Source organism: Clostridium sp. DSM 17811, assembly GCF_018861905.1.
GTDB classification, from domain to species: domain Bacteria; phylum Bacillota; class Clostridia; order Clostridiales; family Clostridiaceae; genus Clostridium_AD; species Clostridium_AD frigoriphilum.
In genome coordinates, this window is sequence record NZ_JAHLDU010000028.1 from 1 (window position 1) to 40,464 (window position 40,464).

A 40,464-nucleotide genomic window follows, 5' to 3' on the forward strand; every position below is an offset into this window, starting at 1 on the left:
AGCCCCTCTCATTCCTAAGGCTCCATCCTCTAAATCAGCTGCTATCACTACGGATTTAACAAATTGCCCCCTAGTCATAGCATTAGAAACTACCGCTGCATTCACAATCCCAAGTTGCTTCATCCTAGCAACCCCCCCCGAATAATCAGCAACAGTAACAGCCGAAGCAAAATTCGAACTAATTGTACTTATAAAGAAAGTAAATATTAAAAAAATACTCATAGTAGCCTTTTTAAATTTCATTTTACACCATCCTTTTATTAATTAAGAATTATATAATTCTTTCCTTGAATGAATATATTCTAAAATAATTTTTTCTGTTTCATCAAGTCCTAGTATGCCTGTATCCAGCGACAGATGGTATTGACAAGCATCTTCAAGCTCATGTCCTGTCATTTCACGTATATATAAATCTCTCATCTTATCGGTAGACTTTACAAGTTTTAGTGACTCTTGTTCTGATATGTTATTAATTTCTCGAATGCGCGACGCCCGATAAGCACTATCTGCATACAGGAAAATACTTACATGACGAGGATGATTCGCAAGTATATATGAAGACCCACGTCCCAATATCACAGCAGATTTCCCCTTATAAGATTCTAATATCGCCTCTGCCTCGGCATTAAAAATTTGATGATTAGTCACAGGTTTCGAATCTAGAGCAGCGTATGTGCTTGTATCGATATATGCGAAGTACTGTAATAAAGAATGCCAAAAGGATGTCGGTTTTTCATCCCCTGCTGTTACCTCTTCAGATGATATGTTTAGTTTTCGTGCAGTCATATCAATAATTTGATGATCAATATACAGCATATTCAATTTTTCTGCAATTCTCTGACCTAAATATGCTCCTCCACTTCCAAATTTATGGTTGATCGTAATTACGAGTGGTATATCATTAACCATCTTAAAACCCCCTTAACAATATAATCTACATTTATTTAATTATTCAAGCATATCTGCCATATGCATTTCTTCTTGCATTGAATCAACACTTTTTACTTTTGGTAGCTGTTTTTTTTCTCTAAGAAATAGGACTAAAACTATTCCAAAAACTATTGCGAGTGAAGTAACAGCAATCGCATATGTTTGTGCATCAATATATGCTTGCCTAGCAAGCCCTCCTGCAATAGCAGTAACTGCTGCTACTTTTGCATTAGCAGCTGAGTAACCTGCATTCATGTAGACACCTGTAAGTGTTTTCATATAATTTACCGCTACTTGATTAAATGGAGTTATTTCATTTGCTAGTTTTGCATAATTAAAACTATTTCTACTTTGTATTAGTGAAGTCATTATCGTTACACTTAGAGATGACGTTACCTGCCTTATGGTATTCGAAAGAGCTGATGCTTTTGCAGTTAGATGTGGTGGTATGCAATTCATACCGGCAGTATTAACTGGCATCATACATAATCCCATGCCTACACCACGTATAAGATTAAGCATAGTTATAGTCTCCTTACTCATACCCATACTTAAAAAAGTAAAGTTGTAGGATGCGATGGCTACGATTATAAGACCAGTAATTGTTAACGCCTTTGCACCAAACTTATCAAAAAGTGCCCCACTTATTGGCATCATAATACCAGATGCTATAGCACTGGGAAACATAATCATACCTGTCTCCATTGCTGTAAATCCTCGTACATTTTGCAAAAACAGAGGTAATACATACATCCCACCCATCATAGCTAATGTAGTAATTATTGATAACCCTTGACTTATAGAAAAATTTAATTCTTTAAATATTCGTAATTCTAACAATGGATTATCATGTGTAAGTTCATTAATAACAAAGAAAACCATACCTAAGCATCCTATTGTTATAAGCATTTGAGTTTCTATATTTGACCAATCTATTGTACCCTCACCTAATACGTATAGTAAACTTACAAGGCTGATAGATATTGAAATAAAGCCTAGGTAGTCAAAAGATATCTTTGGTTTTTTAGGTCCTTTTTTCATTATGGTACCAGCGAGTATTACTCCTGCTATCCCTATAGGTACATTTATGTAAAAAAGTAATCTCCAGCTTGTAGTTTGTAGAAGATAGCCGCCGAGTGTTGGACCGATAGCAGGCGCCACCATAGCAGCTACCCCCCAAATCCCTAAGGCTTTTCCTCGTTCATTCGGTGGGAACAAACTGAAAACGACAGCCATACCTACAGGCATAATCATACCCCCACCTAGTGCTTGGATAATTCTAAAAATTATCATTGTATTATTGCTCCAAGCTAAACCACATAAAAATGAGCCAACAGAAAACGTTCCAAGTGCAACCATATATATTTGTTTAAAATCATATCTCTCCATTAAATAACCTGTAAATGGAATAACTACACCAAGTGCTAAAGTATATGCAGTTAATACCCATTTTATCTTGTCCAAATCTACACCAAACACAGACATTAGAGTAGGGACAGCGATATTTACGATACTGCTATCCAATACAGACATAAAAGTTCCGATTATTACTACAAACAGTACAAGCCACCTATTCGAGTTATCATTTCCTTTGTTTTCCATATTATATCACTTCCTCACTTTATGTGTATTTTTACAGTAGCGTTAGTACCTGTTAATAAACTAACGTCATTTTTATTTAACTCAATTTTTACAGGTATTATTCTTGCAACTTTCGTATAAGTTCCACTAGTAGAACTTTGAGTAATTGCAAAAACAGATTCAGATGCTTGCCCAATTGATTCTACCCTGCCAATAAATTTTTTATTAACATATTCATCTACTGTTACATCAACTGACTGGCCCGGATGTATTTTATTAATTTTTGTTTCCTCAATGTTAGCTTTTATATATATTTTTTTTGTATCAACAATCAATGCTAATGTGGTTAATTGGCTTCTTGATACATAATCACCTACATGTGAAACCACCTTAACTATTGTCCCACTAATTGGCGCTCTTATATTTGCAGCCGCACTGTTAGCATCTATATATCCTAAAATTTGATCTTTAGATATAAGATCTCCTTCTCTTACCTTGAATTTTAATAGTTTTCCAGTTTCAAGTGGAGTAACTTTAATAAAGTCACCAGTGATTTTAGCATCATCAGTTGATATATAATAGCTATTTTCGTACCAATAGTGTATGCCAATATATGCCAAAGCTAAAATAAGCACAACTACAACAGAGGATAATAAAAATTTACGTCTACTCTTCACTTTTACACCTACCTTCTTTGCGTATTTCCTTTAAATACTAGGTTATTTGCTTTAATCCTCTTCTAATTTGCTGTCGAAGCATAGGTTTGTGTTAAAATTACTTGATCCCCCGCAACTAGTCCACTTTTAACTTCTACATATTTATCATTTTTAACTCCGAGTTCCACTTCTGTATGTATTCCTTTATTATCTTTTAATAAAACGTAACTGCTCCCATTGCCATTTGTTATAGCTCCTATTGGAACATATAAAACATTAGGTTTATTAATCACTTGAACACTAGCATTTGAATTCATTCCACCCTTAAACAAATTGAAATTGCTTTTAACCCTAATAGTTACTAAATATGAGGTTACCCCATTTAAAGATGTCCCCTTAGACGCAACGGTCTCAACTTCTCCCTTAACTGGTGTATTTAAGGTACTTGGAATTGAGTCTGCTGTAATACTTGCCAGTTGCCCTGGAACTATTTTAGCTATATCAATTTCGTCCACAGGTATATCAAATTTCATATTATTTTGGTTTAAAACCTCCGACACTTCAACGCCAGCATTTATAGTATCTCCTACTTGAAAATTCACAGTTGATAACACTCCACTAATAGGTGAAGTTATTTTATAATAATCTAGCTGTGAGGTCGCTAAATTTATCTGGTCTTGCGTGGTTTCCATTCCAATATTTGTAGTTTCTTGAGCTCTCACAATAGAATCATTTTTCATCTGAACAAGAGATGCCCCAGAATCAACTTTTTGATCTTCTTTAACGGAAATAGCTTGAACAGTCCCCCCTGTTTTGCTAATAACCGCTTGCTTGTTTATATAATTCATACTAGCAGTGTTCGCGCTACTTACGCTTCCCTTAGATGTTTTAACATCTGCACTAGCAGTCATACCGCCAAGTAGAGCACCTGGATTATTCATTACAATTTCTACAGTATATATCTGTCCACCTGAAATCGTTGATGATGGTTGGTTGCTTATATACGATACATTTCCATCTACAGCTTGCGTCATCGATGTTATATTTACCTTAGCGGCTTGCCCAATTGATATTTGGCCCACATCTTTTGCATTAAAGGAAAGTAACACCTTAAGCTTTGAAGTATCTGTAATCGTAAGAACTACACCACCTGCCGCTACTGTATCACCCACATTTACAGCAATACTTTTCACCTGTCCACTAAATGGTGCACTGATTGATAAGTCTGAAACAGCTTCTTTACTCGCATCGCCGGTTACCTCACTTTGTTTAAGCCCTTGCTTCACAATATCTACAGAAGTCTTAGCATCTTTATCATCAAGTTCATATATAACGTCTCCCGATTTAACTTTGTCTCCCACTTTAAAGTTTACTTTTGTGATTTTGCCACCAACTCTTGAATTAATTTTATTGCTTTTAGTAAAATATATAGGTCCTGCCCCTTCAACCTGAGTTGTTATATTTCCTTTTTTTACAGTTTCAGTTTTCTGATCAGATGCCTTTGCTGAACTAGCTAATTTACTACTAAACGCTGTATTCTTTACTATCACGACCACAACAAAAACTACTATTACAACCCCTGCTATTTTTAGGAACTTATTTTTAAGTCCCTTATTTATCATATCTTTTAACTCAAATTTCAATAATATTCACCTTCCAATCATTTAATTAAACTTAAAATTTTACTTTATATGAATTTTTACAATTGCATTTGTACCTGGTAATAATTTAGTATCAGAATTATTAATTTCAATTTTTACTTGTACTCTTTCTACAACTTTTGTAAATGTACCACTTGTTTGAGCTGGAAGAATTGAAAAAGCATTATTTGATGCTTGTGAAATTGAACTCACTTTGCCAGTAAATTTCTTCCCCTTAAATTGATCTATAGATATATCAACTGCTTGGCCTATCTTTACTTTAGCAATATCCGTTTCATCGATATTAGCAATTAAATAAATTTTATGAGGATCCATTATTAGAGCAAGTGTAGGCGATGTTGCACTTGATTCGTATTCTCCAACGAGTGCACTTTTCGAAGCAACTATTCCACTAATTGGTGCTCTTATATTAGATGCCGCACCACTATCGACGCCAGCATCTAACCTTCCAATTAGCTGATCCTTAACTACATAATCCCCTTCCTTAACATTGAATTCTAAAAGCTTTCCAGAAGTGAGAGGTGTTACTTTTATAAAATCAGCGACTAATTCTACGTTATCCGTTGATAAATAGTGGGTATAATTATACCAAAAATGTGCACCTATAGACCCACCCACCACTAGAACTAGGCCCAAACCAACTGTTAATAATACTTTAAATTTACCCTTCATTTTGTACACCTACCCTCTAAATCTAAATACGTCTTGTTACGACGCGTCATCGTGCAACTTATTTTACTCCCACATTATTAAAATGTCAACACGAAATTACTTATTTGGTTTTTATTTCTTATTTGCTAATAGTAATCTTTTAGTAGTAATACATACCTTGACTAGATGATTGCAACCTTGTATTATTGATTGTGATGCAACTTATAATTTAAAACTGTACTAATATTAGTTATCAGGAGGAAACAATGATGGATATTAACGATAATGAATTTGTAGAAAAGTTTATTGTAGATAGTGTTCGTTTAATAAAAAAAACTTCAGACACTTTCACAAAATCAGTAACCTTAAACGGTGGTTTTACAATTCCACAACTAAACGTTATGAGAGAATTAGTTACAGAAGATGGTTTAAGCCTTAAAGAACTTAGTAAAAGATTAAACTTATCCCATAGTACAGTTTCAGGAATTATCGATAGATTAGAAACTCGTGGAACTGTAATTCGTAGGCAAGATACTTGTGATGGGCGATTTACACGGATTTTCATGTCAGAAAAAGCAAATAATTATATTAAAAATACAATGAACAAAATGTATACACCATTCATTAATGCTATACAAAATGCTTTACCTGAAGAAAAAACAAAGATACTTGAGGGACTTTCAATATTCTGCCGTCTACTTAAAAAATCGAAATAATAAAGAGTATAAATTTCTAAAAGAAATTTATACTCTTTATTATTTTAGTTCTTATACTTTTGACCTCTACTTGATTTAGCTCTATTACTTATTCAAATTTAAACATTTCAAGTTTCCCTTCAAGTTCTTCAATTAATACTATAAGATTATTAGCGTGGTTACTAACTTCTTCTGAGGAAGCAGATTGTTCTTCCATAGAAGCAACTATCTGCTCTGTAGAAGCAGAAGTTTCTTGTGCAACTTCTGATATACCATCTATCATTGTAACCACATTATCCTTATCTCCAGTAGTTTTCTTTATGCCTTGAAGTTCTTCTTTAACCTGGGACAATACCTCATCAATCGAAGAGGTGATCTCTTGCATTGATATATTTATATTTGTTACAGCTTCCTTTTGAATTTGATTAATTCCATTGGTTTTATTCATAAATTCAACTGCAGAGCTTGTATCAGTTATTATGCTATCAATAATTTCTTTAATACTTAATGACGAATCTTTAGATTTTTCAGCAAGTTCCTTTACTTCCTCTGCAACTACTGCAAACCCTTTTCCTGCCTCACCTGCTCTCGCAGCCTCAATAGAAGCATTTAATGATAAAAGATTAGTTTGCTCTGAAATATCCGCTATAACATTTGTAACTTCTGCTATATTATTTGATTTTTTATTTAATTTGCTAATAATTCCAGAAACCATTCCGAGGGACGTTTCAAGTTTTGCATATGAACCTTCTAGGGTTCTAACATCATTATTACCTTTGCCAATATCATTTGTAGTCTTATTTAATAAGTTTTCTATTAAATTTGATTTATCACTTATTGTTTCAATTTCATGTCCAAGACTTACGATAGCTGTCGCTCCATCCTCAATCTGTTGGGTTTGTCCTTGTGTTCCAGAAGATATCTCTCCTATAGACTTTGTTACCTCCCCAATTGCTAAACTATTTTGTTTTGATATAGTAATTAAACTACTCGCCGTTTCTTGTACCGCTTTAAATTTTTGGTTTAACTCCGAAATTAAAGAGTTTAGATTCCTTGTCATATCATTAAAGTCATTTGATAAATCTTCTAATTCATCGCCTGAGTTTATATCTAATAATATTGTCAAATCACCCTTTGCTGTTTTATTAACTACATCTTTAATATGTTTTATACCTTTTACCAATTTATCACTTGTTAGAAAAGCTAATAGAACTACTAGTATCAATGTCACAACTAAAACTATAATACTTAACCTAACTAGATAACTTATTTTATTTTTAACTATTGATTCAGGCTTTAATGAAATCATCTTCCAATTTAACCCTTCTATCGTTGAATAAGATGCATCGTAAGTGGTGCCTGCTATAGTTGCCTTAGTTGTTCCATTCTTATCGCTATAAACCTTATCAGCCCAAGAATATTGTTTGCTAAAATCTTTTTTATTTGCTAGAATATCTTCAATTCCTTTATCATCATATTTTTCTGAAAAACTTGGAGCTACATTTTTACCCATTTGAGTAAATAGTGAAGAACTTATTAGAGTTCCCTTGTTATCAAGGAAAATTAATTTATTACTATTTCCTTTTTCAAGGGTTGTCCTAACATCCCCCATTGATGTTAAACTAATATCATATCCTAAAGCTCCTATGAATTTCCCATTTTGTTTTACAGGATAAGTAATAGAAATCATCATTTCCTTTGTTCCACCTTTATCCTTGTAAACATCAAACCATACTATATCCCCTTTTGCTTTTGTATCTTTAAAAGCTTTTAAATCTCGTGCCACGCCTGGATAAGGATTCCAAGGAAATATGTCCATGAATCCTGTTTTCGCACTAATATAATATGTATCAACAAGAGCTTTATCATTATTCTGTGCATTCCTAAGTATATTTGTTATCATAACATTTTTATCTTTGCCGTTATCCACGGTTCCAATTCCACTTGCTACTTCCTTAATAGAAGATTCGTATTTTGATAAATATGTATTTATATTTTGACCTGAACTTTGTGCAATGCTAGAATTTTGTTCCTCCGTTGAAGTTTTTATTTGTTTATACGAATATGTTATAAAAGTTCCTGCAAGTACACAGGAAGCCACTAGCGTTGTTACACTCATTGATAATATAAATTTCTTTTTTATTGACGTTCTTTTTACTCCTTTTTCTTTTGCTCTTTTTTGTTTCATAAATTTTAGCCCCCTACAATTTTGGGCTATGTTTAAAATAATATTAATAATATGAAAATTTCCCCATTAATTTCTTCATCTATTATAATTACATGATTGTAAATTTATACCATGATACTTAGCTTAAACATAACCTGTTTATTTTGTTTTTCAAACATTTTTTCCAATTATTACATTCAATCCCTTATTGAATATATATCCATCTTAATCATCATATGTTATTATTCATTAATATTACTAAGATTTTTAACCATTGTCAAATTTTTATCAGAAAAAAGAAGTACAAATTTCCATAAGAAACTTGTACTTCTTTTTTTTACTTTTTATTATTCTTAACTCTGTTTGGTTTAGCCTTAGGCCTCATAACTATATCCTTTTTTTTATCTTTTCCATAACCAGTATTCGTATAATTTGATCTAGAAATGTTTTTTCTTTTCATAAATCCTGATAAATCCATAAACCATAAAGCAAAAATAACAAATACTCCTGGTATTACATATTTAGATACAAAGATCGGCATGGTTGGCCAGAAGATTACAGGAGCTATAAAAAATACTATAGCTATTGCAAGCACTACCCACTTACTAATTTTTATTTTACTAAGTAAATAAGTTTTTAAAACATAATATATTATAAAAACAACAATTGTTAATGCTATCATACTAAGTATTTGCATGGCCATATTCATATTTATCCCACCTTTTCTATAAATGAATGTATATTATACATTATCAAACATTTTCTACAATATATCAATAGTTTATGCATTAATTTATATAATTATATTTGTATAATTATGTTTGTATTAAAAATAAATTTATGCTAAAATATTTTTGGGTAGTATCGATTGCGAACTGCACTTTATTGTTTAACATAAAAAATTTAAATTATTAAATTATCTGCTCATATCTTTATGAATGAGACTGCGCTTCAAGAGTATCATCCTCTCAGTTATCTGAGATGTTTTTTAAATTTACTAATTCGAAATATTTCATACTTGTGGTTACAGCTCCTAAGCGAGTTACTTAACCTCTGGTTTTCTTTTAAATATAAACAATTCAGATGCAATCGCATACTTAATTTACCCTATTTAATTTTACGCAACCCTTGTTTTTCTATATAACAACCAAAAACTATAAATATTAATTCAAATAATATTTAAAAATGTAGGAGGATTAAAAATTGAAAAATTCTGTTTCTACCTTTATGGCTGCAAAAAAAGCAGGTACTAAATTAACAATGCTTACAGCTTACGATTATTCAATGGCTAAAATTATTGATGAATGTGGCGTTAATGGTATTTTAGTAGGAGATTCATTAGGTATGGTTTGCCTTGGGTATAAAGATACCTTAAGTGTCACTATGGATGATATGCTTCATCATACTAAGGCTGTTGTTCGCGGCACTAAAAATGCACTTGTAGTAGGAGACATGCCTTTTATGTCTTACCAATCATCCTTATATGATGCTATTAAAAACGCTGGACGATTTTTACAAGAAGCGGGAGCATCAGCTATAAAACTAGAAGGTGGAGCTGTAGTTTGTCCTCAAATTAAAGCAATAGTTGCTGCTCAAATACCTGTTATGGGTCATATTGGGCTAACTCCTCAATCTGTTAATATGTTTGGAGGCTTTAAAGTCCAAGGAAATAATAGCATAGACGCTAAAAAACTTATTGAAGATGCTAAAAAAATAGAGGATGCAGGTGCATTTGCTATTACACTTGAATGTATACCCGCAAAACTTGCAGAGCTTATATCAAATGAAGTAAGTATACCAACTATTGGTATTGGTGCTGGTGGTGGCTGTGATGGTCAAATTTTAGTATATCAAGACATGCTAAATATGTTTGAAGATTTTAAACCAAAGTTTGTAAAAAGTTTTGCGAATGTAGGTGACCTAATGAGATCTGGATTTAAATCATATATTAAAGAAGTAAACGAAGGAACTTTTCCGTCCAGTGAACACTGTTTTAAAATAAATGATGAAATTTTAAAAAATTTATATTAAATTTATTTAAGAAAGGAAGTGTAATAGGCATTAATAACAATATGGTACTAATGCCTCTAGCAAATGAATACTGTAAAAACTATTAACGAAGTTCGCCATCAAGTCAAAACTTGGAAAAAAGAAGGTTATAGCATTGCCTTAGTTCCTACTATGGGATCTTTGCACGCGGGCCATGCAAGTTTAATAAGCCGCGCTGCAAAAGAAAACGAGAAAGTTGTGGTAAGTATTTTTGTAAATCCAATACAATTTGGTCCTAGTGAAGATCTGGATTCTTACCCAAGAGATCTGCATAAGGATGAAATTGTATGTGAGGGTGCTGGAGCTGATTTAATATTTGCACCAAAAGCCACCGAAATGTATTATAAGGATATAGAAGCAAGTGTGAGTGTTAAAGAACTTGCAACAGGTCTTTGTGGTGCTAAAAGGCCAAATCATTTCGCTGGAGTATGTACTGTAGTTTCAAAACTCTTTAACATAATTCCTGCAGACAAAGCTTATTTTGGACAAAAAGATGCTCAGCAGTTAGCTATAATAAAAAGAATGGTTAGAGACTTAAATTTTGATATAGAAATTATTGGTTGCCCTATTATACGTGAAAAAGATGGACTTGCAAAAAGCTCACGTAATATTTATCTATCATCAAAAGAAAGAGGAGCCGCTTTAATTCTAAACAAAAGCTTAACTAAATGTAGAGAAGCCTTGTCAAATGGTGAACGGTCAACAGATATTCTAAAAGAAATTATAAAAGCACAAATTAAAACTGAGACTTTGGCAAGGATTGATTATATAGAAATTGTAGATGCTTTGTCCCTTACTGTTATAGGTTTTGTAAATAAACCTATTCTTATTGCCATAGCCATATATATTGGCAAAACAAGATTAATAGATAATTTTATATATGAAGCTTAATTTATTAAGGAGGGATTAAATATGATATTAACTATGTTAAAATCTAAAATACACAGAGCCGTAATCACGCAGGCTAAATTAAATTACGTAGGAAGTATAACAATAGATAAATCACTAATGGAAAAATCTAATATTCTAGAATATGAAAAAGTTCAAATCGTAGATATTGATAATGGTAATAGATTTGAGACTTATGTTATTGCAGGGGATGCCGGTAGTGGAGTTATGTGTATAAATGGAGCTGCTGCTAGATGTGTCCAACCTGGAGATAAAATAATAATTATGACTTTTTGCCAAATAAATGAAGAAGAAGCAAAAATAATTAAACCAACAGTAGTATTCGTTGATGAAACAAATGCTGTAATAGAAATAGCTCACTATGAGAAACATGGTCAAATAAAATAATTTTTTTTAATAATGTAATAATTTTTGAGTAATTGTAAACAATAATATCACAATACTTTATTAAAGAGGAGATGTTTACAATGAGAGCATTAGATGGTACTGCACTAGTATTAGTTATTATAGGAGCTATAAATTGGGGATTAATTGGATTTTTCCGATTTGACCTAGTATCCAGCTTATTTGGTACTGGCTCCGCATTAACAAGAATTATTTTCGCTCTAGTAGGTTTATGTGGCCTATATGCTTTATCTTTCCTCGGAAGAGACAGAGATAGTAACAGAGACAGAACTGAAGTTAAATAATCTCTAAATATATCAAAAATATAAAAGAAGCTGAATTTAAAATTCGGCTTCTTTTATATTCAAATTAAATCTTAACTGTACCAAAGCAAACCTATCTCTAACTCTTATTACAATTAAACTTTGTGATTGTTTTTTATTTACATCTTGTATAATCTTAGAATACTTATTATTTAACATCATTATAAAACCACCGGCTTTAGATTGAATTTCATATTCATTAGATTTTTTTACTATAACCAAATTCTCCCATTGATGAGGAGCGTAATTTGTAAACTTCATTTCAAAAATCATTCCTTGTTGCTCAAGTAGTGTCAGTAAACTATTATAATGATCACTTAGCATATTATTGGTAAACTTTAACCCTTCACTGACACTATTACTATGTTCTAAGAGCTTGCTTTGATCGATTAATTGTAGTTCATGTTGTTTTTTTATATCATCTAACTTCTTTATTTTACGATTCACATTCTCTAAGTAATGATTATTATTTTCTTTATCCATGATTATTACCTTGCCTTTCATAGTATTCTTTATGTAGAATGTAGTTGAGGTGATTATACATGAATAAATTTATAGACTTGATTATTTCCCTATTAGAATACATACGTAAAAATAGCAAATTATATTTTACATCCTTTTGTAATAAAACATACTTCTTAATCGATAAAAATTTTACTTTAAATAAAATTTACAAACCAATTCTAAAAGAAAAAACTGATACAAACAAAAGATTACAAGGAGCAATAAACACCGTAAATAGTAAAAATAAAGAAGTTGAAAAAAACATATTAAATTTTAAAAATGAAAATACCTTACTACAAGAAAAAATATCTATAATTGAAGATCTAATAACAAAAAGGTATGACTAATTATAATATAAATTAAAAGAAAGAGCTGCGCAGGAGATGATTCGCAGCTCTGAAAGAGATTATTAACAGCTCCAGAGGAGATGATTTAACAGCTCCTTTGGAGATGGTTAACCGATCTTTTTCTCGTTTTCCTTGTTCAAATTGTTTTGAATTATGTTTTGTACTACATCCGATACATTTGCTTTTTCTTCCTTAGTCATTCCATCAAGATATATAGGTTTACCAAAGATAAGCTTAGCATTTGCTCCTTTAATTTTGCCATTATTACCTTCCAAGGCCGTATAGGTATCATACAATGTTATAGGAACAATAGGGACTCCTGCTTTTATTGCAAGCCTCATACTACCCTTCTTAAATTCTCCCATAGTGTTACTTCTACTTCTAGTTCCTTCTGGAAAAATGAGCATAGAATATCCATTCTTTAAATATTCAACACCTTGTGCAATATCCTTAAGCGCCTGTCTTGGATTTTCTCTATCCATAAACACACAATGTATTTGTTTCATCCAATAACTCATTATTGGTATCTTAATCATACTTTTTTTAGCAACAGCTCCCGTAATATTATTCATATTAGACAATATTACTGGTATATCAAGATCACTTTGGTGATTTCCAACAAAAAGGCAAGCCCCCTCTGGAATATTTTCTCTCCCACTAACTGTCAAATTCATATTTGCTGCCTTTAGTACAAATTTAGCCCAATTCGTAGCTACCTTAAATAGGTATACCTCTGCTTCTTTTATAGATTTTTGCCTTTTGATTCTGTTTAATTTGGGTCTCTTTGCGCTTATCCAAATCAAATTGGTAATAAAAAGTATATAAAAATATATAGTTCTCATATATCTGTTCCTTTCATTCTTTAATTTAATTACACGTATAATTATACTAGTTAATAAGGTTTATTTCAAATTTCTCGTAAATATTGATATTTATTTATACATTTGGGCAACATCATTTATGTAAATAAATATTATGTAGGAGATTACCTTTATGCCCAAAAAAACTTGGTTAAAATATGCACTAATTTGTGTCTCACTCATTTTTGTAATTGTATGTACAGCTATAAGCTACAAGTCTTCTATAAAAACTAGCTTAGATTTAGAAAACAATATGGTAACTCATTTTATTGACGTAGGCCAAGGTGATTGCACACTTATTCAAGTGAATAATAAAAATTTACTAATTGATAGTGGCACAAGTGATTCAAAGCAAAAATTAATTAGGTATTTGAAAAAAAACAATATCACAAAACTAGATTATATAGTTGCAACCCACCCCCATGAAGATCATATAGGCGGAATGGCTAGTGTTATTAAAAACTTTGAAATTGGCGAATTTTACGCACCCAAAGCAATAACTTCAACTCAAACATTTAATGATATGATCGATGCTCTTCGGGCTAAAAATCTAAAAATAAAAATAGCTACTCCTAATACATCTTTAAATTTAGGTCCTAATGCCACCTGTTTTATGCTATCCCCAAATAAAACCACCTACGATAATCTAAATAATTACTCTTGCGCTCTAAAGATATCATACAAAAATTCAATTTATTTATTTACAGGTGATATAGAAACTCAGGCTGAGCAAGAGTTAATAGCTAATGATTACGATCTATCAGCTCAGGTGCTTAAAGTTGCACATCATGGTAGTAAAACATCTTCCTCAAAAGAATTTTTAGCTAAAGTGTCACCAAAGATTGCTGTAATAAGCTGTGGCATAAACAATGATTACGGTCATCCAAATAGAGAAACCTTAGATAGACTTAAAAGACTAAACACTATTGTCTATAGAACTGACATATCTAAAACTATTGTACTTATAAGTGATGGGACAAAGATAAAAAAGCTAGATAACTAGCTTTCTTATTATACAATAAACAGTTTGCGAAAAACAATGTGGATAACTTTTTTTATAGTTGATATTTAGCACTTTCTTTATCTTTTAGTTCGTCATACTGTTAATGAATATTATTATGAATTTCTTAATGGAATTTCACGTTTCAAACTCTTATTTGGTGCCACATAGGAAAAATTCATTTTAAATTAAAACAGTAAATTTAATTAAACATAACAATTTATTACGATTTAGCACTTTCTTTTTTGTATTGCGTCATACTGTGAATGAATAACAGTATGAAGTTCTCCGGAAATAGCACCAAATAAGAAGAGCAGAAACATTGAAATTCCATTTAAAATTCTTCTTTTGAAAATATTAAATTCTCGTGAGACTGACTGGAAGGAAGGCTAGCGAACCGGCGCAAGCCGAATGTGAGTGAAAGAGAATTTAATATTTTCAAAAGATTAGAATTTCTTAATGGAATTTCACGTTTCAAACTCTTATTTGGTGCTATGCAGGAGAACTTCATATGTTGCATCTTTTTTATTTTTTTGAACTGCCCTTCTAAATTAAAACAGTAAATTTAATTAAACATAATAATACTATACCAACAACTATTCTATAAACAGCAAAAACCCTCATAGGTTTTGTCTTTAAATAAGCAACAAATCTTTCAACTACAAGAAGTGCAACCAAAAATGCAACTATAAAACCAATAACCAAAGTAATAATTTCTCCACTACTAAAATTCATACCAGTTTTATATAAAGTAAGTGCTGTTGCTCCTACCATAGTTGGTATTGCAAGAAAAAATGAAAACTCAGTTGCAGCAATTGTAGAAACGCCACAAATCCAACCTCCCATTATAGTAGATGCTGATCTCGACATTCCTGGCCAAAGTGCCAAACATTGAAAACATCCTATTTTAAATGATTGTTTAATACTTATTTTCTCTACACTTTTTGTTGTATGCTTATTTCTAAATCTATTTTCAATAATTATTAATAGAATTCCGCCAACTATAAGCCCTATAGCCACGGTACCTGGATTAAAAAGATATTCATCTATTTTATCATTTAGAAGAAAACCAAAAACTGCAGCCGGTATAAATGCAACAATAATATTAGTCCAAAATTTAATTCCTGATGGCTTAAGTTTAAAAAATCCCACAATCGAGTTCCATATTTTACTCCAATATAAAACCATAATAGCAAGAATCGCTCCTAATTGAATTACTACCTCAAAACTATTTGCAAACGTGCCTTTAAAATTTATAATATTTCCCACAATGATCATATGCCCCGTGGAGGAAATAGGAATAAATTCTGTTATTCCTTCGACTACAGCTATTATTATAGCTTTTAAAACCAATATAATGTTTAAATCCATCTATTGTTTGCTCCCTTCTAAAAATAATTTGTAATTTTTAATTATAATATATTAACAAATTAAATACAATTAAATTTTTATTAATATTCTTTTTCATAACTTCTCCGTGCTTGTCCCCTTTGTTCTTATCATATATATTGCACATATTACTAAAACAGTACCAACTATCTGCATAAGTGTTATATGCTCATGTAGTATAAAAAACGATAAAATCATAGCAGTTGGTATTTCTAGATTTCCTATTATAGATACCTTAAGCGATCCTATATATTTTATAGCTGCATATAGTAATGTTAAAGGAATAATTTCACAAAATATGGCAAGTATAGTTGTATATATTAAAAGGTTTTTAGTTATATCACCCCTAAAAACAAATAGAGGGAATTTGTATATCATAAGGCTTATTAGTGAAAAAAGTGTTGAATAGGCATTAATAGTTAACGGGCCAATTCCCTGTAATTTTTCTTCGCTATAAATATTCATAAATGCATAAAACATTGCACATATTAAAGCAAATATTACTCCTTTAATCGAATATTTAGGCTGACTTGATAAAATATCAAGAGTTAAAAGGCAACCAAAAAATGCCAAAAACACAGCAAAAACTTTTATGTAACTTATTGACCCCTTCTTAAACACCGCTGAATATATGAATACCATTATAGGATATGTATATAGTAATATAGCCACCATTTGAATAGGTAAATAGTTATAGGCTGTATAATAAAATACTGTCATAAATGTGTTTCCAACAATTCCAAGTATCGCGAGTCTTAATAATTGCTTTTTTGTTACTTTAAATGACTTTTTATTAAAAATATACATGATTACAAACATTAATGGAACAGCTATAATGTACTGCAGTGTGAGTAAACTTATAGCCTCAATTCCAAGACCAGAAGCTAGCTTTACAAATAGCCCCGCACTCCCGAATAATACAGCTGAAAAAATCGAATAAATATATCCTTTGCTAAGTAAAATAGTATGATACCCCCAGTACTTAAATCTAATGTTTTTTGTGCTACCGTTATATTCTAACAAATCCATACCTAAAAAGCCACATGATTTAATAATAAGTTAGATTAATATGTTAGACATTTATGTTAGTATGTTATAAAATTGTATTATCATAAATATAAGGTATAATAAAAGTTATGTTAATAATAAAATCTAAATTCATAAGTACAATTAAAGGATGTGTTCAAAATTAAAATTCAGTCATTACTCAGTATATTAGTTTCAAAATTTGTTATGACATTATCAAAGTCTATATTTCAAGGCGGCACTAATTTCCCCGGGAAGATCGCCCTAAAACTTGATAAAAACATTTTGAAAACAATTGCTAATAATTATGAGGTTATACTTATAACCGGTACAAATGGTAAAACCACAACAACAAGCATGATTTATAGCATTGTAAAAGACAGCAAAAGACCTGTAATTACTAATAATACTGGTGCAAATATGTATACAGGAATTGTTGCATGCTTTATTTCAAATTATTCATTTAAAAAGTCCACCGAGAGAAAAATTGCTGTTATAGAAGTAGATGAGGCTAATCTTAAATTTGTAACGCAGTATATAACCCCAAAAGTAATTACTATAACAAACCTTTTTCGGGATCAAATGGACAGATATGGAGAAGTATATACAACTCTAAAGAAAATCCTTGTCGGAATCGAAAAAGTTCCTGAATCAACTCTTGTTCTTAATGGAGACGAATCTTTATTTGGAAGCTTAAATCTTACAAATGATGTTATCTACTATGGTTTCGGAACAAAAGTTACTGAAAATAAAATTGTAGATATCAACGCAGATGCTAAGTTTTGCACAATCTGCAAATCCCCCTACAGTTATAATTTTATAACCTACAATCATCTTGGGGATTTCTATTGCCCTGGATGTGGATATAAAAGGCCAGAGCTTACCTACTTCGTAGATAAAGTGATTGATCTAAATACCAGTGGTTCCTCAGTTAATATTAATAATAAAGAATATTACATAAATCAACCAGGTACATATAATATTTATAATGCTCTCTGCGCATATTCCGTAGCAAAGGTTCTTGAAATTGAAGATAACGTTATAGAGCATTCGCTTAAAACCGTAGCTAGTAGTTTTGGTAGACAAGAAACTCTAAATATTGATGGCACCGAAGTTAAAATAATATTGGTTAAAAATCCTGCAGGTTATGACGAAGCTGTAAACACTATTAATCTTGACAAGCGTAAAATAAACTTATCTCTCATGTTAAATGATAATTATGCAGATGGTAAAGATGTCTCTTGGATTTGGGATGTGAATTTTGAACGCCTTACCAGTCTTGATGTTAACAAAGTTATGATCTCAGGTATTCGTCTATACGATATGGCAATAAGACTTAAAGTAGCTGGTTTTTCATCAGATACTTTCCTACTTTGCACGGATGAAGAAACCTTACTTAAAGAAATTAAATCTTGCAATGGTGAAATAGTATATGTGCTCGCAACCTATACTGCAATGATAAATTTAAGAAAGTTTTTACATACTAAAGGTTACATAAATAAAATTTGGTAATAACAAAATTATAATATGATAAAAAATCTAATTCAGAAGGTGAATAATATGGAAATTAACATTTGTCATCTATATCCTGATTTATTAAATGTGTATGGGGATGTAGGTAATATTTTAATACTAAAACACAGAGCAGAGCTTCGAGGAATTGGAGTAAACATTGTTAATATATCTATGGGTGATATTTTTAAAGCAGAAGATTACGATATTGTTTTTTTTGGAGGCGGCCAAGATTACGAACAAACTATAGTTTCTCCAGATCTAATAACTCTAAAAAAAGCATCAATGGAAGAATATATAGAAAGCGGTAAAGTATTTTTAGCCATTTGCGGTGGATACCAATTGCTTGGGAAATATTATACAACACCAAGTGGTGAGCAAGTTGAAGGTCTTGGTATTTTGGATATTTACACACAAAGCGGTGACAAACGTTTTATAGGTAACACAGTAATTCATAATGAAACGTTTGATGAAACCTATGTAGGCTTTGAAAACCATTCTGGAAGGACCTATATTAACGATTTATTACCCCTTGGCAAAGTTGAAGTTGGATATGGTAATAATGGAGAAGACGGTTACGAGGGTTGCGTATATAAAAATACCTTCTGTACTTATTTCCACGGTTCGCTTCTTTCTAAAAATCCTGAACTTGCAGACAGATTGCTTTCAATTGCATTAAATAACAAATATGATGAAGTAGCTTTAACTTCTTTAGATGATAGCCTAGAAATTAAAGCTAAAGAATTTATAATAAAAAGAGAAACTGCTAAATAAATAATGGTATAAATGTGCATAATAACTGTTGTATTACTACTCAAACATCATAAATTATATGAAGGTATAAAAGAGCTGAAAGAATACCGGTATGAATTTCTCCGGTATTGGCACCAAATAAGAAGAGCAGAAACATTGAAATCCCATTTAAAATTCTTCTTTTGTAAATAAAAATTCTCGTGAGACTGCCCAAGCAGTCTAGCGAACCGGCTGTAAGCCGAATGTGAGCACATAACAATTAATAATTGTTATGCCCCCCAGAGAACGACCCAGAGGAGAGAATTTTTATTTACAAAAGATTAGAATTTCTTAATGGGATTTCACGTTTCAAACTCTTATTTGGTGCCACGCAGGAGAAATTCATAGATTGCATTTTTTTATTTCCAATGGCTGATAAGAAGATTAGAATTTCTTAATGAAATTTCACGTTTCAAACTCTTATTTGGTTGATACGCAGGAGAAATTCATAGGGTACATTATGCAAAGTAGTAACTAGAAAAAAAGATGTAAGTTTGGATAAATCCCAAATTTACATCTTTTTCTCTAATTGTAATGCCAAACTAAAATATTTTATAGAATCAGCCACATTAGATAGTTTATGGTACATACTCCCCATTTCTAAATAACGAGCATATATATCTTTCTTATTTCCAAACTTTAATAGTGAATCTAAAGATAAATTCATGTACATCTCTGCACTAGATGCACTCCCTTGTCTATCGAGAATAATAGCTTTATAATAATAGCTTTTTTCTATGAACTTAATATCATCTAAATTAATTGCATAGTTTAATACTTCATCAGAAATACTCTGTGCAAGCTCAACTACATCATTTTTAATAAGTTTTTCAACACAATTAAGCATAAATTCGACTAGTCCTACCTTATCATCTCTAGGATATACGCTTAACCCATGACTTATATACTCAATTGCTTTTTCTTTCATATTACAGTCAAACATGGTTGACCCATAATTGAAAATAGCCATTGCCTTATAAGATGACTTATCTTTATATAACTCATAAGACTTTTGCTCATATTTTTGAAAGTCACCATTTTTCATTCTTATAGATAAAATAGCTAACATATGATATATCTGGGCCGCACGAAGATCTGTATCCACATGTTTAACCAAATCTAGTAACCTTTTTCCTACTTTAAAAGCACGTTCATAATTTTCTAGCTTAATATTACAAGCAGCCTCATTATACGTTACTGTTATTATTTTTTTATAATTCAAAATCTTACTACTATAAAGTCCCTTTCTAACATTACGATAATAACTCGATGCTTGAAGAAAATCTTCTTTTATATACAGATGTCTTGCCATATCTATATAATAAGTTAATTTATTATCCTCTATAGATGTTTTTAAATACAAATCATAATACTTTGAAGTAACTGCTTGAGTGTTCTCAAAATCCTTTTCATCTAAGTAAAAATTAAATAACATATGCATTAATTCAATAGCTAAATCATAATAATTATATTTTTCAGCTACCTCCAAATTATAGGATACATTAGTTTTGTAATCCTCATCCTTAATAGCTATATTATCCTCATTTTTTACATTCACCTTTAATATTTCAATATTTTCCTTAACTTGCTCAAATACATTCTCATTTAGATATCCGAGATCTATGTCTAATTCCTTACTGATTAATTCTAATACCCAGGGCTCTGCTATAACTTTATTATTTTCTATACAGCTCATTTTAGATACTGATATTTTGTCATCACATATCTCTTTTAATGTATATCCTTTATATATTCTACTTCTTTTTATTTTTTCTCCAGTTGATAATATTTTCATTGTCATCACCTATCCATAAATCGTATAATTAATTTGTAAAATTGTCCATAAATAGTTTACTTTATTACTCCTAATTTTTTAAACAACTCTACACCTTCATTTAAATATTTAGCCGCATCTATACTTCTGCCACCATCAACATAAAACTTCCCAATCATTATAGATATTTCAGCCGCTTCCTTTAGTTTATCTTGCTCTTTTACAAATCTTAGTGCTTGAAGTAATGTGTTTTCAGCTTCATTCTTATTATCTTCTAATAAATCGACTCTATATTTTAATAAGTAATACTTAAATAGTGCTTTATTATTACCATCTTCTATATAATCTAGTATATGGTTTAAAGCTTCTTTAGCTTTACTTACTGACTTAAGCTTAATATAATTTTCACAAATATTAGCTAACGTGTCTATTAATTTTAAGTCCCTAGTATTTTGTCTAATCTCCTTAGCCTTATTTAGGTGTATAAATGATTCTTCCATATTTTCAAATTCATAAAACAATCTTCCTAAATTATTTTCTATCTCCGATACATAAGTCAAATTATTAATTTCTTTAAATATTTTCAAAGTAACCTTCGAGTATTTTATAGCGTTTTTAATATCACCTTTTTTATTATATCCATCCGCGAGTAACAGGAGTGAATTAGCATACTCATTTTTACTATTTATTTGATTGAATTTTTCCTTAGCTAAATATGAATATTTTATAGCATTTTCAATGTTTTCTAATTTAAAATAAGTATAACCTATATAATAATATATTTCGCCTAGTAAAAAATCATTTCCCATTTGATTGTCTATAAAAACTTTTTCAGCTTGCTTAAAATAACTAGAGGCTGACTGATATCCCATCATCTTAAGGGTTATTTTCCCAAGTTTTAATAAAGTTTCAATTATTTCTTCATAAGAATTGTTTTTAATAAAGATTATATTTGCAGAAAGAAAAAACTGTTGAGCTGACGCAATGTCTTGCTGCTCTATATATATATCGCCTCTTAAAGATAAATTCCTAGCTCCTTGATATTCTAATTTATATTTTTCACAGTAATATATAGATTTATCGATGTTTTGCTCTGCCTGCAATAAATCACTATTCAGAATCTGAGCCTCAGCAATATTTTGGTAGAACAAGCATATTTTTTCAGCTTGTGTTTCCTCCGACTCCATTAGATATTCAACAGTTGTATTTAAATCATTTGCCAAATATTCTAATAAATCCATACTTGGATTGGATTTACCGGATTCTACTAAACTAATTTGACCTGGAGTTATTCTACTACCCGCAAGGTCTTTTAATGTCATGTTAAGCTCTTTTCTTTTCCTCTTTATCTTTTCTCCCATAGATAATATTTCCATAATCACTCTTCCTTTACAACATGGTAATATAATAGTATTAATTTATACAAATCGACAATTTAATTCAATTATAACATAGTTCACCTATAATATTGTAAATATATGAATAGATTTTGAATTTATGCTAAAAAAATTAAAAACTCCAAACCATGTGTTTATTAACATAGTTTGGAGCCTTTTAAACCATAATTATAAAATATGATCCTTGATGTTATCATACATGTCTCCTGCCATATTCATTACCATTTTGCCTGTTTTTTTAGCTCTTCTTCTTGTGTTTCTGTCCATATTAGGAATTAACATCATACCTGCAGCTACGCCAATTATCGCACCTGCTGTAATTGTTGATATAAATTTATTTTGCATAAATTACACATCCCTTCTTTATTTATTTATTTATTCCTTATAGGATGTGCATTTTTTAATTGATTAATGTGCTTTTTTGAAAATTAATAAATAAATCTAATAGTAAAAATAAAAATTTAGTTCATAATACTTTCGCCAAACTATAAAGTTTTTATGAATAAACATCTGACAGTTCTATTTTTATATTTTCATCATGACCTCTCACATTACTACTATAGATCATATTTTCATGAAGTACCTTCTCCTTGGGAAGTCTTACTGTAAATTTGCTTCCCTTCCCAAATTCACTTTCAACATATATACTACCACCATGCAATTCAACAATTGACTTAACTAAACTAAGGCCAATACCCGTACCCTCTGCATTTCTTGATAACGACTTATCTACCTGTCTAAACCTGTCAAATATGATATCCAAATGCTCCTCTTCAATGCCAATTCCGTTATCTTTAACTGATATTTCAACAAATTTATTTTCATTCTTAACATAAACTAATATTTCATCACCTTTATCTGAAAATTTTATAGCATTTGATATAAGATTTAAAACTATTCTCTCTATTTTTTCTATATCACACGCAATAATATTTTCCTCAAGGTCCGTGTCAAAAACAATGTTTAATCCCTTACTCTCAGTAAGATTAGTTAAAGACACCACAATTTCTTCTACAATTTCAACTATATTATTATTTGATAAATTCAGTTTATAAAACCCTGCTTCTATTTTTGATAAATCAACTATATTATTAATAATTTTGGATAATCTATAAGAATTTTGCTTAATTGATTCTATATATTTAATAATAGAATCTTTTTTATCATCAAGAGAGCCATTCATACAATACATGTTAAATAACTGAGCTGTTGCAAATATAACATTTAATGGTGTTTTAAGCTCATGTGATATATTAACAAGGAATTCCCCCTGTAGTTTTAATGCTTTTTCCATAACTATATTAGATTTAATTTCAGGAGTAACATCTATTATTAGAATTAATATTTCACGTATTTTCCCATTTACTTCAAATACTGGTTCAAATATAATGTTCCAATATACTTGGTTTCCATTTAAGGTTAAGGCTTTTTTATTTAAATACTTAATCTTCTTATCCTTCAAAACTTCATCTAAACACTTATAGTATTCACTATTTTTAAAGTTTTCAAACAAATCTTCTATTTTATAACCCTTTATTTGAAGGATTGATTTAATCCTTGGCATAATCGATTCAATAATACCAAAAGCTTTTCTATTAATATCCACAATTTTAAAATCTTGATATGATAATCGAACTACAGGTAAATCAAAAGTATTTACCATTCTATTTAAGAATTCATAACGGCCTCTTGTAATTTCCTCATGCTTAAAATAGTCTGTCATATCTCTACTACAAAGAACTCCTAAGATAAATTTCCCATTGCTATCATAAATAGGGGTACCATTAACATCTATTTGTAATGTCTTACTTGGGGACTTAACTATCATTCTCATATTTTTAAATTCTTCGCCCCTCATAACTCTATGTGCTGGAATATCTTCGTAATCAATTTTCTTCCCACTAGTATCATAAAACTCAGAAGCATTATACCCATCACTTATATTGTCCAAACTATTGTAAGAAGAGAGAAACAATTCCCTTGATGTTTTATTTACTAATATGTATTTTCCTTTATCATCGAAAATAGCAATAGAATCAGCTATATTTTCTATGATAGCCTCTAATTCCTTTTTCTGCTGCTCTATTTCTCTTGATTGGTTTATTGTTTCTGTAATATCGTGAAAACAAGATACTATTATAGTTAAATCACCATTTGCATTGTAAATAGGAGTTGAACTAATTTCTGCAAAGTATTCTTTATTAGGGTGGCATACAAAAATCTTAACATTCTTTGATTTTTCACCTCTTAATGCTCTAACTGATGGAAAATCTTTATAAGGCACCTGGTTACCTAGAATATCGAAAACTTCAATATTCTTAAAAGCATCAGCTATATTAATTCCTATATCTGATTTATAAATAAGCCTCCTTGCTTCCGAATTTACCATTATAAAATCGCCCTTATTATTAGCAAACATTACTCCCTCAGATAAATTTTCAATAATACTAAGTAACTGAGTATTTTGCTCCTCTATCTTCTGATTTCGCTTCCTAAGCTTCTGGTTTTGATCGAAGATAATCTTATAACGTTGCTCAATACTTAAATTTTCGAAATTTTCCAATATATCACCTCAATAATTTATATTACTTTATATTATTCGTTTTTAATAGATAAATAATAAAGTTTGTTTTTTCATCACTACTTAGGTTTGAAAGCAAACTTTCTATTTCTCTTTTGTTAATTGCATACTCATGAATAATCTCACTAAATGAATATGTTTTATTTTGCTTTTCATTGCATTTTTCTTTAATACTTGAACCCTTAATAGTATTAGGCTCTTTAACAATTATATTAGCCTCTCCCTTTGGTGCTATTAAGCGAATTTCGTCCTTTACTACCTCGCTTGCTACATTTATAGTGTTACATGCTAGCCACTTTTCCACAACCTTATCTGATTTTATTCCGAGGCGTTCCTTACATTTCTCATCAACAAGTTCATTAAACAAATCTCCAGTATGACTATCTACTTTAACAAATATAACCTCGAGTCCACTCTTCATAATTTCTTGCATTTCCCTATAATACTGCTTTGATGATTCCTCTTTTCTATCCCAGAACCCCGTAGCATGATAACAAATCCCTATATAATCATGAAATATTACTACTTTCTTTTCTCCCATGCTTTGTGCATACTGACATCCTTTTACTGCACCTTCTAGTTCCCCTGCAATTTGTCTTATATTTTTAGTAGAATCACTATTCCCTTTGCCACTCTCTATATGAAGAACTACATCATCCCGAACTGCTACCATTCCATAAGAATACTCCATAGTTTGTGAATTATAACTTCCATCCACATAAATATGAAGGATATCTTTTGGATAATTATTATCTATTTTATCTAAAATAATAGGATCACCATTTAAAAACTTTTCAGCTTCATTTTTATCCTCAAAGCTCTTATATTTAGCACCTTTTACTCCTTTTACATATTTTAAGCACTCTGCCCAAGTACCAACTATTATATTTTCCATTTTTTCATTAGTATTAGAATTAAATCCTTCCTTTATAGCATAAACTTTTTTACCCATTCTTTATGTTCTCCTTTTTTAAAGCTATTCTATAATTTAAACCTCTAAGTATTATGTAATACCCCTCTAATTCTATCATAAATAAAGTATACAATAAATAATAAGATTAATAATTCATTTTTTACAATATTTACATTTCCATAATCTATTAGGTTCGATGGACAAGGCCTCAGAATAATATTATAATAACCCTTACAAGTCTAGATTGTAAAAGTTTAGTTTCACATATTATGTTTATTTTGCAAATTAAAATATAAGATATATTAGTATAAAAATAATTCTGCTTTATTAGAAAGGATGGTGAATGAAGCGGATTCTACGGCTACTCTAAAGTAAAGTAGAACTCTTGCTTCGATTTTATGAATAAAATTAAAAATAAGTATATTTTGCTTCCTATTATTACTGCAGTTTTATCATTAGTACTCCTCGTTTTTGTAAGTAGTACCTTTAAAGTATCTTCAACTAAACTATATACTAATTTTCTTAAAGATGTTTCGCTAAATACTATTTCCACAGTATACGTAACAACCTCTCCTAAAATTCAAGTTAAACTTAAAGATGGAACTATTTACGAAACTGACAATCCAAGAACTAACAATTTCAAAGAAGGTTTATTAAAGGATGGTATAAATGTTTCTGAGCAAGCTTTAACTAGTCCATTAGAAGTTGCATCCATATCTGGTTTTGTAATTTCTCTTATAGTACTTGGATTTATGTGCTTTAAACCTGCAAGGAGAAAAACAAAAGGCATGTTCTCAGCTAGCAACCTTGACGTTACAGCCGTTTCGGATATAGGCTTTAACTTTGAAAATGTAGCCGGTAATGAAGAAGCTAAAGATAGTGTACAAGACGTAGTTGATTTCCTTAAAAACCCCGAAAAATATTCTGCTTATGGAGCTAGAATGCCAAGAGGTGTAATTTTATATGGAGATCCAGGAACAGGTAAAACCCTTCTTGCAAAAGCGGTAGCTGGAGAGGCAAATGTACCTTTCTACGCAGTTTCTGGTTCTGATTTTGTTCAGATATATGTAGGGGTTGGTGCTGGAAGAATCAGAAGCTTATTTAAGAAAGCAAGAAGTCATGGAAGAGCAGTTATCTTTATTGATGAGATTGATGCTATTGGCAAAAAAAGAGATAATGGAACTGGTGGTGGTTCTGATGAGAAAGATCAGACACTTAATGCTCTACTAACTGAGATGTCTGGCTTTAATGAGTCAGAGGGCATAATTATAATTGCAGCAACTAACAGGCTTGATATGCTTGACGAAGCACTACTTCGTCCTGGTCGTTTTGATAGACATATTGAAGTAACTCTTCCTGATGTATCTGCAAGAGAAAAGATTTTAAAACTTCATCTAAAAAACAAACCTATTAAGGATATAGACTACAGCGAATGGGCACATAAAACTTCATACTTTTCAGGTGCAAAGCTAGAAAATTTAGCTAATGAAGCAGCCATCATTGCTTGTAAAGACAATTCTACATTCATTGAAAATGAACATTTAGATAAAGCTTATTCGATAATGCTAGCAGGTTATGAAAAAGTTGATAGAGATTATATTAAAGAGGATGATAGAAAAATAACTGCATTCCATGAAGCTGGACATGCTTTAATTTCACTTAAGATGTTACCAAAAGACAAGGTATCTAAAGTAACTATAATTCCAACTACCAAAGGTGCTGGCGGTTATACTTTAAGTATCCCCGAAGATAAACTATATCAAAACAAAGATTATATAAAGAAAAAAATAATGGTACTACTCGGTGGCAGGGCTGCTGAAGAGATTATTTTTGGTAGGGACCATGTAACCACTGGTGCATATAGCGATTTGCAAAGAAGTACTCAGCTTATAACAAACATGATAACAGAATACGGAATGGGTGAATCCTTAGGTCTACTTACTATGGCTAAATTAAAAGAATCAGGTTTCACAAATCAAGAACAAGTATTCTCGGAATGTAAAAATTTAATTTCGCAGTTATATGATGAAGTTATAAACATACTAACAACTGAAAAAGAATCTCTAAAAAGTATCACTAGTTTATTAATTAAAAAAGAAACTATAGATCATGAAGATTTAATAAGTATTATAAATAAAGATGCGATCTATGATTGTCTCCTGCATAGCACCAAATAAGAGGTTGAAACGTGAAATTCCATTAAGAAATTCTAATCTTTTGCAAATAGAAAATCCTCTAGCGCTCACATTCGGCGTGCAACGCCGGTTCGCTAGCCTTCCTTCCAGTCAGGCTCACGAGAATTTTATATTTACAAAAGAAGAATTTTAAATGGAATTTCAATGTTTCTGCCCTTCTTATTTGGTATCACTTCCGGAGAAATTCATATTATATCACATTTACACTAAGATATAATTGCACAAAATGTTATTTAAGGCACATTCAAGTGTATAAGGAGCAAAACATGCTTCTTATTAATTTGAATGTGCCTTTTAACTGTTGTGTTACTCTTTAGTTTTATAATTTACAAGAAATGCTACAAGCATTCCTCCAATAAGTCCACCTACATGAGCAAAATTATCAATACCCGGCATCGTAGCTCCTATAAATATATTTATAAATATAACGGATAAAATATTTTTTATAAAAGCACTTCCAGTCTTTTCTTTAGATGTAATTGCAAATATAAGCACTGCTCCGAGTAATCCAAAGATTGCACCGGAGGCACCAATTGAAACACTTGTTGAAAATATATAACTGAATATAGATGCGCATATTCCAGAAATAAAATAAATAGCAAGATATTTTATTTTTCCGTAAACACTCTCAACCATAGGACCTATAGCATAAAGTGAATACATATTAACCGCTACATGTACAATCCCACCATGCAAAAACATACAAGTAACAAGCCTATAATACTGACCTTGATTTATTAAATCATTAACCTTTGCACCAAGTAAAACTAGAACATTAGTATCACTATTTAATATGCTACCATTTGCCATATAACTCAGGTATGCAGTAATACCATACATTATAACGTTTATAGCTATAATTATTATGGTTATCCACGGTTTGTCTTGTAAATTTATTTTCTCTGCCCTACTGCGTAAATTGTTATTATTCATAATTGAAACTAAGTCATTCACTACCTCTAACTTTACATTTTGAGAATAATTCACTTTTTTTTCTGATACATTAACCTTTATTAATGGTTTTTGTAATAAATTATTTATTTCGAGGATTTTACCAGATTCATCGCTACTTAATTCACCCTCAGATAACAGTATATATATATTGTTCTTATCTGCTGGAATATCATATTGTGTTAATTGATTTAAACTTCTAGGAGTCGTAAATATTATTCGGTAATCAAAACCGCTTATATTCTTGCTCACCGTCCATAGCTTTGAATTATTATTTTTACTTGTTATATCTTCTAATAAATATCCATGCTGCGTTGTCATACCATTTATAATGATCTTTATATTTTTTTCTAACATATTATTCTCCTAATCAAATAGATATTTTTACATTATTGATTCCACAATAACATTATGATGCTTAAGCAAATCTATTTCATAAAATTTAATAGGTAGCCGTGTTTCACTCTCATATAGTACCCTTAATATAGGCCTATCAGGGAAATTTTTATTTTGCTTAATTACATATCCTTCAACACCATTTGATAACTTTAAACAAACTCCTAATGGAAACACTGAAAAAGTTTTTTTGAAATCTTTTACTACTTCCTCATCAAATGCATTTCCAGCGCCTGCGAGTATTAGCTCATAAGCATCACTAGGGTTAAATTTTTTTCTATAACATCTATCATTACTTACAGAATCATAAACGTCACAAATACCAATTATCTTTGCAAATTTAGAAATTTGATTTTTAGTAAGTCCATAAGGATATCCCTTGCCATCAACTCTCTCGTGGTGGTGTTCCACTGCTTTTAAAACCCTATTTGTCATACTAAAATTTTGCATCAAAATTTCTTTCCCATATATAGGATGGTTTTTTATTTCTTCAAACTCTTCCTTTGTTAGTTTACCAGGTTTCGTTATAATATTTTTGTTTATTTTAGTCTTACCAATATCATGAAGAATTGCACCAATGCTTAATTCTTTCAATTCACCTTGTGAAAGCTTCATTGTAATACCAAGAAAAATTGCCATAATTCCAGTATCTATAGAGTGAAGATAGGTATAGTTATCAAATGTTTGAATATCGTACAAACCTTTATTAACATCACCCATCTCAATAATATAATTAACTAAGTCTTCCACAACCGATAAGGAATTTTTAGTTCCTACTGCATCCCCTTCAGTTACATTTTTCATTATGGTAGACATATTTTTCATAGTTAATTCCTTTAACCTGCATAACCTCTCATCTTCTACAGGTACATCATCTAGCCTTGAATCTTCTACATAAATATAAAAAACGCCTAATTTTTTAAGTTTAACAATATATCTTTTTGTCAATTTAACTCCAGATCTTAAAAGTATACTTCCATCATTAGTTACTATGTTTTTACCTAATATTTCGTTTACCTTTACCCTACTAATAAACTCAAGTCTCATGGTCACCTCTAATTGTTTTTTAGTCATCGCTTGTGGAAATACATATCCACAAGCGATGATTAAACTTCCAGCTTAAGTATCTAAGTTATTTTGGAGAGTCATCGAAAAGTTAGCGATGACTCTATTTGTATTCTTCTTCTTTTCCTTTGATCCTTATAAAAACTTCTCTAAGTTCTTGCTTTATTAGCTCACATATTTCAATTAATGATTCGCGAACCACCATATGCTCATCAGAATATTTGAACTTAACTAGCCATGTTGGGTTATACTCATCATCTATAGGCTCAATAATATATCCTTTAGATCTAAATACATCTTCGTTAAAGCAATCATAAATTGCTGAAAATTGCCATTCCTCCACATCATCATGCGTATCAAAAGTTAAATTAATTAAATCTCCGCAGTAATTTAATTTTGTTACAAACTCTGCGCCCTGCGATGTTTCATAACTTCCAATCTCACGAACAAATTGATTAGTTTCTTTATCTACTTCCATTAATACCAATGAAGAAAATTGCATAAAACCCACCCTCTCTTATTTTTTGCAGTCCTTACAAATACCTTTTAAATAAACATGACTTTCTGTAAGTGTTATTCCTGTCTTAGCCTTTATTTGCTCTTCTATTTGAGGTATAGGGCAATCTATAACCATTTTTTTATGACATAAATCACATTCAATTATATGTTTGTGTGAATTATTATTTATAATATAGTTATACATATTGTTTCCCAAATCAAATTTATTAACAATTTTTTTACTCTCTAGCAAATCTAAGGTTCTATAAACCGTTGATAAATCTATTTTAATGTCTTCTTTTTTAAGTAAATCATATATAAGATTTGCGTTTATTGCATCTGAGCTTTCGAGTATAATTTCAAGTATACTTTTTCTTGCTTTAGTAACCCTAATATTATTATCTTTTAAATATGAAATTCCATTCATCTACATCACCTTACTACATTATTTTATTTCTTTTAATACTGCTAATAAGTAATTCCACATTCTATCTGTTGATGAGATACTTAGATGTTCTTTTGATGTGTGCACATCATACATATTAGGTCCAAAAGATATTTGATCAATATTACCCTCAAACTTTTTACTAAATAACCCACACTCAAGTCCTGCATGTATAGCTGCTATTTCAGGTTTCTTGCCAAATAAATCCTTATAAACATTTTCAAATACTGTTTTTATTTTGGAGTTAGCATCATATTGCCACTCTGGATAATCAGATTCAAATTCAATAGTTGCTCCCACCATTTCTGCAAGCACTATAGTTTCATCACATATTAATTTCTTTAAAGATGCAACCGAGCTCCTTATTGCAGAGTCAAATACTAAATAATCATCCTCCGTTGTAAGAACGCCTATATTTGTTGAACTTTGTACTAACCCTTTTATATCGAGGCTCATGCTTTTAACTCCATTTGGAATTAAGAAAAGTACTTGAAGTGCTTTTGTAGCAGTCTCCTCTGAAAATATTTTACGTGAATTATCTTCTAATATTTCAATAGATAAATTAACATCTGGATCAACAGTATTTAATTCATTTTTAAATATAGAATTCCACAAAGCTAATTTCTGATTAACTATTACTTTATCATCTTCTCTAAATAATATAACAGCATCAGCACTTCTTGGAATTGCGTTATTTTTAGCTCCTCCACTTATAGAATTTATTTTGAAATCTATAGCTGATTTTAAATCCATTAAAAAACGTCCCATGATTTTGTTAGCGTTACCTCTTTCTTTATCTATTTCCATTCCAGAGTGACCGCCTTTTAAATCCCTTAATTTTATAAGACAATTTACAAAGCTTTTATCTGACTCTTCCCAAATTATAGGAAGTTTTATTTTTTCCCTTACTCCACCGGCGCAACTTACTAAAAGTTTTCCTTCTTCTTCTGAATCTATATTAATTAATACTCTTCCCTCTAAGTCCTTAGGGTCTAGCGCCTCGGCTCCAACCATGCCTACCTCTTCACCAGTAGTTACTAATAACTCAATTGGTGGATGAGGAATATCTGTAGAATCTAGAACTGCAAGACTCATTGCTACTGCAATACCATCGTCAGCTCCAAGTGTAGTACCATTAGCATGTAAAAAGTCACCCTCCACAATAAATTCAATAGGATCCTTTAAGAAATCATGTTTTGAATGAAGTTCTTTTTCACAGACCATATCCATATGCCCTTGAATTATTATCTTTGGCGCATTTTCATATCCTGGCGTTCCTGGTTTCTTAATAATTATATTTAATGAAGCATCCTGAGTAACTTTCAAATTATGTTCTTTTGCAAAGTTTACCAAAAAGTCACTTACTCCCTTTTCGTTACCAGAACCTCTTGGAACCTGGTTCATCTCTTTAAAATATTTAAATGCTTTAAATGAATTTAACTCTTTTAATTTTTCTAACATATTTATCATCCTTTCTTGTGAAATGTCATTAAAAAAACATCATTTTTAGTCCAAAAAATACTAAGATTATTCCTCCAATATAGTCTGCATATTTTCCTATAATATCTATCTTTTTTAGATATTTGGAAATTATAAAGGCTATTATTACCATTATAAAAGTTACTGCTCCTATGATTAATGTATCTTCTAATAATATAACCTTTGTTATATTATTTAATACTGTAAATCCTACCACCATAGCATCTATACTAACAGAGATTCCTAAAATAAAATACATCTTAGGTTTAAGTAGTGGACACTTACCTTGATTATCAATTCCTTCTTTAATCATAATAACTCCAACTAACGCTATAATTATACCGCCAATAATACTTGGCATTGAAGCTATATATGTATTAAAAAGGAATCCCGCATAAGCTCCAATATACGATAATAAAAATTGAAATAAAGCAAACGAAATTGTAAAACCTACCTTATTTGAGAATTTAGTTTGATTGTTTAATCCTATGCATAAAGCTACTCCAAAAGCATCTAAAGATAGAGCTAAAGCAATCATAAATAATGGGTACATAGCCAGCTTCCCCACCCCCTTTAATAATAATTCATTCTAATTTTGCTAATTTCTGTGTATAACTTTCCATATACCATTATCAATTATTCAGGCTTTCTTGTCAACTAAGATTTAACACTATAAAAAGTATTGTTTAACCGCTGCTTGTATATACTGACTTTTATAGACTATAATATAAAGGTATTTACACTAGGAGGAGTTATAATGCTTTCAATATACAGCAATGCAGAAAATAAGCAACTTACAAAGCTAGAAAATATAGAACCTGGTTGTTGGATTAATATGATAGATCCATCAGATGAAGAATTAATATTTGTTTCAAAAAACACTAATGCACCTATGGATTTTTTAAGAGCCGCTTTAGATGAAGAAGAAACCTCCCGTATTGACATAGAGGATTGTACATTAATTATCTTGGACATTCCATTTACTGATGTTGACGATAATTCCTTAACCTACGATACTTACCCTATCGCTGTGATCCAAACAGACAAAGTAATAATTACGGTTTGTTTAAAAAACAGTAAAGTATTATCGGATTTTGGCGATGGAAAAATTAGCTCTTTTTTTACATATAAGCGTCAAAGATTTATGCTTCAAGTCCTATATCGGATTGCAAGATACTATTTAATATACCTAAGGCAGATTGATAAAAAAAGCTACATAGTTGAAAAACAACTACATAAATCTTTAAGAAATAAAGAACTTCTTCAATTATTGGCTCTAGAAAAATCACTTGTATATTTTTCTACTTCATTAAAAGGAAATGAAATCACCTTAGAAAAAATGCTTAAATTAGATATTCTTCAACAATATGAGGAAGATAAAGATGTCCTCGAGGATGTTATCATTGAAAACAAACAAGCTATAGAAATGTGTTCTACTTATACTGATATTTTAAAAGGTACCATGGATGCCTACTCTTCTGTTATATCAAATAAACTAAATATCGTAATGAAATTTCTTGCTGCCATTACAATAGTTATGGCTATTCCAAATTTAGTTTCCGGACTATTTGGTATGAATGTAGGCGGAATACCCTATGGTAACAACGCCAGCGGTTTCTTGTACGTGTTTACATTTATTGTTGTTTTAGTTATCTCTTCCATTTATATCTTAAATAAGAAAGATATGTTTTAAAAATTGAAACTAAAACAGTTCACCACTCGTATTATATATGAGTAGTGAATTTACATATAGATTCACATTATTTAGACTTCGTATTTTGTGTATAAAAACTTTTTAATGATAGGAGGAATCTACTTATGAGAAGAAGAAAAATTCTATATGCTGCGCTATTTATAGCTGCACTATCCACCATATCTGCTTCAAACACTTATGGAGCTACTACAGCAATGCCAAGTGGTACTGTAGTAATTGGATCAAATGCTTTTTCACTTGACTACGCTAATGATGCTAAAAACGAAAATGAAATTTCCAGCGCAATAGTAGCCGGTGGTGATGTATATGTTAAAACTTATAATAATACATGGGTTAATAATTCTACCTCTGTAACTATAAATGCTAACATACTTCCTAGCGTAACTTATAAAAGCTCTACTGGTATAGAAAGTAGTTTTGCAGCTGGAGATGCCTCTTCAGATACACCTGCTGTCACAGATCCACTACAGATAATTAGCATAGAATAAATTTTATTTTTAAAAATTTGAAAAAGCACGATTTGTAAAATAGCAATTTGTAAAATTGCTATTTAAAAAGCGAGTAACGTTTCACAAAATAGTTGACCCCTATATATTGATATAAATAAAGATAAGAGATAGTTTCTAAAACTATCTCTTATCTTTATTTATAAATTCTTTTATTTTATGATTTTATTTAACTGCTTCTCCCTTTTTTAGTTGTAAATCTACTGAGTAAGCTACCTTATCTGATTTTAGAAGTTTAACTACCACTTTATCATTCTCTTTTCTAATTGGAAAAGCTGTAGTAGCTTTACCTATTACTGCTATTGGATTTATAACTTTTCCATTATAATAGATCTGGTATTTTGTAACATCCTTATATTGTTTCTTTCCTGCATCTGATAGAGTTACATTTACTACACATCCAAAAGAAGCTTTTCTTACTGTTGCCGTAATTGGTGCTGATGGATCTATTTTACTCGACTTACTTTTCGCATAAAATATACCTGAAATAGCTAGTATAATTACTATAACCGCAACTATACCTATTGTCTTTTTATTAATTTTATTTTCCATTATTATCATTCACTCCTATTATTATATTATTTTTTTATCTGATACTTAATTTTATATTTAATTCCTTAATAACCTTCTTATTTTGGTCTAAAAACTTTACTACCACCTCGGTTCCAGCCTCCTGAGCTGGGAAAAGGGTAGTTTTACCTTTTGAAATACTCTCTAATGCTGATATATTCTTATTTCCAATAGAGAATTGATAATATTTATAACTACTAAATTTTTTATTATCCTTAACTATCTCTGCCGTAGATCCAAAATTTGCAGCTTTAATAAATACTACAAGTCCATCTTTACTACTTTTTACCTTTATATTTTCATCTTTCACTTGTGCCGCTGTTAGAGGTTTTTCTTGTGCTGCTATTTTAGCATTTTGTTGTATTAATAATATGGTTTGTTTTTGCTGAGCTGTTTGAGCTTTACCTTTATTTGTAATATCTTTATTAGCTACACTTGCTTTATTTTCCCCTGATTTTACTACACCAGTTTTAGAATTGTCTATTGTGGAATTAGCCTTTGATTTTTTTACAGCATCCTTATTTAGCTCTATATCCGCAGACTTTTTATTTTTAATACTAGCAGCATCTTTATCAACTTTTGATTTATGAAGTAATAACACTAAAGATACTATTAATACTATACTTACAAGCAATGAAATTATTATATTACGTTTTTTTCTATCGATTTTCATTTCTTATCCTCCTCTACTACATTCTGAAATACACTTTACAGTTGTTTATATCGGCATCCTTATTAACAATATAATCTTCTGTTATAGTAAAATCATAAATTTTTGCCTTATGAGGATTTACATTTACATTTTCGATGTCAAATACTCCTCCAGCCACTATTTCTCCGTCCTCATCCTTAATCACTATTGGTAATGTTTCTAATTTCACAATTGTATCACACCCATTACGAATCATAAAAACTATAGAAATAGAATCATCCACACACCTTAAAGTTTTAAACACCTCAATATTAACATCCCCAGCCTTTATTAAAGGTAACTTATTTAAGAATTTTGTAAAAGTACCTTCTAACTCATGGTGGTCATCACCTGGGAATCCTTCAAATTTAGTCTTTACCGTATTTACTGTGCTAACAGATTTTCCAAACTGTATTTTCCAATCATCATTTGTAATAACATCAACAAGCAGGTTTATTTTATCAAAATAAACCTTATATGGTCTTGCACAAAATGGTGGCAATATACCAAAATCCTTCATATCCATGGTCTGGCTTGCAAGTATATCATCGTTTTTATTCACAATAAGTAATGGTACTTTATGAAAATTAATCTGCTTAGATGATCCATTTCTTATATAAACACTAACTTCAATTTTATCTTCCATATCAAAAGTGTATATACCATTAATACATACTTGTCCATCTTCAAGTGGTGGTAATTCATTTAACTCTTCCATTATAAGTTCTTTCTGAAAGTCTGACATAACCCCTTTGTCATATTCATTAAGATGAAGTACTATGTTTACCGCCTCTTTCTCTAGTATAGTATTGCTTTCTATTAAATTATCATTACTTATCATCCCAAATTCCTCCTAGTAGGTTCTTTTCCTATTCTTTGTAGTTTAAATCGCTCCTAATTATACCATATAATTTAAAATCACTTGATAAATATTCTTTATACTTGTCCACTTTAAACTACGTTAAACCTTAGAAATAGTTGCACCTCATTTTTTAAATAACCCCAAAACGCTTAGAAAAAGTTTTGCAACTTCAATACTTTTAAAATATATATTGTAAATAAAAGAGAAACCGCCCAATTAGATTGGACACTCTCTCTTTCTATTTGAATTATATTATAGTGCCTCCTGCTTTATAGTAACGGCCTATTTTTTATATTTTAAATTTTTCTACACTTTCAGATAAACTTTGTGCCATACCTGCAAGAGTTTCTGCTGTTGCGGTCATCTCTTCTGAAAATGCCGTCTGCTGCTGCGTTGTAGCTGAAATTTCCTCAGCGGAGGCTGCTACTTCTTCTGAAACACTTGCTACTGATTCTACTTTTTCCACCACATAGTTTTTAGACTTAACTGCGGATTCTAATGCATAATTTACATTTTGAATTTGAGGAGTTATAAGCTTAACTTCATCCAATATATCCTTAAATGAAGCAACTGTACTCTCCACTGTAACAACCTGCTCTTCAATTTTATTAGTTACGAGGTCAGCTTTACTTGAGACTTCCTTTGTATCCTTAGTAACGGTGCTTACAAGCTCCATAATTCCATTTGAGGAAGATGAAACTTGTTCTGCAAGTTTTCTTATCTCATCTGCAACTACCGCAAATCCTTTTCCTGATTCGCCAGCCCTAGCAGCTTCTATGGAAGCATTAAGTGCGAGCAGATTAGTTTGTCCAGCAACATTATTTATAACCTCTGTAATATCTGTAATTTTCTCTACGCTAACATTCAACAATAGAAGTTTTTCTGTAACATATTTAAATCCCTGTCTTATATCTTCCACAGAGCTTACAAGGTCTTCTATTCTTAATGATCCTATATCCGCAGCCCCTTTAATTTTACTACTTCCTACTGAAACCATTTGAGCATTTTCATTTATAGTATCAAATGTTTTTGTAAATTCTTCAAGCAATGTAACTGATTCAATAAGATTTTGACTTTGTTTTGTAGCACCATCTGCAACTCCTCCTACAGCTCTCGTGATTTCCATGCTGGATGATGCAACTTCTTCACTAGAAGCAGAAAGAGTCTGAGAAACACCATTTAAGTCACTCGTGGTACTCTTTATACTTCCAATCATCTCTCTAAGTGTTTCTAAAGTTTTATTCATAGCTTTAGCTAAAACACCAACTTCATCCTTAGCTTCAACTTTCAAAATAGCGGTAAAATCACCCTGTGAAATTGTTTCTAATGCTGAAACTACATTTTTAATAGGTTTTGTAATTTTAGAAGAAAAAAAGTATGCAAATATTAATATTAGAATTAAACTTATAACAAATAATAATCCTATTTTCTTTATAATATTAAGGACAATATATTGTAAATCTTGAGTATTAATTGTAATTGATGAAACCCCAATAATTTTACCATCCTTCAATTGTGGAACAACAGTAGTAGAGCCTTTATATTCTTTATTTATATAATCCTTAGTATTCCCATCCTTAAGTGCTTCTAATTCTTTTGCATTCCCTGATTTCCCTATTTGACTACTGTCGCTATTTATAACCATTTTTCCATTTAAATCTATGTATTGAAAATTTGTAATGCTAGGTTGTGCCTTACATATTTCCTCCATATAAGACTGAGTATCCGTTATATTATAATTAGATTTTTCTAAACTCATATTTGCTTGTCCTATAATTATTTTACTATCTGATTTGATCTGATCATTGAGCATGCTACCCATATTTACAGCTATTAAAGCAAACATAGTTACCATACTTATAATCGCTACTGACATAAAACCTGCTGTTACCTTCTTTCTAAGGGAATTAAACACTTATACCATCTCCTTTATTATGACTCTCGATTTTATTATCTTATGTGACGAAAAAAATGTCGATATTTTTTATTTTTTGAACTTATAAGTAATAATATGAATAAATAAGGTAAAATTGCTATTTAAAACAATCCTACCTTATTCTATATTACACTTTTATTAAATTTTTAATGAATATCAACTATAGTACCATCAATACCCAAAACTAATGTTTTAAATTCATCTACTTTAACCTCGGTTAAAAAGCTGTCTATACTACCATCATAATTGTTAAGTCTCGCTTTATTGAAATACTTACTAAATGTATAGTTTACGTTATCAATAGTTACTCCTGTTGGATTAAGTATATCTGGTGTAACTGCTTTAATTGTTCCAACTTTAACTTTATCATATACATAAACAAATGTATTTTTATTCCATATATCTGATACAAAATAAACTACATCATAAGCATTTAAATCAGTTTCTTGTATATTTGCATTTCTATAAATATAATTATACTTTATATTCTTAAACTGATTTATAAGTTTAACGTTATCAGCTTTATATACCTGAGGTTCGCCAAAATTTGCATCAACTATAACAGCATAATCATATCCTACATTATCGCTTTTTTTTGTTAAAATAATTGAAGAATACGCTCTCACAGCTTTGGCTGCAACTTCGTAATCCACAGATACTCCATGATAGTAATATAAAGAAGCTTTTGGAAGTGTCATAGTTTTATCTGTACCAGCATCATCCGTATAAGCTATTAAAGAGCTTGCTACACTAGTTACAGAGTATTTTTCTGTAGAATTTTCTTTTCTATCAATTTTAGTAATCATATTGTCACTAACATATAACTGGTATTTAACACCGATTTCTAGAGGAGCTAATCCATCCTTTACGGTTAAAGTCCCTTTATCCGTAATAACTTGATTATCAGCTAACTTGTCTGAAGTCTTAAGATTTCCAAGTATCAGATATTCTCCCATACTACCAATTTTCTGTTCTATGCTTTTTATACCAACTACCTTGCCATCATGTCCTAACATTACAGATACCAAATCTCCTGTTTTAAAAGAAGAAAGGTT

40 protein-coding genes are annotated in these 40,464 nt (G+C 30.5%); 12 read left to right on the forward strand and 28 right to left on the reverse strand.

Features of this window, described 5'->3' with window-relative positions; genetic code table 11:
* The 6 genes from KPL44_RS20990 to KPL44_RS21015 all read right to left on the reverse strand — a co-directional run.
* A partial coding sequence (locus tag KPL44_RS20990) for a hypothetical protein (protein ID WP_216254339.1) occupies positions 1–243 on the reverse strand: 243 nt, incomplete at its 3' end.
* A 21-nt stretch (positions 244–264) separates the two neighbouring features.
* Positions 265–909 (reverse strand): AAA family ATPase, encoded by a 645-nt coding sequence (locus KPL44_RS20995; RefSeq protein WP_216254343.1) that lies wholly within the window; start codon positions 907–909, stop codon positions 265–267.
* A gap of 39 nt (positions 910–948) precedes the next feature.
* Positions 949–2,532: a DHA2 family efflux MFS transporter permease subunit gene (locus KPL44_RS21000; protein ID WP_216254346.1), complete on the reverse strand. Its 1,584-nt coding sequence runs from the start codon at positions 2,530–2,532 to the stop codon at positions 949–951.
* 14 nt (positions 2,533–2,546) lie between these two features.
* Positions 2,547–3,188 (reverse strand): HlyD family secretion protein, encoded by a 642-nt coding sequence (locus KPL44_RS21005; protein ID WP_216254351.1) that lies wholly within the window; start codon positions 3,186–3,188, stop codon positions 2,547–2,549.
* 62 nt (positions 3,189–3,250) lie between these two features.
* The gene (locus tag KPL44_RS21010; protein ID WP_216254356.1) at positions 3,251–4,810 is read right to left on the reverse strand and encodes an efflux RND transporter periplasmic adaptor subunit; all 1,560 of its coding nucleotides are present in this window, start codon (positions 4,808–4,810) and stop codon (positions 3,251–3,253) included.
* A 39-nt stretch (positions 4,811–4,849) separates the two neighbouring features.
* Positions 4,850–5,500 (reverse strand): efflux RND transporter periplasmic adaptor subunit, encoded by a 651-nt coding sequence (locus KPL44_RS21015; RefSeq protein ID WP_216254358.1) that lies wholly within the window; start codon positions 5,498–5,500, stop codon positions 4,850–4,852.
* A gap of 245 nt (positions 5,501–5,745) precedes the next feature.
* Here KPL44_RS21015 and KPL44_RS21020 point away from each other — a divergent pair, with 245 nt between their 5' ends.
* Positions 5,746–6,195 carry a MarR family winged helix-turn-helix transcriptional regulator gene (locus KPL44_RS21020; RefSeq protein WP_253201888.1) on the forward strand — a complete coding sequence of 150 codons (450 nt, stop codon included), beginning with the start codon at positions 5,746–5,748 and terminating at the stop codon, positions 6,193–6,195.
* Positions 6,196–6,283: 88 nt separating this feature from the next.
* On the opposite strand, the gene KPL44_RS21025 is transcribed toward KPL44_RS21020, so the two are convergent.
* Complete coding sequence (locus tag KPL44_RS21025) at positions 6,284–8,362, reverse strand: methyl-accepting chemotaxis protein (protein ID WP_216254361.1); 2,079 nt, start codon at positions 8,360–8,362, stop codon at positions 6,284–6,286.
* Between the two features lie 316 nt (positions 8,363–8,678).
* On the reverse strand, positions 8,679–9,050 hold the full coding sequence (locus tag KPL44_RS21030; RefSeq protein ID WP_216254363.1) for a hypothetical protein: 372 nt from the start codon (positions 9,048–9,050) through the stop codon (positions 8,679–8,681).
* 494 nt (positions 9,051–9,544) lie between these two features.
* Here KPL44_RS21030 and panB point away from each other — a divergent pair, with 494 nt between their 5' ends.
* The 4 genes from panB (at position 9,545) to KPL44_RS21050 (ending at position 11,988) form a co-directional block, all read left to right on the forward strand.
* Positions 9,545–10,372 carry a 3-methyl-2-oxobutanoate hydroxymethyltransferase gene (panB, locus tag KPL44_RS21035; RefSeq protein WP_216254367.1) on the forward strand — a complete coding sequence of 276 codons (828 nt, stop codon included), beginning with the start codon at positions 9,545–9,547 and terminating at the stop codon, positions 10,370–10,372.
* A 63-nt stretch (positions 10,373–10,435) separates the two neighbouring features.
* Positions 10,436–11,281, forward strand: coding sequence for a pantoate--beta-alanine ligase (panC, locus tag KPL44_RS21040; protein WP_216254371.1), 846 nt, complete (start codon positions 10,436–10,438; stop codon positions 11,279–11,281).
* Positions 11,282–11,302: 21 nt separating this feature from the next.
* The gene (panD, locus tag KPL44_RS21045) at positions 11,303–11,686 is read left to right on the forward strand and encodes an aspartate 1-decarboxylase (protein ID WP_171296237.1); all 384 of its coding nucleotides are present in this window, start codon (positions 11,303–11,305) and stop codon (positions 11,684–11,686) included.
* 80 nt (positions 11,687–11,766) lie between these two features.
* Entirely contained in the window at positions 11,767–11,988 is a 222-nt protein-coding gene (locus tag KPL44_RS21050) for a DUF378 domain-containing protein (RefSeq protein ID WP_216254374.1), read from the forward strand.
* A gap of 36 nt (positions 11,989–12,024) precedes the next feature.
* Here the strand turns inward: KPL44_RS21050 and KPL44_RS21055 are convergent, their stop codons facing one another.
* The gene (locus KPL44_RS21055) at positions 12,025–12,510 is read right to left on the reverse strand and encodes a hypothetical protein (protein ID WP_216254376.1); all 486 of its coding nucleotides are present in this window, start codon (positions 12,508–12,510) and stop codon (positions 12,025–12,027) included.
* A gap of 38 nt (positions 12,511–12,548) precedes the next feature.
* On the opposite strand from KPL44_RS21055, the gene KPL44_RS21060 reads away from it, so the two are divergent.
* A complete protein-coding gene (locus KPL44_RS21060) occupies positions 12,549–12,857 on the forward strand; it encodes a hypothetical protein (RefSeq protein ID WP_216254378.1) in 309 nt (102 codons plus the stop codon).
* 107 nt (positions 12,858–12,964) lie between these two features.
* Here KPL44_RS21060 and KPL44_RS21065 read toward each other — a convergent pair whose 3' ends face one another.
* Entirely contained in the window at positions 12,965–13,699 is a 735-nt protein-coding gene (locus tag KPL44_RS21065; RefSeq protein ID WP_216254380.1) for a lysophospholipid acyltransferase family protein, read from the reverse strand.
* Positions 13,700–13,850: 151 nt separating this feature from the next.
* Here KPL44_RS21065 and KPL44_RS21070 point away from each other — a divergent pair, with 151 nt between their 5' ends.
* On the forward strand, positions 13,851–14,720 hold the full coding sequence (locus KPL44_RS21070) for a ComEC/Rec2 family competence protein (RefSeq protein WP_216254383.1): 870 nt from the start codon (positions 13,851–13,853) through the stop codon (positions 14,718–14,720).
* Between the two features lie 543 nt (positions 14,721–15,263).
* On the opposite strand, the gene KPL44_RS21075 is transcribed toward KPL44_RS21070, so the two are convergent.
* Positions 15,264–16,088 carry an undecaprenyl-diphosphate phosphatase gene (locus tag KPL44_RS21075; RefSeq protein WP_253201889.1) on the reverse strand — a complete coding sequence of 275 codons (825 nt, stop codon included), beginning with the start codon at positions 16,086–16,088 and terminating at the stop codon, positions 15,264–15,266.
* Positions 16,089–16,181: 93 nt separating this feature from the next.
* Complete coding sequence (locus KPL44_RS21080; protein WP_216254384.1) at positions 16,182–17,135, reverse strand: DMT family transporter; 954 nt, start codon at positions 17,133–17,135, stop codon at positions 16,182–16,184.
* 150 nt (positions 17,136–17,285) lie between these two features.
* On the opposite strand from KPL44_RS21080, the gene KPL44_RS21085 reads away from it, so the two are divergent.
* Positions 17,286–18,644 carry a MurT ligase domain-containing protein gene (locus tag KPL44_RS21085; RefSeq protein ID WP_216254387.1) on the forward strand — a complete coding sequence of 453 codons (1,359 nt, stop codon included), beginning with the start codon at positions 17,286–17,288 and terminating at the stop codon, positions 18,642–18,644.
* Positions 18,645–18,692: 48 nt separating this feature from the next.
* Positions 18,693–19,418: a type 1 glutamine amidotransferase gene (locus KPL44_RS21090; RefSeq protein WP_216254390.1), complete on the forward strand. Its 726-nt coding sequence runs from the start codon at positions 18,693–18,695 to the stop codon at positions 19,416–19,418.
* Positions 19,419–19,947: 529 nt separating this feature from the next.
* Here KPL44_RS21090 and KPL44_RS21095 read toward each other — a convergent pair.
* The 5 genes from KPL44_RS21095 to KPL44_RS21115 form a co-directional block, all read right to left on the reverse strand.
* Entirely contained in the window at positions 19,948–21,231 is a 1,284-nt protein-coding gene (locus KPL44_RS21095) for a helix-turn-helix domain-containing protein (protein ID WP_216254393.1), read from the reverse strand.
* Between the two features lie 56 nt (positions 21,232–21,287).
* Complete coding sequence (locus KPL44_RS21100) at positions 21,288–22,586, reverse strand: helix-turn-helix domain-containing protein (protein WP_216254396.1); 1,299 nt, start codon at positions 22,584–22,586, stop codon at positions 21,288–21,290.
* Positions 22,587–22,775: 189 nt separating this feature from the next.
* A complete protein-coding gene (locus tag KPL44_RS21105; RefSeq protein WP_071614171.1) occupies positions 22,776–22,952 on the reverse strand; it encodes a YtxH domain-containing protein in 177 nt (58 codons plus the stop codon).
* Positions 22,953–23,103: 151 nt separating this feature from the next.
* The gene (locus KPL44_RS21110; RefSeq protein ID WP_216254399.1) at positions 23,104–25,170 is read right to left on the reverse strand and encodes a PAS domain-containing sensor histidine kinase; all 2,067 of its coding nucleotides are present in this window, start codon (positions 25,168–25,170) and stop codon (positions 23,104–23,106) included.
* A 22-nt stretch (positions 25,171–25,192) separates the two neighbouring features.
* Positions 25,193–26,140, reverse strand: a complete 948-nt coding sequence (locus KPL44_RS21115; protein ID WP_216254402.1) for a ribonuclease H1 domain-containing protein — start codon at positions 26,138–26,140, stop codon at positions 25,193–25,195.
* A gap of 359 nt (positions 26,141–26,499) precedes the next feature.
* On the opposite strand from KPL44_RS21115, the gene KPL44_RS21120 reads away from it, so the two are divergent.
* Positions 26,500–28,278, forward strand: a complete 1,779-nt coding sequence (locus tag KPL44_RS21120; protein ID WP_216254404.1) for an ATP-dependent metallopeptidase FtsH/Yme1/Tma family protein — start codon at positions 26,500–26,502, stop codon at positions 28,276–28,278.
* A 324-nt stretch (positions 28,279–28,602) separates the two neighbouring features.
* On the opposite strand, the gene KPL44_RS21125 is transcribed toward KPL44_RS21120, so the two are convergent.
* From KPL44_RS21125 to KPL44_RS21150, 6 genes are all read right to left on the reverse strand, one after another.
* Positions 28,603–29,604 (reverse strand): rhomboid family intramembrane serine protease, encoded by a 1,002-nt coding sequence (locus tag KPL44_RS21125; RefSeq protein WP_216254407.1) that lies wholly within the window; start codon positions 29,602–29,604, stop codon positions 28,603–28,605.
* A gap of 27 nt (positions 29,605–29,631) precedes the next feature.
* Positions 29,632–30,690, reverse strand: coding sequence for an HD-GYP domain-containing protein (locus KPL44_RS21130; protein ID WP_216254440.1), 1,059 nt, complete (start codon positions 30,688–30,690; stop codon positions 29,632–29,634).
* A 121-nt stretch (positions 30,691–30,811) separates the two neighbouring features.
* A complete protein-coding gene (locus KPL44_RS21135; RefSeq protein WP_216107775.1) occupies positions 30,812–31,210 on the reverse strand; it encodes a DUF6762 family protein in 399 nt (132 codons plus the stop codon).
* A 15-nt stretch (positions 31,211–31,225) separates the two neighbouring features.
* The gene (locus KPL44_RS21140) at positions 31,226–31,633 is read right to left on the reverse strand and encodes a Fur family transcriptional regulator (RefSeq protein ID WP_216254409.1); all 408 of its coding nucleotides are present in this window, start codon (positions 31,631–31,633) and stop codon (positions 31,226–31,228) included.
* A gap of 18 nt (positions 31,634–31,651) precedes the next feature.
* Positions 31,652–33,112, reverse strand: a complete 1,461-nt coding sequence (locus tag KPL44_RS21145; protein WP_216254412.1) for an aminoacyl-histidine dipeptidase — start codon at positions 33,110–33,112, stop codon at positions 31,652–31,654.
* Between the two features lie 28 nt (positions 33,113–33,140).
* Entirely contained in the window at positions 33,141–33,689 is a 549-nt protein-coding gene (locus KPL44_RS21150) for a manganese efflux pump MntP (protein WP_216254442.1), read from the reverse strand.
* A 198-nt stretch (positions 33,690–33,887) separates the two neighbouring features.
* Here KPL44_RS21150 and KPL44_RS21155 point away from each other — a divergent pair, with 198 nt between their 5' ends.
* Entirely contained in the window at positions 33,888–34,823 is a 936-nt protein-coding gene (locus KPL44_RS21155; RefSeq protein ID WP_216254415.1) for a magnesium transporter CorA family protein, read from the forward strand.
* Positions 34,824–34,948: 125 nt separating this feature from the next.
* Positions 34,949–35,332 (forward strand): hypothetical protein, encoded by a 384-nt coding sequence (locus KPL44_RS21160; protein WP_216254418.1) that lies wholly within the window; start codon positions 34,949–34,951, stop codon positions 35,330–35,332.
* 183 nt (positions 35,333–35,515) lie between these two features.
* Here the strand turns inward: KPL44_RS21160 and KPL44_RS21165 are convergent, their stop codons facing one another.
* From KPL44_RS21165 to KPL44_RS21185, 5 genes are all read right to left on the reverse strand, one after another.
* Entirely contained in the window at positions 35,516–35,902 is a 387-nt protein-coding gene (locus tag KPL44_RS21165) for a hypothetical protein (RefSeq protein WP_216254421.1), read from the reverse strand.
* Positions 35,903–35,936: 34 nt separating this feature from the next.
* Complete coding sequence (locus KPL44_RS21170; protein WP_216254424.1) at positions 35,937–36,593, reverse strand: hypothetical protein; 657 nt, start codon at positions 36,591–36,593, stop codon at positions 35,937–35,939.
* Between the two features lie 16 nt (positions 36,594–36,609).
* Positions 36,610–37,452 (reverse strand): SLAP domain-containing protein, encoded by an 843-nt coding sequence (locus KPL44_RS21175; RefSeq protein WP_216254427.1) that lies wholly within the window; start codon positions 37,450–37,452, stop codon positions 36,610–36,612.
* A 310-nt stretch (positions 37,453–37,762) separates the two neighbouring features.
* On the reverse strand, positions 37,763–39,388 hold the full coding sequence (locus KPL44_RS21180) for a methyl-accepting chemotaxis protein (protein ID WP_216254430.1): 1,626 nt from the start codon (positions 39,386–39,388) through the stop codon (positions 37,763–37,765).
* 167 nt (positions 39,389–39,555) lie between these two features.
* Positions 39,556–40,464, reverse strand: a 909-nt coding sequence (locus KPL44_RS21185) for a hypothetical protein (protein WP_216254432.1), incomplete at its 5' end; no start/stop codon positions are given.

What these genes read in the sequence shown, in the direction of transcription:
- KPL44_RS20995 (WP_216254343.1), bottom strand. Translation starts at nt 909, where the DNA reads ATGGTTAATGATATACCACTCGTAATTACGATCAACCATAAATTTGGA.
- KPL44_RS21000 (WP_216254346.1), bottom strand. Translation starts at nt 2,532, where the DNA reads ATGGAAAACAAAGGAAATGATAACTCGAATAGGTGGCTTGTACTGTTT.
- KPL44_RS21015 (WP_216254358.1), bottom strand. Translation starts at nt 5,500, where the DNA reads ATGAAGGGTAAATTTAAAGTATTATTAACAGTTGGTTTGGGCCTAGTT.
- KPL44_RS21020 (WP_253201888.1), top strand. Translation starts at nt 5,746, where the DNA reads ATGATGGATATTAACGATAATGAATTTGTAGAAAAGTTTATTGTAGAT.
- KPL44_RS21025 (WP_216254361.1), bottom strand. Translation starts at nt 8,362, where the DNA reads ATGAAACAAAAAAGAGCAAAAGAAAAAGGAGTAAAAAGAACGTCAATA.
- KPL44_RS21030 (WP_216254363.1), bottom strand. Translation starts at nt 9,050, where the DNA reads ATGAATATGGCCATGCAAATACTTAGTATGATAGCATTAACAATTGTT.
- panC (WP_216254371.1), top strand. Translation starts at nt 10,436, where the DNA reads ATGAATACTGTAAAAACTATTAACGAAGTTCGCCATCAAGTCAAAACT.
- panD (WP_171296237.1), top strand. Translation starts at nt 11,303, where the DNA reads ATGATATTAACTATGTTAAAATCTAAAATACACAGAGCCGTAATCACG.
- KPL44_RS21050 (WP_216254374.1), top strand. Translation starts at nt 11,767, where the DNA reads ATGAGAGCATTAGATGGTACTGCACTAGTATTAGTTATTATAGGAGCT.
- KPL44_RS21055 (WP_216254376.1), bottom strand. Translation starts at nt 12,510, where the DNA reads ATGAAAGGCAAGGTAATAATCATGGATAAAGAAAATAATAATCATTAC.
- KPL44_RS21060 (WP_216254378.1), top strand. Translation starts at nt 12,549, where the DNA reads ATGAATAAATTTATAGACTTGATTATTTCCCTATTAGAATACATACGT.
- KPL44_RS21065 (WP_216254380.1), bottom strand. Translation starts at nt 13,699, where the DNA reads ATGAGAACTATATATTTTTATATACTTTTTATTACCAATTTGATTTGG.
- KPL44_RS21070 (WP_216254383.1), top strand. Translation starts at nt 13,851, where the DNA reads ATGCCCAAAAAAACTTGGTTAAAATATGCACTAATTTGTGTCTCACTC.
- KPL44_RS21075 (WP_253201889.1), bottom strand. Translation starts at nt 16,088, where the DNA reads ATGGATTTAAACATTATATTGGTTTTAAAAGCTATAATAATAGCTGTA.
- KPL44_RS21080 (WP_216254384.1), bottom strand. Translation starts at nt 17,135, where the DNA reads ATGGATTTGTTAGAATATAACGGTAGCACAAAAAACATTAGATTTAAG.
- KPL44_RS21090 (WP_216254390.1), top strand. Translation starts at nt 18,693, where the DNA reads ATGGAAATTAACATTTGTCATCTATATCCTGATTTATTAAATGTGTAT.
- KPL44_RS21095 (WP_216254393.1), bottom strand. Translation starts at nt 21,231, where the DNA reads ATGAAAATATTATCAACTGGAGAAAAAATAAAAAGAAGTAGAATATAT.
- KPL44_RS21100 (WP_216254396.1), bottom strand. Translation starts at nt 22,586, where the DNA reads ATGGAAATATTATCTATGGGAGAAAAGATAAAGAGGAAAAGAAAAGAG.
- KPL44_RS21105 (WP_071614171.1), bottom strand. Translation starts at nt 22,952, where the DNA reads ATGCAAAATAAATTTATATCAACAATTACAGCAGGTGCGATAATTGGC.
- KPL44_RS21115 (WP_216254402.1), bottom strand. Translation starts at nt 26,140, where the DNA reads ATGGGTAAAAAAGTTTATGCTATAAAGGAAGGATTTAATTCTAATACT.
- KPL44_RS21120 (WP_216254404.1), top strand. Translation starts at nt 26,500, where the DNA reads ATGAATAAAATTAAAAATAAGTATATTTTGCTTCCTATTATTACTGCA.
- KPL44_RS21125 (WP_216254407.1), bottom strand. Translation starts at nt 29,604, where the DNA reads ATGTTAGAAAAAAATATAAAGATCATTATAAATGGTATGACAACGCAG.
- KPL44_RS21130 (WP_216254440.1), bottom strand. Translation starts at nt 30,690, where the DNA reads ATGAGACTTGAGTTTATTAGTAGGGTAAAGGTAAACGAAATATTAGGT.
- KPL44_RS21135 (WP_216107775.1), bottom strand. Translation starts at nt 31,210, where the DNA reads ATGCAATTTTCTTCATTGGTATTAATGGAAGTAGATAAAGAAACTAAT.
- KPL44_RS21140 (WP_216254409.1), bottom strand. Translation starts at nt 31,633, where the DNA reads ATGAATGGAATTTCATATTTAAAAGATAATAATATTAGGGTTACTAAA.
- KPL44_RS21145 (WP_216254412.1), bottom strand. Translation starts at nt 33,112, where the DNA reads ATGTTAGAAAAATTAAAAGAGTTAAATTCATTTAAAGCATTTAAATAT.
- KPL44_RS21155 (WP_216254415.1), top strand. Translation starts at nt 33,888, where the DNA reads ATGCTTTCAATATACAGCAATGCAGAAAATAAGCAACTTACAAAGCTA.
- KPL44_RS21160 (WP_216254418.1), top strand. Translation starts at nt 34,949, where the DNA reads ATGAGAAGAAGAAAAATTCTATATGCTGCGCTATTTATAGCTGCACTA.
- KPL44_RS21165 (WP_216254421.1), bottom strand. Translation starts at nt 35,902, where the DNA reads ATGGAAAATAAAATTAATAAAAAGACAATAGGTATAGTTGCGGTTATA.
- KPL44_RS21170 (WP_216254424.1), bottom strand. Translation starts at nt 36,593, where the DNA reads ATGAAAATCGATAGAAAAAAACGTAATATAATAATTTCATTGCTTGTA.
- KPL44_RS21175 (WP_216254427.1), bottom strand. Translation starts at nt 37,452, where the DNA reads ATGATAAGTAATGATAATTTAATAGAAAGCAATACTATACTAGAGAAA.